44 protein-coding genes and 1 pseudogene (1 of these 45 running past the window's edge) are annotated in these 57671 nt (G+C 42.2%); 26 read left to right on the top strand and 19 right to left on the bottom strand.

The window, feature by feature from the left end; genetic code table 11:
• Window positions 1–446, top strand: the 3' portion of a protein-coding gene (locus IM456_RS07275) for a tetratricopeptide repeat protein (RefSeq protein WP_052276149.1). The gene continues 91 nt to the left of window position 1, outside the view; the window shows 446 of its 537 coding nt (coding positions 92–537); the start codon falls outside the window, past its left edge; it ends in the stop codon at window positions 444–446.
• A 54-nt stretch (window positions 447–500) separates the two neighbouring features.
• Here the strand turns inward: IM456_RS07275 and IM456_RS07270 are convergent, their stop codons facing one another.
• Window positions 501–2300 carry an SLC13 family permease gene (locus tag IM456_RS07270; RefSeq protein WP_149986708.1) on the bottom strand — a complete coding sequence of 600 codons (1800 nt, stop codon included), beginning with the start codon at window positions 2298–2300 and terminating at the stop codon, window positions 501–503.
• A gap of 4 nt (window positions 2301–2304) precedes the next feature.
• On the bottom strand, window positions 2305–5085 hold the full coding sequence (locus IM456_RS07265) for a cation-translocating P-type ATPase (RefSeq protein WP_287691865.1): 2781 nt from the start codon (window positions 5083–5085) through the stop codon (window positions 2305–2307).
• Window positions 5086–5502: 417 nt separating this feature from the next.
• Here IM456_RS07265 and pds point away from each other — a divergent pair, with 417 nt between their 5' ends.
• A complete protein-coding gene (gene pds, locus IM456_RS07260; protein WP_287691867.1) occupies window positions 5503–6933 on the top strand; it encodes a 15-cis-phytoene desaturase in 1431 nt (476 codons plus the stop codon).
• Between the two features lie 105 nt (window positions 6934–7038).
• Window positions 7039–7971 (top strand): 15-cis-phytoene synthase CrtB, encoded by a 933-nt coding sequence (crtB, locus tag IM456_RS07255; RefSeq protein WP_149986705.1) that lies wholly within the window; start codon window positions 7039–7041, stop codon window positions 7969–7971.
• Window positions 7972–8064: 93 nt separating this feature from the next.
• Here the strand turns inward: crtB and IM456_RS07250 are convergent, their stop codons facing one another.
• Entirely contained in the window at window positions 8065–8541 is a 477-nt protein-coding gene (locus IM456_RS07250; protein ID WP_149986704.1) for a hypothetical protein, read from the bottom strand.
• Window positions 8542–8798: 257 nt separating this feature from the next.
• Here IM456_RS07250 and IM456_RS07245 point away from each other — a divergent pair, with 257 nt between their 5' ends.
• Complete coding sequence (locus tag IM456_RS07245; RefSeq protein WP_002795543.1) at window positions 8799–9041, top strand: hypothetical protein; 243 nt, start codon at window positions 8799–8801, stop codon at window positions 9039–9041.
• A gap of 60 nt (window positions 9042–9101) precedes the next feature.
• Here IM456_RS07245 and IM456_RS07240 read toward each other — a convergent pair whose 3' ends face one another.
• Complete coding sequence (locus IM456_RS07240) at window positions 9102–9794, bottom strand: pirin family protein (RefSeq protein ID WP_287691869.1); 693 nt, start codon at window positions 9792–9794, stop codon at window positions 9102–9104.
• 451 nt (window positions 9795–10245) lie between these two features.
• On the opposite strand from IM456_RS07240, the gene IM456_RS07235 reads away from it, so the two are divergent.
• Window positions 10246–10947 carry a PEP-CTERM sorting domain-containing protein gene (locus IM456_RS07235; RefSeq protein WP_287691871.1) on the top strand — a complete coding sequence of 234 codons (702 nt, stop codon included), beginning with the start codon at window positions 10246–10248 and terminating at the stop codon, window positions 10945–10947.
• 216 nt (window positions 10948–11163) lie between these two features.
• On the opposite strand, the gene IM456_RS07230 is transcribed toward IM456_RS07235, so the two are convergent.
• A complete protein-coding gene (locus IM456_RS07230; RefSeq protein WP_287691873.1) occupies window positions 11164–11808 on the bottom strand; it encodes a Uma2 family endonuclease in 645 nt (214 codons plus the stop codon).
• Here IM456_RS07230 and IM456_RS07225 point away from each other — a divergent pair.
• The 3 genes from IM456_RS07225 (at window position 11807) to IM456_RS07215 (ending at window position 19427) form a co-directional block, all read left to right on the top strand.
• The gene (locus IM456_RS07225) at window positions 11807–12766 is read left to right on the top strand and encodes an enediyne biosynthesis protein UnbU (protein WP_287691875.1); all 960 of its coding nucleotides are present in this window, start codon (window positions 11807–11809) and stop codon (window positions 12764–12766) included. The two genes, IM456_RS07230 and IM456_RS07225, sit on opposite strands and share 2 nt — an antisense overlap.
• Before the next feature lie 84 nt (window positions 12767–12850).
• Complete coding sequence (locus IM456_RS07220) at window positions 12851–18811, top strand: type I polyketide synthase (RefSeq protein WP_287691877.1); 5961 nt, start codon at window positions 12851–12853, stop codon at window positions 18809–18811.
• Window positions 18812–18860: 49 nt separating this feature from the next.
• Complete coding sequence (locus IM456_RS07215; protein ID WP_002762574.1) at window positions 18861–19427, top strand: hypothetical protein; 567 nt, start codon at window positions 18861–18863, stop codon at window positions 19425–19427.
• Window positions 19428–19646: 219 nt separating this feature from the next.
• Here IM456_RS07215 and IM456_RS07210 read toward each other — a convergent pair whose 3' ends face one another.
• Together IM456_RS07210 and IM456_RS07205 are read right to left on the bottom strand one after the other, a co-directional pair.
• Window positions 19647–19892: a hypothetical protein gene (locus tag IM456_RS07210; protein WP_149985835.1), complete on the bottom strand. Its 246-nt coding sequence runs from the start codon at window positions 19890–19892 to the stop codon at window positions 19647–19649.
• 19 nt (window positions 19893–19911) lie between these two features.
• Complete coding sequence (locus IM456_RS07205) at window positions 19912–20853, bottom strand: RpnC/YadD family protein (protein WP_287705212.1); 942 nt, start codon at window positions 20851–20853, stop codon at window positions 19912–19914.
• A gap of 452 nt (window positions 20854–21305) precedes the next feature.
• Here IM456_RS07205 and IM456_RS07200 point away from each other — a divergent pair, with 452 nt between their 5' ends.
• The gene (locus tag IM456_RS07200; RefSeq protein ID WP_149985833.1) at window positions 21306–21605 is read left to right on the top strand and encodes a nucleotidyltransferase family protein; all 300 of its coding nucleotides are present in this window, start codon (window positions 21306–21308) and stop codon (window positions 21603–21605) included.
• A complete protein-coding gene (locus IM456_RS07195; protein ID WP_149985832.1) occupies window positions 21602–21967 on the top strand; it encodes a HepT-like ribonuclease domain-containing protein in 366 nt (121 codons plus the stop codon). Before IM456_RS07200 ends, IM456_RS07195 begins: the two co-directional genes overlap by 4 nt.
• 5 nt (window positions 21968–21972) lie before the next feature.
• On the opposite strand, the gene IM456_RS07190 is transcribed toward IM456_RS07195, so the two are convergent.
• The gene (locus tag IM456_RS07190; protein WP_012264713.1) at window positions 21973–22356 is read right to left on the bottom strand and encodes a hypothetical protein; all 384 of its coding nucleotides are present in this window, start codon (window positions 22354–22356) and stop codon (window positions 21973–21975) included.
• A gap of 303 nt (window positions 22357–22659) precedes the next feature.
• Here IM456_RS07190 and IM456_RS07185 point away from each other — a divergent pair, with 303 nt between their 5' ends.
• Window positions 22660–23091, top strand: coding sequence for an acyl-CoA thioesterase (locus IM456_RS07185; RefSeq protein ID WP_287691881.1), 432 nt, complete (start codon window positions 22660–22662; stop codon window positions 23089–23091).
• Window positions 23092–23285: 194 nt separating this feature from the next.
• Here the strand turns inward: IM456_RS07185 and devC are convergent, their stop codons facing one another.
• Together devC and IM456_RS07175 are read right to left on the bottom strand one after the other, a co-directional pair.
• Window positions 23286–24449: an ABC transporter permease DevC gene (gene devC / locus IM456_RS07180; protein WP_149985831.1), complete on the bottom strand. Its 1164-nt coding sequence runs from the start codon at window positions 24447–24449 to the stop codon at window positions 23286–23288.
• 16 nt (window positions 24450–24465) lie between these two features.
• On the bottom strand, window positions 24466–25773 hold the full coding sequence (locus IM456_RS07175; RefSeq protein ID WP_149985830.1) for an ABC exporter membrane fusion protein: 1308 nt from the start codon (window positions 25771–25773) through the stop codon (window positions 24466–24468).
• Between the two features lie 247 nt (window positions 25774–26020).
• On the opposite strand from IM456_RS07175, the gene IM456_RS07170 reads away from it, so the two are divergent.
• From IM456_RS07170 to IM456_RS07160, 3 genes are all read left to right on the top strand, one after another.
• Window positions 26021–27073: a DUF1702 family protein gene (locus tag IM456_RS07170; RefSeq protein ID WP_287691883.1), complete on the top strand. Its 1053-nt coding sequence runs from the start codon at window positions 26021–26023 to the stop codon at window positions 27071–27073.
• Window positions 27074–27124: 51 nt separating this feature from the next.
• Entirely contained in the window at window positions 27125–29023 is a 1899-nt protein-coding gene (locus IM456_RS07165; RefSeq protein ID WP_287691884.1) for a CRTAC1 family protein, read from the top strand.
• A 360-nt stretch (window positions 29024–29383) separates the two neighbouring features.
• Window positions 29384–30664 carry a nidogen-like domain-containing protein gene (locus IM456_RS07160; protein WP_287691886.1) on the top strand — a complete coding sequence of 427 codons (1281 nt, stop codon included), beginning with the start codon at window positions 29384–29386 and terminating at the stop codon, window positions 30662–30664.
• A 75-nt stretch (window positions 30665–30739) separates the two neighbouring features.
• On the opposite strand, the gene IM456_RS07155 is transcribed toward IM456_RS07160, so the two are convergent.
• The 4 genes from IM456_RS07155 to IM456_RS07140 form a co-directional block, all read right to left on the bottom strand.
• A complete protein-coding gene (locus IM456_RS07155; RefSeq protein ID WP_253881059.1) occupies window positions 30740–31135 on the bottom strand; it encodes a hypothetical protein in 396 nt (131 codons plus the stop codon).
• A 47-nt stretch (window positions 31136–31182) separates the two neighbouring features.
• A complete protein-coding gene (locus tag IM456_RS07150; protein WP_149985827.1) occupies window positions 31183–32844 on the bottom strand; it encodes a purple acid phosphatase family protein in 1662 nt (553 codons plus the stop codon).
• Window positions 32845–32920: 76 nt separating this feature from the next.
• Window positions 32921–34663, bottom strand: a complete 1743-nt coding sequence (locus IM456_RS07145; RefSeq protein WP_149985826.1) for an ABC transporter ATP-binding protein — start codon at window positions 34661–34663, stop codon at window positions 32921–32923.
• Window positions 34664–34734: 71 nt separating this feature from the next.
• Window positions 34735–34872, bottom strand: a complete 138-nt coding sequence (locus tag IM456_RS07140; protein WP_172970476.1) for a hypothetical protein — start codon at window positions 34870–34872, stop codon at window positions 34735–34737.
• A 1080-nt stretch (window positions 34873–35952) separates the two neighbouring features.
• Here IM456_RS07140 and IM456_RS07135 point away from each other — a divergent pair.
• The 4 genes from IM456_RS07135 (at window position 35953) to IM456_RS07120 (ending at window position 41700) form a co-directional block, all read left to right on the top strand.
• Window positions 35953–37275 (top strand): CmpA/NrtA family ABC transporter substrate-binding protein, encoded by a 1323-nt coding sequence (locus IM456_RS07135; RefSeq protein ID WP_287691889.1) that lies wholly within the window; start codon window positions 35953–35955, stop codon window positions 37273–37275.
• Window positions 37276–37446: 171 nt separating this feature from the next.
• On the top strand, window positions 37447–38274 hold the full coding sequence (ntrB, locus tag IM456_RS07130) for a nitrate ABC transporter permease (protein WP_149985824.1): 828 nt from the start codon (window positions 37447–37449) through the stop codon (window positions 38272–38274).
• A gap of 161 nt (window positions 38275–38435) precedes the next feature.
• Window positions 38436–40442, top strand: a complete 2007-nt coding sequence (locus IM456_RS07125) for an ABC transporter ATP-binding/substrate-binding protein (protein ID WP_149985823.1) — start codon at window positions 38436–38438, stop codon at window positions 40440–40442.
• Window positions 40443–40701: 259 nt separating this feature from the next.
• A complete protein-coding gene (locus tag IM456_RS07120) occupies window positions 40702–41700 on the top strand; it encodes a nitrate ABC transporter ATP-binding protein (RefSeq protein WP_287691892.1) in 999 nt (332 codons plus the stop codon).
• A gap of 325 nt (window positions 41701–42025) precedes the next feature.
• Here the strand turns inward: IM456_RS07120 and IM456_RS07115 are convergent, their stop codons facing one another.
• Window positions 42026–42652: a DUF2301 domain-containing membrane protein gene (locus IM456_RS07115; RefSeq protein WP_287691894.1), complete on the bottom strand. Its 627-nt coding sequence runs from the start codon at window positions 42650–42652 to the stop codon at window positions 42026–42028.
• 244 nt (window positions 42653–42896) lie between these two features.
• On the opposite strand from IM456_RS07115, the gene thiO reads away from it, so the two are divergent.
• The 8 genes and pseudogenes from thiO (at window position 42897) to IM456_RS07075 (ending at window position 52847) form a co-directional block, all read left to right on the top strand.
• Window positions 42897–44828, top strand: a complete 1932-nt coding sequence (gene thiO, locus IM456_RS07110; RefSeq protein ID WP_287691896.1) for a glycine oxidase ThiO — start codon at window positions 42897–42899, stop codon at window positions 44826–44828.
• A gap of 482 nt (window positions 44829–45310) precedes the next feature.
• Window positions 45311–45994: pseudogene (locus tag IM456_RS07105) on the top strand (ISAzo13-like element transposase-related protein); the annotation flags it as partial.
• A gap of 227 nt (window positions 45995–46221) precedes the next feature.
• Entirely contained in the window at window positions 46222–46359 is a 138-nt protein-coding gene (locus IM456_RS07100) for a hypothetical protein (RefSeq protein WP_253881063.1), read from the top strand.
• Between the two features lie 39 nt (window positions 46360–46398).
• Complete coding sequence (gene cbiD, locus IM456_RS07095; RefSeq protein WP_287691898.1) at window positions 46399–47526, top strand: cobalt-precorrin-5B (C(1))-methyltransferase CbiD; 1128 nt, start codon at window positions 46399–46401, stop codon at window positions 47524–47526.
• A 358-nt stretch (window positions 47527–47884) separates the two neighbouring features.
• Complete coding sequence (guaA, locus tag IM456_RS07090; RefSeq protein WP_149985817.1) at window positions 47885–49510, top strand: glutamine-hydrolyzing GMP synthase; 1626 nt, start codon at window positions 47885–47887, stop codon at window positions 49508–49510.
• Window positions 49511–49598: 88 nt separating this feature from the next.
• Window positions 49599–50840 carry a DUF262 domain-containing protein gene (locus IM456_RS07085; RefSeq protein ID WP_287691942.1) on the top strand — a complete coding sequence of 414 codons (1242 nt, stop codon included), beginning with the start codon at window positions 49599–49601 and terminating at the stop codon, window positions 50838–50840.
• A 14-nt stretch (window positions 50841–50854) separates the two neighbouring features.
• Window positions 50855–51493 (top strand): HEPN domain-containing protein, encoded by a 639-nt coding sequence (locus tag IM456_RS07080; protein ID WP_287691940.1) that lies wholly within the window; start codon window positions 50855–50857, stop codon window positions 51491–51493.
• An 85-nt stretch (window positions 51494–51578) separates the two neighbouring features.
• Window positions 51579–52847: a DNA cytosine methyltransferase gene (locus IM456_RS07075; protein ID WP_149985814.1), complete on the top strand. Its 1269-nt coding sequence runs from the start codon at window positions 51579–51581 to the stop codon at window positions 52845–52847.
• Between the two features lie 88 nt (window positions 52848–52935).
• On the opposite strand, the gene IM456_RS07070 is transcribed toward IM456_RS07075, so the two are convergent.
• The 4 genes from IM456_RS07070 to IM456_RS07055 all read right to left on the bottom strand — a co-directional run bounded on the left by IM456_RS07070 (window position 52936) and on the right by IM456_RS07055 (window position 56702).
• Entirely contained in the window at window positions 52936–54555 is a 1620-nt protein-coding gene (locus tag IM456_RS07070) for a S8 family serine peptidase (RefSeq protein ID WP_287691939.1), read from the bottom strand.
• A gap of 43 nt (window positions 54556–54598) precedes the next feature.
• A complete protein-coding gene (gene cax, locus IM456_RS07065) occupies window positions 54599–55684 on the bottom strand; it encodes a calcium/proton exchanger (RefSeq protein ID WP_149985812.1) in 1086 nt (361 codons plus the stop codon).
• Window positions 55681–56142 (bottom strand): cupredoxin domain-containing protein, encoded by a 462-nt coding sequence (locus IM456_RS07060; RefSeq protein ID WP_149985811.1) that lies wholly within the window; start codon window positions 56140–56142, stop codon window positions 55681–55683. The genes cax and IM456_RS07060 overlap by 4 nt, the downstream gene beginning before the upstream one ends.
• A 251-nt stretch (window positions 56143–56393) precedes the next feature.
• Window positions 56394–56702: a DUF6679 family protein gene (locus IM456_RS07055; RefSeq protein ID WP_002757875.1), complete on the bottom strand. Its 309-nt coding sequence runs from the start codon at window positions 56700–56702 to the stop codon at window positions 56394–56396.
• Window positions 56703–57671: the final 969 nt, after the last annotated feature.

The raw sequence follows: 57671 nt of genomic DNA, 5'->3' as shown, positions 1-57671 counted from the left end.
CCCGTCGAGTGGAAGGAACCTTTAACAAGCTACAAAAGAAATTGCAAAAAGAAAAAGGTACAGCTAAAGATTACTATGAATTAGGGAGTCTTTATCTCGATAAAAAACTCTATGTTCAAGCATTGAGTTTACTACAAAAGGCTTTAAAAATCTCTGGGGAAGAAAGCATCGAACCAGAAAATCAAGCTCTAATCTACAATGCGCTCGGTTTTTCCTATTTTGCCCAAGAACAATTAGAATTAGCGATTCGTAACTACAAAGAAGCAATTAAACTTTATCCTGAATACTCGATCGCTCTCAATAATCTTGGCAATGTTTACGAAAAGAAACAAATGGCTAAAAAAGCTCTCGAAACCTACGAAGAAACTCTCAAATTTGATCCTAATAATACCGTAGCCAAAAAGCGAGCCGAATCCCTGCGTAAACGCTTCGCTGAATCGAAATAGTTTTGACTACTATCAAATTCTTTTTAGAGATCGAAGATTCTTCGATCTCTTTCTTTATTTCAAGCCATAAAACAAGACAATTAAACTAGGGGTTAAAATCGTCAAAATTAAATTTAGGGGCGCACCCAAACGGGTAAAATCGAGGAATTTATAGCCGCCAGGTGCATAAACCATGGTATTAGTTTGATAGCCAATCGGTGTTAGATAACTATTAGAAGCAGCAAAGGTGACAGCATACATAAAAGCCAAAGGATTTAAACCCAAAGTTTTCGCCACTTCCACGGCGACGGGAATCATTAACACCACGGCGGCGTTATTAGAGAGGATTTCAGTCAAAACTGAGGTAATTAGATAGAAAAAAACTAAGATCCAAAACCCCGAAAGATTACCGCCGATAGCCACTAAATTATCTGCCAACCATTTAGTCGTTCCCGAGTTATCCATGGCAGTACCCAGGGGAATTAAACCCGCTAATAAAAAGATAATATCCCAACGAATGGAACCATAGACTTCCCCCGGTTTTAGACAGCCAGTAATTACCATTAAAACCACCCCGACTAAACTGGTGACGAGAATCGGTTGAATATCAAAAGCGGCAATAATAATCACCAACAAAGTAATCATTAAAGCAATAATGCCCTTATCCTGTCGTAATGATTCAATTTCCTTTTCTTCTAAGACTAATAATTCTCGCGTAGTTTGTAACCCCACAAAACTCTGTTTTGGTCCTTGAACTAAGAGCAAATCGCCAAACTTTAAAGGAATTTTCCCTAATCTTCCTTGCAGTAATTCTGAACCACGCCGAATCGCTAAAACCGTTGCGTTATAACGCTGACGGAATTTCAAATCTTTTAAAGTTGTCCCAATTAAACGGGAATTAGAGAGAATCAAAACCTCGGCTAATTTTTCCTCACCTGTAGTAATTGTCGATTCAATATCTCCTTTCTGAAATTTGACATCGGCAAAGATTTCTAAGCCTCGTTCATCTTTAATTTTTAATAGTTCTTCCCGACTACTGTGAACGATTAAAATATCGCCAGCATTGAGAACTTTATCGGCTAAAGGCTGGTATAAATGTACCTTATTTCTGATTAATTCCAACACATCAAAATTAAACTTTCTTTGTAGTCCACTTTGGGATAAAGTTTGACCGATAAGATTAGAACGAGGGGTAATAATTACCTCACTCAGATATACTTTAGAACCATAATCATCCTCTAAAAATTCCCCAGTGGAAGATTTGCGGTCGGGTAGTAATTTCGGAGCAACAATTGTTAAATAAATCAAACCTGCTAAAAAAGTTACTAATCCTAAAGCAGTGAATTGAAATAAGCTAAATTCCCCATAACCCAGCTTGGCAGAAATACCACTAGCGAGAATGTTAGTAGAAGTCCCCACCACCGTAATCATCCCCGCTAAAACCGTCGCGTAGGAAAGGGGAATTAATAACTTAGAAGGAGAAATTTTTTGTTTTTTACACCAATCTTCGACGATGGGTAAAAAGATCGCCACCACTGCCGTGTTATTAATAAAAGCACTAATCGGCCCCACTAATGCCCCCAAGACAAATACCTGTTGGTGGGGATTTTTGCCCCCCCAAACCAGCAAGCGATCGCGAATTACTTGAATCACTCCCGTGCGGGTAATTCCAGCACTAAGCACAAACATCGCCATCACTGTCACCGTGGCAGAATTACTAAATCCGGCGATACCTTCTTCGGGAGTAACTAAACCCAAAAGAATCAGGACAATCGCCACGCATAAAGCGGTTAAATCTACTGGTAGCCATTCCGCCACGAAAGCGACTAAAGCAACGACTAAAACCGTTAAAGTCAGAATAATTGGTGTTGGCATTGATTTATTTTTTCGTCATGAACCAGCGAATAAATAACTTCTCCAACTCAATCCAAACAAACATTAAGGCACTAAATCCAAAACAGATTAATAATTCTGTGCCACTAATCCATTGAGTACCGAAGAAGCTTTGTAGGGGAGGAGCATAAATTAACAACAATTGTAGGATCGTTGTCAAGCCCACGGCAGCAATAATGTAAGGATTAGAGAAGGGATTCATTTGCACAGCTAACTGGGTATGGGAACGCACCGCTAAAGCATGACCCATTTGTGCTAAACAGAGGGTAGTAAATACCATGGTTTTCCAACGTCCGGGATCTCCGATTTCGGGAGTTGCTTGAGTATATCGGTAAGCCCAGTACATCATAATAATGGTGAGAATGGCAAAGACGATGCCGATGCGAATCATATACCAACCCAAACCGCGGGCGAAAATGCTTTCCCGGGGGCTAAAAGGTGGACGTTTCATCACATTAGGTTCGGCGGGTTCCATTGCCAGAGCAAGAGCCGGTAAACCGTCGGTGACAAGGTTCATCCAGAGGATTTGCAAGGGAGAAAGGGGTACACCGCCTAAACCGAGCAGAGGAGCCGCTGCAATCGTTAAAACCTCGCCAATATTACTGCCGAGAATGTATTTAATAAAGCGCCGAATGTTACTGTAAACCACGCGCCCTTCTTCGGTGGCGGCGACGATGGTGGCAAAATTATCATCTAGCAAAATCATATCACTGGCTTCTTTGCTGACATCGGTTCCCGTAATGCCCATGGCGATACCGATATCCGCTTGTTTTAGTGCCGGAGCATCGTTCACCCCGTCCCCCGTCATGGCGACGAATTTGCCCCGTTTTTGCAAAGCTTGGACGATTCTCAGCTTATGTTCGGGAGAAACGCGAGCATAGACGCTAACACCATCTACCTCTCCCTCTAGGTCATTCTGAGACATTTTTTCTAATTCTTTACCCGTGATTACTCGCTCCCCGGGGGCAGCAATGCCTAATTCAATGGCGATCGCCTTGGCCGTTAATTGGTGATCTCCGGTAATCATAATCGGACGAATTCCCGCTTGACGACAGAGAGCAACCGCTTCTTTAACTTCTTTGCGGGGTGCATCGAGCATTCCCACCAATCCCAACCAAACCAGGGATTGTTCCTCACTATCTTCTCTTTCCGCTTCCGGCACTTCTGTCATCGGTTTATAGGAAAAACCTAAAACTCGTAGGCCATTACCCGCCATTTCGTCATTTTGTGCCAAAATACGGCTTCTTTGTTCAGCTGTTAAGGGTTGACTTTCTGCCCCAACTTGGATCAGAGAACAACGTTCGAGAATTAATTCCGGTGAGCCTTTGGTAAACATTAAATAGGCAGAATCCCCCAAACCTAACTGGGCATTCTCACAGATTACTGACATTCTCTTTCGTTCGGAAGAAAAGGGAAATTCCCCTAAACGAGGGCTTTTGGGTGTTAATGCTTCCCGATATAGTCCGCCTTTACCCGCCAACGTCAGTAAAGCTCCTTCGGTGGGATCGCCTAAAATTGACCATTCTTGCGCTTTATTTTGCAAAAGTGCATCATTACACAGCACACAAGCCGTTAAAATTGCCTGTAGTTCGGGATCACTTTCACTAGCACCACTAAACTCACCGATGGGCGCGTAACCTTCCCCCGTGACAGTAATGACATGGTGGGAAGTATTGACTTTCTGCACCACCATTTTATTTTGAGTTAAAGTTCCGGTTTTATCGGAGCAAATCGTCGTTACCGAGCCTAAAGTTTCCACTGCCGGCAATTTACGGATTAAAGCTTGTCTTCTCACCATTCTTTGGGTTCCAATTGCCAATGTCACCGTTACCACTGCCGGTAAACCTTCGGGGACAACAGCCACAGCCATACTGAGGGAGGTTTCTAATAATGACTCAAAAAACTGCCAACCGGAGCTAATTACGCCCCAAAGCACGACTACAGCCACTAAAGCTAGGGAACCACTCACTAAAACGTTACCTAACTGCGACATTCGCTGTTGTAGGGGAGTTGGTTCACTTTCTACTCCTTGCAACAAAGCGGCAATTTTACCGATTTCCGTATCCATTCCCGTCTTGGTAATCGCCACTTTCCCGCGCCCTTGTACTACTTCTGTACCCTGATAGACGAGGTTAATGCGATCGCCCAAAGAGGCATCTTCTGGTAAAACCTTCTGTGCTTGTTTATTCACCGATTCCGCCTCACCCGTTAAGGCAGCTTCGCGGATTTGCAGGTTTTGTGCTTCTAATAATCTGCCATCGGCGGCAATTTGTACCCCCGCTTCCAGTAACATGATATCCCCGGGGACAAGTTCCTTGGCCGCCACTTCAAAGGTGCTACCATTACGAATAACCCGGACTTTCGGCGAGGATAACTGCTTAAGGGCCGCTAATGCCTTTTCTGCCCGACTTTCCTGTAAATATCCTAAAATACCGTTTAAAATAACAATTGTAAAAATAGCGATCGCGTCTTTGGGAAATTCCCCTTTTTTCAGGTCCAAAACTGCCGAAACCACCGCCACGGCGATCAGCATCACTAACATAATGTTAGTAAACTGTTCCGATAAAATCATTAACGGGCTACGTCCCCCCGTTTCTTTTAGTTCATTTAATCCGAAAATATCCTTTCTTTTAACAATTTCAGCCTCGATTAAGCCGGTTTCCCCATTGGTTCTCAGTATTTCTAGGGTTTGTTCCCCAGTTAAATTATGCCAAGCACGATTATTCTCTATTTCCGAGACTTGAGGTGACGTAGTGGGAAAAGTCATAGCGATCGATTGAAGAGGGTGTACGCGTGAACTAAAAAGGTAAGCGAATTAAGCTAATTACATATCACAATATCAGTTATCAGTTATCAGTGACCAGTAATCAGTTATCAGTGACCAGTAATCAGTAATCAGTTATCAGTGACCAGTAAGCAGTTATCAGTGACCAGCAAACAGTTATCAGTGACCAGTAAGCAGTAAGCAGTTATCAAGGAAGTGGGGAGACCACTTCGTGCGCGTTGCGGGGGGAGAATAAATAAAAATAATCTCCTGCCTTTTGCCTCCTACCTTTTGCCTTTTGCCTCCTGCCTCCTGCCTTTTGCCTCCTACCTTCTCGATAAGCTGAAAAAAATGTAACGAAATGTGAAGTATAATAGCGAATGTGATAAAGACAAGACATTAGAGAGTAGATAAGAAAAGATGCGAGTTGCGATCGCTGGTGCGGGACTAGCCGGATTATCTTGTGCGAAATACCTTGTCGATGCGGGACATACGCCCATCGTACTGGAACGTCGCGATGTATTAGGGGGAAAAATTGCCGCTTGGAAAGATGCCGATGGGGACTGGTACGAAACCGGTTTACATATCTTCTTTGGCGCTTATCCCAATATGCTGCAATTATTCCAAGAATTAGGTATAGAAGATCGTTTACAGTGGAAAGAACACTCGATGATCTTCAATCAGCCGGAAAAACCGGGGACTTATTCGCGGTTTGACTTCCCTGATATTCCCGCCCCAATTAACGGTATTGTTGCCATTCTCCGCAATAACGATATGTTAACTTGGGAGGAAAAAATTAAATTTGGACTCGGTTTAATTCCTGCCATTGTTAAAGGCCAAAGTTACGTCGAGGAGATGGATAAATATTCTTGGTCGGAATGGTTAGAGAAACAAAACATACCGACTAGGGTAGAAAAAGAAGTGTTTATCGCTATGTCGAAAGCCCTAAACTTTATCGATCCTAACGAGATTTCCGCCACAATTCTACTAACGGCCCTCAACCGCTTTTTACAGGAGAAAAACGGCTCAAAAATGGCTTTTCTCGACGGTTCACCCCCGGAAAGACTCTGCCAACCTTTAGTCGATTACATCACCGCTAGAGGCGGCGAAGTGCGCTTAAACGCCCCTTTAAAAGAGATTGTGTTAAATGAAGATGGCACAGTTAAAGCCTTCTTAATGCGCGGTTTAGACGGTGGGGAAGATTATCTTTTTGAAGCCGATCTTTATGTGTCTGCGATGCCGGTAGATCCTTTAAAAGTTTTACTACCTAAACCTTGGCAAGAAGATAAATTCTTTCAAAAATTAGAAGGATTAGAAGGGGTTCCCGTCATTAATTTACACCTCTGGTTTGATCGCAAACTAACCGACATCGATCATTTATTATTCTCCCGTTCGCCCTTACTCAGTGTTTATGCTGACATGAGCAACACCTGTAAAGAATACGCTAACCCCGATCGCTCGATGTTAGAATTAGTTCTCGCTCCCGCTCACGATTGGATTACTAAATCTGATGAAGAAATTATCGCCGCCACGATGAAAGAATTAGAAAAACTCTTTCCCCAACATTTTACTGGCGATCATCCCAGTCAATTGTTAAAATACCATCTGGTGAAAACTCCTCGATCGGTTTATAAAGCCACTCCTGGCCGACAAGGTTATCGACCTTCTCAGAAAACTCCGATCGAGAATTTTTATCTCGCCGGTGACTATACCATGCAAAAATATTTAGGAAGCATGGAAGGAGCGGTTTTATCAGGGAAATTAGCGGCAGCAGTGATCAGCAAAGATCACCCCGCAGCACCGCTAAACCCGAATAAAACCCAATCTATACCAGTGTCCAGCGCTCGTTAATTCTCTGGCTAGGGACTAATGACGAAAATGGCCTTGAGTGAGACAATGCTATATCATTAGCCACAGTTCGCCGTTAATCTAAGTCAATCATTCCGCCCCAGCAGAATGCTCCAATTGCCAAAACCGACCCACCCCACCAAACCCCTCGTCTCCCTTGCGGAGTCCTACGAACTCTGTCGCCGGATTACAGAGAAGTATTCCAAAACGTTTTATCTCGGTACTCTCCTGATGCCGAAAGCAAAACGTCAAGCGATCTGGGCAATTTATGTCTGGTGTCGTCGTACCGATGAACTGGTCGATGGACCCCAAGCCCGGTTAACTACACCTGAAACCCTTGATTTATGGGAAAAACAGCTAGAAACCGTCTTTTCTGGGGTTGCCCTCGAGGATGCCGATGTCGCTCTCGTGGATACTCTAGAAAAGTTCCCCATGGATATCCAACCCTTTCGGGATATGATCGCCGGGCAACAGATGGACCTCTATCGCAGTCGTTATCAAACCTTTGATGAACTAAAACTGTACTGCTATCGGGTGGCGGGGACGGTGGGGTTAATGTCCAGCGCGGTGTTAGGATTGGAAGATGGCGATCGCTCGGCTCCTTGGCGACGCAATCAAAGCGTCTATATTCCGCAAGAAGAAGCGATCGATCTCGGTATTGCCAATCAATTAACCAATATTTTGCGGGATGTGGGGGAAGATGTCCATCGTGGGCGGATTTATCTACCTTTAGAGGATTTAGAGCGTTTTAACTACAGCGAAGACGATTTACTCAAAGGGGTTAATGATCACCGTTGGCAGGCGTTAATGCGCTTCCAAATTGAGCGCGCTCGTTATTACTACGATTCCGCCGAAAGGGGGATTCGCGCCCTTAATCCCGATTCCCGTTGGCCGGTTTGGGCGGCTTTACTGCTTTATCAAGGCATTTTAGACGTAATTGAAGCAAATAACTACGATGTCTTCGCCCGTCGTGCCTTCGTGCCTTTACCCAAGAAAATGCTCTATTTACCCGTGGCTTGGTTGCGATCGCAAGCGTTATAAAAATTCGACGGGTTTTGCTGCTTGCCGACTCCACCCGTCGAGTCTCAACTATTAAGTTTTCCCAATTCACCTGCTTAACTTGGGTTTGCTTTTTCAGCGCGATTTAGGAGTCACCAACCAGAAAGGTCCAGTTTCCGTGCAGGGAACATCTCGTTCGGTTTCGTAAACCACAAGACCGTCTTGCCGATCCAAAACTAACGCTTCTCCTAGACGGACGTAGGATATAAACGGGACAAGATAGCGGACGACTGGCTCATCGCTACAGGCAGGCAACACCCGATCGTTAAAATACTCCCCTCCCACATCCTCGACGCTTTCATAGTAGCGGATGCTGAGATCATCGAGCGCTTTCCCCGGAAAGCGGTCTTGGATAGCTGACCGGAGAAATTCTGGCAGCGGTCGATCGGGCGATAATAATGTGGCAGATTTCATGGCTTTTCCCCCTAAAACCAAAGGAAGCGGGGAACTCTGACAAATGCCCATCCTCTCGGAACTATTCGCTTCCGCTCCCCACCTGGTCAATTTTTTACTAGGGATGGGATCTGGCGCAGGGAGTCCCCTTGTATTCATTGTAACAAATTTCTCCGCAAAGGTTCAGGGCGATACGGTGAGAACAGTTTTTCTTGATTTTTCGTTACAAAGATTGACAAATTTATCCTTTTATTTTGGCGATAATAATAATTACCCGGCGACAAGCCAGAAAAAATAATGGAAACAGGGAAAGACGGACGAGGCTGGGACTAACTAACTAGCAATAATGATAGCGAGAAAAGAAGTGGTTTAGTAGTGCCGAATTCTCGTTCCCGATCATTTAGGAGGTAGGAAAGATGACAATTTATGTCACCCGCGAGGGGGATAAACTGGTGGCCGATTCCCCACTGGAATTGGTGGAAAAACTACAACAATGTCAGGGGAGAATGGCGGAAACAAGACAGGACTTCATGACTCGGATGGCTGCACAGATGGTAGCCAGCCAAGGCGTTACTGTTCCCATCACCGATCCGGAGAATTTTATCGCCGAGCTAATCCACAACGATTTTCTGAGCGTGGTGGACAGTATTGATGGCTGAAAGTCGGCCGGGGAATTGGCGGCAAAACTTAGCCACTAGGGTTCCTAACACTCAACCCCACTACCCTAGGTCAAAAAGCAAAATTTCCGAGTCTTCTAGAGATTGAATAGCCAAAGAAGTTTCCTCGCTAATTGCCGCTCCATCCCCCGCTCGTAAATGCACGCCATTTAGGTTTATTTGCCCTCTAGCCACCTGTAACCAGCCATAACGACCTCCATCTAAGGAATGGGTGAGGGACTGGTCTAGGGGCAAAATTCCCGCGTAGAGATTAACATCTTGATGGATTTTGACTGCATTACCCGCACCGGTGGGAGAGGCGATTAATTGTAGCGTATGGGGAGAAAATGCGATCGCTTTTTGTTCATAACTGGGTTCTAGATTTTTTGGGTCGGGAATAATCCAAATTTGCAGAAGATGGAGGGGATTAGTGGCAGAATGATTAAATTCACTGTGTTTTATCCCTGTTCCCGCGCTCATCCGTTGAATTTCACCGTGTCGAATCACGGAACCCGTGCCGAGACTGTCTTGGTGTTCTAGTTCTCCCTCCAAAACATAGGTTAAAATCTCCATATCGTGGTGTCCGTGGGTGTGAAATCCTTTTCCCCCAATCACTTTATCCTCATTAATAACTCTTAGACTCCTAAAATTAATCTGTTGGGGATCATAATATTGGGCAAAAGAAAAAGTATGATAGGTATCCAACCAACCATAGTTAGCGTGGCCTCTTTCCTCCGCTTTGCGTATAGTAATCATCGGTTTTCCTCTTTTTTATCTCTATTATATTCTCAAGGCTTTTTGCTAGATCAACTAAGGATAGCTGATGGGTTTTGTTATCCCTTTTCTGTCAGAGGAGGGATAGGAAGTGTAGATAGTCACGGCAAGCGCATCTTAACCATCCTTGACAAAATAAACCTAGAGGGCGATTTGGGTATATTTGGGTAGAATTTGCCCTCTCAATTGTTAAGCAACAATCGACCAAATACGTCAAGTTAGTAACTATTCTGATTGACTGCTATCATTTGAAATGCCTACACAGCAAGCGGCTGACAAAATTAGCCAATTATCAACAGCGTTTGAGCTGCGCTTACCCGGGTAAATAGTGTAATAAAACTTAATAAATTATCCTGATTGATGACTTGACAAGAAAAATTATTACTGTAAAATTGCAGGAAAGAATGTAGTTACTCGAAGGAGTTTCAGTCAAATGATTAATACTCGGTTAAAACCCGTCACTACGGGTCTCATTGGGGCTGTGGGTTTGGGGGTTGCTTTATTAGGGATGCCTGAAATGGCGAAGGCTCTGGATGGCCCTTTAGCTGGAACTGATTATCTTATCACTCCTGATACTGGCAACACTTATTACGACTTCCCATTTGGGAGAGTGGAATTTAGAGGTGTCCCTACTTTTCGTAGTGGTTCGGATACAGTTGCAGAACGGCTTAATGATTGTGTGTTTGATCTAACGGGAATGTGTGAGGTTGAGTACATAATCAGAGAGCTTGAACTTAAGAGCAGAAACCCAATAGAAATCCTACCTAACTCCGGTTTTTTCTACGATGTTTTTGTGAATCTTGATGATTCTGTTGTTCAAACATCTGGAACAATGACCCTAGGGATGGATGGGAGTTATAGTTCTACTAATTGGCCTGTCGCTTGGAAAGCTACTTTTGTAGCCCTTAATAATGGACCCGATATTCCAATGGTAACAGGAACTACTTTATTTGATTCTACAGGGAGATGGGCGGGTTCAAATGGTAGTTTCTATTTTGTTGGGCCGATTTTTCATGAAGCTCCAGATCACGTTCATGAAGTTATTTCTGTACCCGAACCTTCAACTGTATTAGGCTTAATTGCCGTAGGTTTAAGCTCAATAGTCGGATTTAAAGGCAAAAAAGAGCCAAAATAAGCCTTCGATCGCTTCTTTTTTACCAAGAAAAAGCCCCCAATTGGGGGCTGAGGAAGAATGTAGTTACTTCTTGGAGTATAGCAAATCATGTCGAGAACTGGCAAATATAGCTCGATTTTTGTTTATTATTGCGGTAAAAACGCCTAACTGTAGCATTTGGGCAGATTACTTCATAAGTTGCAGTTCAGCTTGCTTGAGCGAGATTTCAGGTCAAACTTAAGCCAAATCTCGCCAATCTATCCCTAAATCTTGTAATTTCCGAGCCATCTTTTCTGCCACTTCTTCAGGGGTGGGAACAAGTTTACCTTCAGGGGTAAAAAAGCGTAATTGGCTGTCATGAATCCCTAAAAATAATTCTAACTGTTGACTCCATAACCAGCCCTGTTCATTCGCTGCAATTTCTTCGTATTTTCCTACCATCAACTGAAACCCCTTAAATTCTAAACTGGTGAGATCAAACCAAAAATAATTAGGAGTCCGGAAAGTTTCCTGATAAATTTCTTTCTTTAAACCTCTATCAGTTTCTGCCGTTGAATCAGACAAAATCTCGATGATGACATGGGGATATTTCCCCTCTTCTTCCCACACTACCCAACTTTTACGCGGTTTTCTTGCTACTCCCAAAACCACAAAAAAATCAGGACCCCTAAAATATTCTGATTTTCGTTGATTAGGGCTGTAATAAATAGTCAGATTACCAAAAGCATAGAAATCTTGGCGGTCTTTCCATAATAACTCTAGTGATTGGATCAAAAGCATCAATTGACGCAGATGTAACTCTGTTTCCATAGGGGGTTCATCACTCAGTAAATCACTTTTGGGAAAGATAATTTCCTTTAACTCATCTTCAACAATAACCATGACAACCACTCAATTATTTAATCTTCCCTATTTTAGCTCTTCAGTAGAGCGTTCTACGGTTTCCTATCAACCTAACCGTTTAGCAGGATTACGACGCTTTGCTATAGCGATTACCTTTCTCAATATTTTAGGTCATACTGTCCTCGGATTTGAACAATCTTGGGCGCAACCTCTGGTGGCTTTAGCAACAGGTTACAGCGTAGAATTATTATTAGAAAGCGTTGATGCCGGGGTAAATGGCTTTAAACCTAGATATTTAGGAAGTATCGGTCAGTTTGTCGATTTTCTGCTTTCTGCCCATATTACCTCATTAGCGATCGCTATGTTACTCTATGCTAATGAGCGTTTATTTCCGATTATGTTTGCAGTAGCGGTGGCTATCGGATCTAAAGCAATTTTTCGGTTACAAGTGGCGGATAAAACCCGTCATTTTCTCAATCCTTCTAATTTTGGTATTAGCGTTACCTTACTCTTATTTCCCTGGATTGGCATCGCGCCCCCCTATCAGTTTACCGAGAATTTAAGCGGTTGGGCAGATTGGATTTTACCCGTCTTAATTGTTTGTACGGGAACGTTTTTAAATGCCCGTTTTACTCGTAAATTGCCTTTAATTGCCGGATGGTTAGGGGCTTTTATCTTACAAGCAATCCTTAGAAGTGCTATCTTTCAGACAGCGTTAATCCCCGCCCTATTACCCATGACAGGGGTGGCTTTTGTCCTCTTTACCTTCTATATGGTAACGGATCCGGGAACAACACCGATTAACCCCCGTGAGCAGATAATTTTTGGGGCATCTGTAGCCGTTGCTTATGGCATTTTGATGTCCTTTCATGTTGTTTTTGGGATGTTTTTCGGATTGACACTGGTGTGTTGTTTCAGAGGGTTGATATTAGCGGTTGAACCCCTGAAAGCAAAATTACCCCTAGTACAGGCTTCCGGCATTTTATCAACTCCTTAACCACCAAGATGCTTGTACTAGCAAAAAACTCGTGGGTGCAAGTTTCTGGCACTCCCTACAGTAACATTCTCCTGGTCATTGACTATGAAAGCTTCTCCTCAAATTGCTATTGTTGGCATGGCTTGTCTTTATCCTGATGCCGATTCTCCACAGGAATTATGGGAAAATGTCCTGTCTCAGCGTCGGGCATTTCGTCGCTTTCCCTCAGAGCGATTATCGTTAAGTGACTACTATTCTCCCGATAAAAGCGCCCCCGATGTCATTTATTCGACTCAAGCTGCCGTTATTGAGGGCTATGAATTCGATCGCATTGCTTATAAAGTGGTGGGGAGTACCTTTCGTTCGGCTGATTTAGCCCACTGGTTAGCGTTAGATATTGCGTCTCAGGCGTTGAATGATGCCGGATTTCCCGACGGAAAGGGGTTAAATAAAGAAACAACCGGGGTTTTACTGGGAAATACCCTCACAGGCGAGTTATCGCGGGCTAATACCCTAAGATTGCGTTGGCCCTATGTGCGTCATAGGGTAGAAGAACAATTATTAAAACAAGGATTATCGGACAAAGAACGGCAAATTTTCTTAAATGAATTAGAAAATCGCTTTAAAGAACCCTTTGAACCGATTGGAGAGGAATCTTTAGCGGGAAATCTCGCGAATACGATAGCGGGGAGAATTTGTAATTATTTTGACTTAAAAGGGGGCGGATATATCGTCGATGGGGCTTGTAGTTCCTCTTTACTGGCAGTAGCGAATGGTTGTTCGGCTTTAGTCGCTGAAGATTTAGATATCGCTTTAGTCGGGGGTGTGGATATTAGTATGGACCCTTTTGAGTTGGTGGGTTTTGCTAAAACGGGGGCCTTAGCCTCTGGGGAGATGAAAGTGTATGATCAAGGGTCTAATGGGTTTATTCCGGGGGAAGGATGCGGTTTTTTGGTGTTAATGCGTCATGGGGATGCCCTAGCCCAAAATAAACGGATTTATGCTGTTATTCAAGGTTGGGGGATTTCTTCCGATGGCAAAGGTGGAATTACTCGCCCAGAAGTGGAAGGACAGTTATTGGCTTTAAATCGCGCCTATAAACGGGCTGAATTTACGGGGGATACTATAGCTTATTTTGAAGGCCATGGTACGGGAACGGCGGTGGGTGATGGAACCGAATTAGAAGTCTTATCTCGTATTCATCCAGATACGGTAAATAAAGCCGTTATTGGTTCAATTAAAGCGAATATTGGCCATACTAAGGCGGCGGCAGGGATAGCAGGGTTAATTAAGGCGACTATGGCGGTTCATCGTCAAATTTTACCACCAGTGACGGGATGCGATCGCCCTCAGGCTCGGTTAACCGAAGACAAGGCAAGGTTACAGGTATTAAAAGAGGGGCAAATCTGGCCAAATTCCTTACCTTTACGGGCAGGAGTGAGTGCCATGGGTTTTGGGGGCATTAATAGTCATATTATCATAGAGGGATTAAGTCAGATTCGTCGTCACACTTTAACGCCACAGGAACAAAAATTAATCCATTCTCCCCAAGATGCGGAGTTATTCCTATTGAGTGCAAATAGTCAAGAAGACTTACAAGCACAGGTTAATCGGTTATTAAATATTGTTCCTCGCATATCCCAGTCAGAAATGACGGATCTTGCCGTTGAATTAGCGAAAAAGGTAAATCCTCATTTACCCTATCGTCTGGCCATTATTGCATCTTCCCCCGATAGCTTAACCAATCAGCTTGTAGGAGCGCAAGGCTTGCGCTCGTTGATCCCCCCCGGTCAAAATTTAGATAATATCTTTACCAATCACGAAAAACAGATCAATAAAATAGGTTTTCTCTTTCCGGGGCAATCCGCACCAGTTTATCTTCATGGGGGACTCTGGGAAAGACGTTTTCCTGTGATTAAACAATTATATAACAAGGCTCAGTTAGCCAAGGGTAAGGATAACACGGTGACGAATATTGCTCAACCGGCGATCATTACGGCTTGCCTAGGGGGGTTACAACTCTTAGAAAACTTAAATATTAAAGCAGATTTAGCCATAGGACACAGTTTAGGGGAATTATGCGCTTTATTTTGGGCAAATGCCTATGATAAGACTCAATTAATTAATCTAGCTAAAATTCGCGGTCAAGCAATGGCACAACTGGGCCACCCAACAGGTAGAATGGCCAGCATTAACGCCGATGCAGAAACGGTTAAAAGTTTATTAAATGGACGTATCGTTGAGATTGCGGGATTAAATTCACCCTATCAGACAATAATCTCAGGAGAAGCATTAGGGATTAAAGATGTTGTTGAAAAAGCCCAAAATAAAGGCATTAAAACCGTTTATTTGCCTGTCTCCCACGCTTTCCATTCTCCCCTAGTGGCCCGGGCTGTGCAACCCTTAGAAGATTATTTACAAACTTATCCCTTAAATTCCCTGCAAAAAACGGTTATTTCTACCGTAACGGGCGAAAAATTGCCATTAAATACCGACTGGCGCTCGCTTTTGTTAGAACAAATGACCTCACCGGTGCGCTTCATCGATGCAGTCAAGTCAGCAGAGAAAGAGGTTGATTTATTCATTGAAGTGGGTTCTGGTTCAATATTAAGCCGTTTAGTGGCAGATATAACGGATATTCCCGTAATTTCTCTCGATAGCAGTAGTGAGTCTTTACAAGGGTTATTGAAAACGGTTGCAGTAATGTTTGTTAATGGTGTCAAGGTTAACTATCAAGGGTTATTTGAAGATAGATTTAGTCGTCCCTTTAATTTAGACTATCAACCCCATTTTATTGGCAATCCATGTGAGATCAAGGCAAAGGGCAAAAGTCAACAGGCAAAAGTAGAAAATATTGATCTTTTATTACCTAATCATAGCCAAAACCTCAAACCTAATACCTCAAACCTGAAACCTCAAACCTCAAAAATTGAAGTTATTCGTCAATTGGTGGCACAAAAAACAGAATTACCCCTAGAAACCATTGAAAATCATCATCGCTTGTTGGCGGATCTGCACCTTAATTCTATCAGTGTCAGTCAATTAGTGATCGAAGCAGCGCGTCAGTTAGACTTATCTCCTCCCCATTCACCGACAGATTATGCCAATGCAACTATTCAGGATCTAGCAGCAGCTTTAGAAGAATTAGGCAAAAATAATCCCCCAATTCCTCAAGAATCAATCCCGATGGGTGTTGATAATTGGGTGCGTGCGTTTACGGTTGAATTAATCGAAAAACCGTTAATTAAATCAGATAAAAAGCAAATAAATCGAGAAAAAGCGGGAAATTGGCATATTATCGCCCATGCTGATCATCCTTTATTGCCTAACTTATCTGTTTTACAACCCACCTTAAAGCATGAGCAGGAAAAAGGGATCATTATTTGTTTAAAATCCCATCCTGATGAATCAGAAATCGATTTGCTTTTAAAAGGGGCAAAATTATCTATAAAAGAGAAAAAACCCTTGATTTTGATTCAACAAGGAGGAGGATATGCGTCCTTTGCGAGAACTTTTTATCTAGAAAATCGTCAAATTCCCACCTGTGTGATTGATATTCCTTTTCATCATCCCAATGCAGTTAATATCATTCTCTCAGAAATCACTGCAACCGATAGCTATACAGAAGTTTATTATGATGAAAACGGAAAACGGTTTGTTCGTCAATTAAACTTGTTAGGGTTAGAAAAAGATACCGATAACCCTAAGCAGAAAAAAGCCCTAAAAAGTTCAAATAAAAGCAAAATCAAGGAGCTTCTTTTGGTGACGGGGGGAGGGAGAGGTATTGCCTCAGAATGTGCCTTATCCTTAGCTAAAGAAAATAAAGCTACCTTAGCGATTTTAGGACGTTCTCAACCTGAAGATAACCGAGAATTAGCCGAAAATTTAGCAAGAATGAAGTCTGCAAACATCCAAGTCCATTATTATTCTTGTGATGTCAGTGATGCTGAGTCAGTTCAGCAAACTATCGCCGAAATTAAGACAAATTTAGGAGAAATTACGGGAATTTTACACGGTGCGGGGGTTAATACACCGAAATTAATTCAACATCTCGAACCAGAAGATTTTATAGCAACTTTAGCTCCAAAAGTCAAGGGTTTGCAACATATCTTAACGGAAATTAATCCCGATTCTCTCAACTATTTAATCACCTTCGGTTCAATTATTGCCGAGACTGGATTGAAAGGAGAAGCAGACTATGGGTTAGCCAATGAATGGTTAGGGAATATTGTAGCGGAATTTAGTCGAAAATACCCTAATTGTCGCTGTTTAAACCTAGAATGGTCGGTTTGGTCCGGTATTGGCATGGGAGAACGTTTAGGAACAGTTGAAAAGCTAAGAAATGAAGGTATTACCCCTATTTCTCCCGATATTGGCATTAAATACTTACATTTACTTTTAAATCAATCCCTAACCACTGCCTCTGTTATCATCGCCGGGCGTTTTGGTGAACCTCCGACTTTAAGCTTAAAACCGCAAGAATTATCTTTTTTACGCTTTTTAGAGACAAAGAAAGTTCATTACACGGGAATTGAACTGATTACTGAAGCAGAATTATCCTTAGACAATGATCCTTATTTACAAGATCATGTTTATCAAGGAGAATACATTTTCCCCGGTGTCCTGGGGTTAGAAGCGATCGCGCAGGTGGCCACTGCATTACTCCCCACCTTAGCAAGGAAGGAGGATCAAACTCTTAACAAGGGGGAAAACCAAGATCCCCCTTCCGTCCCCCTTAACAAGGGGGAAACTGGAGGATTAAGGTTTGAATCGGTTAAATTTAACCGTCCGATCGTGGTTTCTGCCGATAAACCATTAAAGATACAAATTGCTACCTTAATCACCGATTCTGGAAAGGTTAAGGCCGTTATTCGCTGTGCCAATACAGGGTTTAGTATCGATCATTTTGAAGCCATCATCAGCCATTCTCCTGTGGGGGCGCCAGACTGTCGCCCATTGATTCCCCCTGTCCCCCTTAAAGAAGGAAAAAATAACCCTCAAATTAATCCAGATACGGACTTATATGGTCATTTATTGTTCCATAAAGCAAGATTTCAACGAATTAAGGGTTATTCTCATCTCAAAGCAACCGAATGTATTGCAGAAATTAACATTGAGCCAAAAACTGCTTGGTTTAGTCGTTATTTACCTCAATCCCTGATTTTAGGCGATGCAGGGGCAAGAGATGCCGTTATCCATGCTTTACAAGCTTGTGTTCCCCATGCCACTATTTTACCCACTGGCATAGAACGCTTAACGGTATATTCTGTCAATTTAGGCGAAAATCAGTTTGTTTCAGCCAAAGAAAGACTGCATCAAGGAGATACCTTTGTCTATGATCTTGAGGTATTCAATAACGATGGCAATCTCTTAGAAGTGTGGCAAGGATTGGAATTAAAGGTGATTAAACACAGAAATCCTCAAGATCCCTGGATTCCAGCCCTTTTACCCTGTTATTTAGAACGAAAGATTAAGGAGATGATGCCTAATGTCGATTTAACTTTAATTCTCGATCGGGATGCAACGGTAGAAAGACGAGTCAGAAGCGATCGCAGTTTAGGGATGTTAACCTCATCCCCTAGTGTGATTCAGCGTCGGGGGGATGGCAAGCCCGAATTAAGCGATAACGAGGCGGTTTCGGTGTCTCATGCGGAAGATTTAACCCTTGTGCTTAAGGGTGCGTCAGGATGCGATCTGGAACCGATTATCCCCCGTGATGTGCAGATGTGGCGCGATTTATTGGGGGAAAATTCCTTTAATTTAGCGGAGGTAATTAGTCAAGAGAATCATGAGGATTTTAATATGGCAGCGACTCGCATTTGGTCTGCTAAAGAAAGTATTAAGAAAGCGGGTTTGAGTCTCGATATCCCGTTAACTTTATCGTCTTTCTCTCAACAATTAACCCCTTTATCCCCTATTTTGTGGTTATCTTCAGGAAAGGATTTAATCATCACTTTACCTGTTTCTTTCCGAGAAATCAAGACAGCTTTCATCTTGGCAATATTTGTCCAAACAGTTCAGAAAAAATCGGACTTACTTCAGACAGAACCATTAAAGGTTTTCTGATAAAAATTATCCAGTTTTACCCTTTTTTAAACCACAGGAGAACCAAATCATGACTACAGTTCGACAAATTCCCAACCAAAGAAACCCTATTCAACTGATTTCAAATATCATCCGTTCTTTCGTTTATGCGATGAATGGACGCTGGCATAAATTGGGGATGCAAATCTTTATGATAGTGACTATTGCCCACATCTCAGAACATATTATTCAAGCTTATCAATTGTGGGGTTTAGGATGGCCGAGACCAGAATGTTTAGGGTTATTAGGACTCTGGAAACCTTGGTTAATGCGCTCGGAATGGCTACACTATGGACACGCTCTTTTTATGTTATTAGGGTTAGCTATTTTTCGGCCTTCTTTTCATGGAAAAGCTCGTCTTTGGTGGGATTTGGCATTAGGATTACAATTCTATCATCATTTTGAACACGCTTTACTCTTAGGACAGGCAATTATTGGTCAAAACTTATGGGATTCTCGCGTTCCTATTAGTATTGGACAAATTTGGTTTCCTCGGTTAGAACTGCATCTTTTCTATAACTTAATGGTTCTAATTCCCATGATGATTGCCATGTATTATCATCGTTTTCCACCTATGAATGAGGGGAGATTAGTTTAAATTTCAGCCCAAGTCAAAGAAAGTATTAAGAAAATGGGGGTAAATGAGTAAGCTAAACGGCTTTTACTTCGGATCACCGATATAGACTCCAAAAGGGTTATAGCTATTGGATCATGCAGGTTAAGCGCCGTTTAGCTTATTTACCCTATTCTTCTAGTTAATTGTGCTGAAAAGTTGTCTCTAGTTCTTAAAAAAAGCATGATTGCTCTCCTTCTCATATTATGATAAAGAGTCATTAACTAGCTGTTGAAATTCCCCCAATGAATTAATAGTAATACTGGGGACAAAAAGACCCTCTAAGACAGACACATCCTCAATTTGGTTAATCGTTTCAATCAGGGAATTAGGAATCTCCCCAAAACGACTTTGTAAAGCTAAAATAATATACTTTTGGCTAGTTAATTTAGCTCCTGATTTAGCTCCTTCTTCGAGAGCCATTTCTTCTATGGTACTTAAAAAAAGCATGATTGCTCTCCTTCTCATATTATGATAAAGAGTCATTAACTAGCTGTTGAAATTCCCCCAATGAATTAATAGTAATACTGGGAACAAAAAGACTCTCTAAGACAGACACATCCTCAATTTGGTTAATCGTTTCAATCAGGGAATTAGGAATCTCCCCAAAACGACTTTGTAAAGCTAAAATAATATACTTTTGGCTAGTTAATTTAGCTCCTTCTTCGAGAGCCATTTCTTCTATGGTACTTAAAAAAGGCATTTTGTTTTCCTCCTCGTATTGACTGAGTTTTGTTTTAAAGTTAAGTTGAAGTTGCGGGGGTAAGGTCATCATTTTATCAATGAATTTCCCTAGATTGATAATCTCAAACTTGGTTAATCCCCTTGGATATAAACCTCTGACTAAGTTCCACTTCCATTGTTCACGCTCCCTGAGATTATTAGTCGTAGCCTTAGTTTTTAGGTGTGCCATGACTATTATAGCCCAAATATTCTCACTTTGTTCTAAGTCTTCCCATTGATAATCCAATAATTTGACCATTAAAAAATCGACTCTCACTTGACTTCCCCCTAACCCATATTGATAAAAATCAGGTCGCCAAGACCTACTTTCATCCCCTAAAATAGCTAAACTAATAACAGGTTTATGGTACAAATCAAAGGCTCGATAATTATAAATAAACATTCGCTGAGGGAATTTTAGATCATATTGACTTTGGACTTCAATATGAATTAAAAGCCAGATTTCCTGATGATCTAATAACCAAACTTTCAATAATTTATCAGCATAGCGTTGCTCAGTTTCCGCAGCTGCCGTAATTTGTTCTAATTCTTTATCAAGGGAAATAGGGGTTTGATTCCAGTCAATTTCTTGATAAATATTGGGATAAAAGAAGTTTAAGAACTCTGCCAAATAAGTGCTAATCGCTTCTTTCCATGTTTTGTCGTAATTAGCTGTCACCTCAGCCATGCCTTTCCCACCTAATTGCTATATAATAAATAATATCCTAATCTTTCAAAAACAATGGACAATTCTAACCCTACTCCTATCCCCTGCGAAAATAGTGATACTTCTTCCTTAGGACTTTTTGCTATTGGTGGACTGGGATTAACCCAACTTTGCAGGAAACGCCAATAAACTTAACTTAGGGTGGGTTCTGCTCACCCTATTTCCTTAAGGGATGGCTATAATCGAAACATGACCAAACTTGGTAAACTGATCAAAAAATTTCTCTCGAAACTGCCAGAAGTTCATTAATTATATCAACAATTTTTGTATAATAAAGGTTATTTTAATAGGCGTTGGGTTTCATGCTTTAACCCAACCTACGTTCTGCCAGAAGTTCACTAATTATATCAACAATTCTTGTATAATAAAGGTTATTCTAATAGTGAGTGCTTAAAAATTACCTAATTCTTAAAATGACTAACCTAGAAAATATTAAAACTTGCTTAAAAAAGCAAAATTCCTATTTAAAGAAACAGTACCATATTCAAACACTAGGAATCTTTGGCTCTTATGTTAGGGGAGAAGCAACACCAGACAGCGACCTTGATATATTAGTGGAATTTGAATCAGGATATCACTTTGGTTTATTGACCTTTTGTCGCCTAGAAAACTATCTTAGTGATTTGTTAGGCGTTCAAGTTGATTTAGTCATGAAAGATAGTCTTAAACCGAAAATTGGCGAGCAAATTCTCTCAGAGGTTATTTATTTATGATTGAGCGATATAGTGAAGATTATTTAAGAGATATGGAAGAAGCAATTGGTTTAGCGATTGCATTCACAGAGGGAATGGATTTTGATGATTTTTGTCAAGATAAAAAGACGATTTTTGCCGTTACCAGAGCCATTCAAATTATCGGCGAAGCTGTTAAGAAAATTCCTGAGGATATTAGACAACAATATCCTCAAGTTCCTTGGCAAGATATCGCCAAAATGAGAGATAAAGTAACTCATCAATATTTTTCTGTTAAATTAGACGTGGTTTGGGATACTGTTAAGCAAGATTTACCTTTTCTTCATTCATTAGTGACTAGGATTTTGGCAAATAATACAGACTGGAATACAAAGTCAAAATAAAATAATTAATTGACTTTTTGAGCTACTTCTGCTAGACAATCAAAGTGACGACCATATTTAACAATAATCGTCATCGATCCTCGATAATCAATTAACCCTGTCATTACCGCTTTAACTGCACCAATTTCTTGATTAACAAATCGTTCCCAATTCTCTCTAGTCGCTGAAAAAATCGGTAAAGATTCATCCATTTCTTCAATTAGTTCTAAACTAACAATCTGACCCTGATCATCCCATTCTGAACAAACAGAAACCCCCTGACGATCACTAAACCAAAGAATTACTTTTCCCAATTTAGTGAACTTTTTACCTAAGTTTTCTTGTTCGTTCCATGTCGTTTGATAGGCAGACCACCATTCTTGAGAAAAACGAGTTAACGGCTGATTCATGAGGTATAATCAGAAAATAAAAAACTTGTGTTTAGTTTACCATTATCAGGATAACCTATGATCATCTTAAAATTCCTACTTTATGCCTCTCAGGGTAAGCGCATCTTAACAATCCTTGACAAAATGAACTTTATATGGGTTGCCTACCCAGAGCGCAATCCAGACATATTTGAGTAGAATTTGTCATCGCAGTTGTTAAGCAACAATCGACCAAATAAGAGGACAAGCAGCTGACAAAATTGATCAATTGTCAATAGCGTTCTTTTAAAACCGTTGTTAATCTCGAAAAATCGCTAAATAATCATGATGAAAGCCTACGAATATCATCACATTGTCAGTTTTCAAGAAACCAATTTAGTCGGTAATGTTTATTATGCCAATTATGTGCAATGGCAAGGTCGTTGTCGAGAAATGTTTCTCAAAGATAATGCCCCAGATATTATCACAGAATTATGCCAAGGATTGGCTTTAGTAACGGTTCGAGTATCCTGTGAGTATCTGTCCGAATTATTTGCCTTTGATCATGTTATTATTCGGATGCGTTTAGGAGAGATTAAACAAAACCGAATTACCATGTTATTTGAATATTGGCGAGTGACTGATGAAGGTGAAGAATTAGTAGCAAAAGGGGAACAACAAACAGCCTGTATGCGACGAGAGGATAGTGAAACCAGACCCACTCCAATTCCCGCTCAACTGAAATTAGCTTTAGAGAAATATCACATCGCGAGCTAAAGGATAATTCTAGGAATGTGAGATAAAAATAACCGATAAAAAATGACTCTCCTAGACTGGTTATAGACAATTAGTGGTTTAAATGAGCTTAAACCGAAACTTCCGCCGCTTTCATTTATCCCAGTATGAGCCGACTCCTGTTGAGGCGGCTTGCCTAGATGACTACGCTACCCGTAAACCTTTTCAAACATCCTCTAAAAAATATCGGCAGGATCGACATATTGGAGCTTATTAATAGCCGTGGCTCCGGCGATCAAGGACATGAGCAAGGTTAAGCCAAAGACGAATATTGCTCTAGTAGGGGTCATTTCAATGGGAAGTAAGGTAGATTTTTGGGTAAAATAATACTGAATCATCCCTAATAAAAAGCCAGGAATATAACCCAATACTGCAATAATCAGAGCTTGCTGCAAGACGAGCCACAGAAGATAACGATTGTGATATCCCATTGCTTTTAGAGTTGCATATTCTGCTAAGTATTCTGTAACATTGGTATAAAGAATTTGATAAACAACCACAATCCCGACCACTAATCCTAAAAATACCCCCAAATTAAAAATAAAACCAATAGCTGTACTGGTTGCCCAATAATTTTTTTCAAAGTTAATAAACTCTTGCTTGCTTAATATTTTGACATCTTTCGGTAAATATTTCTTTAACTTTTTGAGTAAGGATTGCTGATCAATATCTGGTTGAAACTTAATTAAGCCAATATCAATGAACCGAGATGAACGATTCTGAAATATTCTTAAAAAGTTAGAGTAGCTCATTAATAAGTTACCATCTGAACCAAAAGATGTCCCTAATTCAAAGAGACCAACCACTTCTATTTTTCGATTATTGCCAGAATTTCCCACCTCGGTAATAATAGTTTTACCCTTCTGGAAATCTTCGGCAATATTTCCAAACTCACTACGAGAATTTTGGTCAAATAAGGTGGTATATTTTAGCTTTAATTTTTGCCAATTTTCTTTGATTCCCACAGCCTTAAATGCTTGATATCTTAAATCAATTCCAATTACAAAAATATTACGCCAATAGTTTTTTGTATCAGGATTTTTCCATTGAGCATAGCCTACATAGATTGGACTGACTAATTCCACTTCATTAAAGGATAAGGTTTGTAATAGTCTTCGCTCACTAAAACTTTCCATAGCAATTAAAGACGTAGAACGAGGACTAATAAGGAAAGCATCACCTTCTAAACTATTATGTAAATGAACAGCACTCTCAAATAAAGCATCTCGAATTCCCAACTGCATAAAAATAATTACAGTCGAAAAAATAATACCAGACAGTGCAACAATTAAACGAGTTTTTTTATGAGCTAATTGTAACCAAGCAGTGGGAATATTCATCTTATGAATGACTTATTTAGTTAGGGTGAATGATAACATTAACTTTTAAGTTAGTTAACCGATTAACTTTAGCACTAGAGAGATGATCTAAGCTAATTTTTACCTCTATGACTCTAGCATCTGTATCGACAACAGGATCGGTTCCTAAAACATCTTGTCGTCCCACTTTCCAACCTATTTCTTCCACATTTCCCTCTAAATCTCCGATTATTTTATCGGTTTTTATTGTTACAGATTGACCTAATTTAACTCGACTAATATCGGTTTCATACACTTCTGCTGTAACATACATTTTTTGGATGTTTCCTAATTCTAAAATTCCTTCATTTTTCACTAATTCTCCGGGGAAAGTATGAATTTTTAAAATTCTTCCTGCATGGGGCGCACGCACATAGGATAATTCTAATTCTGCCTGAGTGCGTTCTACATTAGCCTTAGCTGTCATTACTTCATCTTGAGCAATTTGAAGATCAACAGGACGAATTTCCGTAACTGCACTTAGCATAGCTTGGTTTTCTTGAATTTGTTGTTCTAAAGTATTAAGAGTTCGTTGTAGATTGGCTCTGGCTTCCTGAATTTTTTGTTCTAAAGTAGTCGTAATGCGTTGCAAGTTAGCCGCAGCTTCTTGGAGTCTTTTTTCTGTGGTTGTCGCCTCTAAACAAAATCGCTCTTTTTCCCCTTGAGAAACTGCACCATTACGGTATAAAGATTGATAACGTTGACAATCTGTGAGAGAATTATTCAATTCTGCTTTAATTCTTTCAACGGTAGCTTTTTGTCCTAGTTTTTCCCCTTCAAGTTCCGATTCCAAACTAGAGATCACCGCTTTTTGCCTCATTATTTGTCCCTCTAATTCCGCTTTGCTTTGACGCATACGGGAATCTTGAGCCATAATTTCGCCTTTTTTTGCCCCTTCTCTCACTTTTTCGAGTTTAGATGCTGCTAAATCCAGATTTGCTTGAGCTTGTTTCAGGGCTGCTCGCAAACGGGCATTATTATCTAAAATAGCAATAATTTCGCCTTTTTCAACTTTTTCTCCCTGTTTTACCAGTATTTTATCTACTCTACTTCCTTCCAAAAAGGCAGTGGCTGATATTTGAGTAATTCCACCTTGAGGTTCAAGATAACCAAGGGCAGCAACAGCTTCGGGAGTATCAGGAGAAACCGTCGAGGAAATCGATAACTGGGAAGCTTTCAAGGATGATTCTGGTCTAAAATAGAAGATAATAACGGTTGTTCCCAAGCTAAATCCCATAAAAGCTCCTAAAAGACCCCAAAACCAATATTTTAAAGAATGGGAATTTTGAAGGCGAAAGTTAGCCATTGTTGTTAACAGGGATAAGGATTCATCGGCCTAAAATTGATTAATTCTTAAGATTACAGTGTTTCTGCTCAGGATGAAGCGTAACCTAATTTTATCGACTGGCTCGCCAAAACCACCACTTCGTACCTCACCATTAAGATAACTGCTATAATATCAAATCAATTTTGTTTAAGGTAACATGAGGTCATATCTTAGACCTCCCATTAAGGGTTGTCAACTTTGTCAACTTTGTCAACTTTTTTTAACAATGGCATCTAATTTCTCAGGCGCACCCTTCGAGCATCCTGCTGTCAATTTTGATCACAAATTTTCTCCTAGGCAGGTAAATCGTTTTCCACAACGATTGTTGCTCCTTTCACCCCAAGCGGCAACCTTTAATCAGCGTGGATTCATCTGTGATCCGCAAAGCGGCGGCCTGGCTGTTCAGCCTCAAAAACGGATATATTTGGAAACGATCGGGCAAACTTTTATCTATGGCTATAATGCAGCAATTATGGCTCATTCTCTCGCGGACTTGTTTCCTCTTCTTGAAGGTGTCACCCTCAATCTGAGAGGATTTGCTTATGAAGGGGCGGCGATGGCTTTATCTTTGCTAGATTGTTTAACCCCTTGGCAGAGCGATCGCTTTGAGCATTTTTTAGCAAACGAGGGGAAAAAGCATATTTACATGGCCTATGTAGGTAAAGGATGGCAATTAGCCCGTATTCCCTTTTCTTTGCGCTTTTATCTCCAAAAATTAGAACATTCTGCCCAACATTTTCCAGATTCTCTATTAGGGTGGTTAGCCCTTGACGGCTATGGATTTCATCAAGGATACTTTGCCTGGCCTAAGTATATCCGAGAGAGAAAGTCTCCTCAAGAATTATCGGGTTATGCGCGTCTTGTCTTTGCCCAAGGGTTAGGGCGCAGTCTTTGGTTTGTGAAAGGGGCAAATATTGCCGAAATTGCCGATCAAATCCAAAAATTCGACCCGCTGCTTCAACCCCATTTATGGAGTGGGATCGGCTTGGCTTGCACTTATGCGGGGGGAGTTTCTCCCGAAGAAATTCAACATTTAAAACAGCTGGCTGAACCTTATAGAGCAGAATTAGCCCAGGGAGCAGCTTTTGCCGCAAAAGCACGTTTACTAGCCGAAAACTGCACGGAAAATACCGAAATAGCCTGTCAAATTTTGTGTGGAATGGCTATTACTGAAACAGCCAAGATCACTGATGATACCCTCATCGGCTTAGATTACCACGACCAAATCCCTGCCTATGAACAATGGCGACAAGCCATCCAAAGTCATTTTCGCACCTAATCCCCTCAACTGTCTTAAGCTTAGATTGAATGTAGTTACTTCTTTGAAACCATGAATCGTTTGGAAAAATTCATCCGACGCCATAGCAAGTCTATCTTGGCATTGGGGCTAATTTTAGTCTTATTCTCTGTTTCCCGTCTCCCTGCCCTATCAATGGCAGAAAGATATGCGATCGCTTCTCGCTTTGCCTTTACTCGTTTTCCCTTACCCGAATTAGAAAATCAACCCTATCAAGTAGAAAGACCGACAAATCCCAGTTTAAGCCGTCATTCGGCCTGGATTTCGGCAGTTGGGGCGGCAGTTGCCCTGGGGGATCTCGATGGAGATGGCTTGGATAATGATCTCTGTCATGTAGAAACCCAAAGCAATCAGGTGATTATCTCCCCTGTTCCAGGTACGGGCAATCGTTATCAGCCCTTCACCCTGAATGTCACCGATTTTGACTATAACGATCAAACCATGGCCCCGATGGGATGTATTCCCAGTGATCTCAATGAAGATGGACTCAGGGATCTATTAGTGTATTATTGGGGACGAACACCGATCGCTTTTATCAAGCAAGATCAAGGTTATCTTCAGCAGCAAATCAGCCAAAAAAGGGAAAAATGGTACACCAATGCAGCAACCTTCTCGGATCTGGATGGGGACGGACACCCAGACTTAATCATTGGCAATTACTTCCCAGATAATGCCGAGATTTTGGATGTCAATTCTCAGAAAATCGAGAAAATGCAAGATTCGATGACCCGTGCTTATAATGGCGGTAAAAATCGAGTTTTCTTGTGGTCCGATGCCTCTACCACTGGAGTGACTTATCAAGAAGTCCAAGATGCTTTTGAGGAGAAAATTGCTCATGGTTGGACATTGGCCGTCGGAACAGCCGATTTAGACGGGGATTTATTGCCAGAGATTTATTTTGCCAATGATTTCGGACCCGATCGCCTCTTACATAATCGTTCTACTAGAGGACATCTCCAATTTGCCTTACTGGAAGGGCAAAAAGGGTTAACGACACCCAATTCTAAGGTACTCGGCCATGATAGCTTTAAGGGAATGGGGGTAGATTTCGGAGATATTAACCATGATGGACTCCTAGACATCTATGTGAGTAATATTGCTTCGGAATACGCCCTAGAGGAAAGTCATTTTCTCTTTACCAGTACGGGAGAAACGGAGAAAATGTCCCGAGGAATCGCCCCTTATGTCGATAAAAGCGAACCCTTGGGAGTCTCTCGTAGTGGCTGGAGTTGGGAAACAAAATTCGGCGATTTTGATAATGATGGGGAGTTAGAAGCGTTGCAAGCTACGGGATTTCGTAAGGGTGACATCAATCGTTGGCCAGAATTACATGAGTTAGCCATGAGTAATGATCAAGTCCTGAAAATCCCCAATAGTTGGTTTCATTTCCAAGATGGAGACGATTTAAGTGGTCATCAACATAATCCCTTTTTTGTGCGGGGTAAAGATGGACGTTACTATGATTTGGCATCGCAATTAAGCTTAGATGATCCCTCTGTCACCAGAGGAATTGCCACCGCCGATGTGGATGGAGATGGGGATTTAGACTTTGTAGTAGCAAATCAGTGGGAAACCTCTTATTTTTATCGTAATGATAGTCCAAATATCGGTCAATCTCTGGAATTAGAGCTTTTAAACCCTGCGCTCTCCCCTAATCCTTCTTCAGAAAAAGGGAAAATGGGTATCCCCGCAATTGGCGCAGCGGTTAAGGTGTCTCTACCTGATGGCAGTCAGCTAGTGGCGCAGGTAGATGGGGGCAATGGTCATTCTGGTGTGAGAAGTCCAGTGCTACACTTTGGTTTAGGCAAAATTGACCCTAATACCGCTTTACCCGTTGACATTCAATGGCGTAACCACAAGGGAGAAATTAAGCAAACCCAGTTACTATTAACGTCGGGTAAACAGACAATTTTGCTAGAGCAATCGGTTTAAAATCATTCTGTCAAGGGCGTAAGGCTTGCGCCCTTTATCGAAAAAATCGGGTCTAAAACCTCGCCTTAAAAGGCGAAAAGTTTTTGGAGCGGGGTATGGGTCTCCGTTACAAAAACGGCCTCCTGCCCCCTGCCTTCTGCCTTCGTTAACGTTTGTGTTGCATATTCTTTAACCGCTCTCGGAGAAACCTTGAAACCGACTATTCTGCAAATGCACCAATTAGGAATTGTTAAGAAAAATTAACTCCGTACGTAAAAATAAGGTAGTTCGATGGATAGGATTATAATGACGGTTGTTCTTCATGAACTCGATCAGAAAAATGTAACTTTAGCGATCTCAACTATTTGGAGTTTAACTAAAATGACAGTTTCGACCCAAAAAAACAACGGATTCACTCATTTTTGTCAAAATCTTGCCATTGGTTTTGTCGGATTAATGAGCTTGGGACTAAGTGCAGAAGTGTCTCTGGCTGATCCTAGTGTCATACTCAACGGTTTTGGCGGACCCGCTGGTTTTGGTGAATTATCCCAGGGACCGAACGATGATCAATCTTCGAGTCGGTTAAACTTGCCCTTTAATATTGACTTTTTTGGCGGTGATTTCAGCACTTTCTTCGTCAACAACAACGGTAATTTAACTTTTGTTAATCCACTGGGTCAATTTACTCCCAGTCCTTTCCCGATTACCAACCAACCGATGATTGCACCCTACTGGGGTGATGTGGATACCCGCGGTACTGGGGCGGTTTATGTGGCTTCTCCCAATCAAAGTACCGCGGTTGTAACTTGGGATCGAGTAGGCTATTATAACTCTCGGACTAATTTACTCAATACTTTCCAAGTCGTCCTCCGGGATCGACCTGATACGGGACTTGATGGGAATTTCGACATCGAGTTTCGTTACGGACAACTGCAATGGACAACGGGAGATGCCAGTGGTGGCAGCGGTGGTTTAGGTGGAACTCCCGCTCAAGCTGGTTTCGATGCGGGGAATAGAACTAACTTCTTTACTCTCCCCGGTTCGCGCACATCGGAAGTGTTAAACTTAGCCAATACCAGTAACGTTTCCTTTGATACCCCCGGTTTATGGTCTTTCGCTATCCGCAACGGTGAAACACCTGGTAGTAGCCGTGACAATCCCTTGCTCCCAATGATTATCGAGGATGGTTTTCAGTTCGACTTCAATATCATTAACCCCCTCCGTCCTGTCTTTATCGACCCCGATGTGGCGGTAGGTTATAACTATATCGTCGATTCAGGTCCGAATATCACCTCAGTGCTTTTACCCACGGGTATCGGTGATGGTTTGTATGAATTGTGGTCAGATTCTAGTGGTGGGAACTGTACCGATTTTGCTTCCAGTGGCACAACCTTGACGGGAGGCACGACTTTTAACTTTGCTTCACCTCTCCGTTGTTTCAGTGTTCGTGGTATTGAAACCAGTGCGGGGTTAGACCCAGCCAATCCTGTCGCTTTTGTCGCGGGATTGACCTTTGAGTCTGCCGGCCTAGTTTCCATGCGTCAAATCCCGATCACTGTATTTGTTGATTATGGTACGACTCAAGTTCCTGAACCGACTACTTCTGCTTTTATTTATGCAGGATTAATGGGTTTAGGATTGTTAGCGCGTAAAGCTAAGTAAGTTGTCAGTTTTATCTTCTTTATTTCACCCCCTACTCCACGAAGAAGTAGGGGCTTTTTATGGGAAAATTTTTTCTTAAGGTTTTAAATTTCCTTCTCGAATAAACCAAGTAATTGTGGCACTGGTAAAAGCAGTGATAGCAACAATAGCTATTTGTTTCCAGTTTTTAAATTCCCCAACTTTCTCGATTAAATCGGGAATTTTTTGGGTTAATACTGCTTGGGATTGAATTGTTCCTTCAATTTTAGCCGTGATAATTTTGACTTCCGTGATTTCTTTGTGTAGGTTAATAAATTGCTTGTTATTTTCTTCTCTCAGGGTTTCTATTTGTTGGCGATTATCTTCCTTTAGCGTATCAATTTGCTCGCGGGTTTCTTCTCGCAGGGAAATCATCTGCTCGCGGTTTTCCTGTCGCATTGCCGAGAGTAAGTCTTTCAATTCTTGAATATCATTGCTGGTAACAGTAGTCATAGAATTAACCCCAAGAGAATCTATTTAACCAGCATCTTTTAATTTTATTATACTTCACTGACGCTAAAAAGGTCAAATTCATCAAATTTAATTACCTCGGAGTCAGGATAACGAGTATCAAAACGATAACTGCTCACGGTTCCTTTTTCTGTATCTAAAATGCTAAAAACCGTCAGATCATTACTGGCAATATAGGGTAAAGGTTGATTAACCCAATCCACTAGAGGAGCAATGTTTGGGATAATTGCTGGTAATCGATTGGGATTACCGATGGCCGCATAATTTCTATCGAGAGGTACAGGACGTTTTTTATCACCTAAATAAGCACCATAACTATTACCAACGTTAGAAGATTCGAGAAAATTCATACCCTTAGGACTAAGAAAACGATTCCATAAATGAGAATGACCATAAAAAACCAAATTAACCTTAGCTGATTCTAATAAAGGAATCAGATCACGAATAATATAATCATTTTCTTGAGGATAATCATAACGTACCGATGTAACTGTTCCCGTGGCATCCCGTTGAATTGTCGGCACGGGATCGGTGTAGGGTGGAACGATATTTCCTCCTAGGGTATGGGGAGGATGATGAAACATAACTACTTTATATTTAGCCTCTTGAAATTCTCGACTATTTAACTCTTTTTCTAACCATTGATATTGAGGACTACCCCGGACAATTGGCTCAAAAATATGCTGACCGTAACCCCAGCGGTCGGGTCTATCTAAATCTCTTTGATTTTCGTAATATCTTCCCCTTGCACTGGGTTCTAAATTGGGATTTCTCCAGATATTAGTAACATATAAAACCACTAAACGAATATCGCCAAAGGTTAGAGAATAATATTTATTTTGAGGCAAAGAAAAAATTTCTCCGTAGGTTTCTATGTTAAAAGCATTATTTTTTAACCAGTTTTCATTAATTGCTGCTGTATCCGCTGCTAGTTGTTTAGCAATAAATTCAGGAATAGCATCTTCAAACTGTTCATTTAAACCTGTGGAATTAGAAAATCTGCCCATAACTTCATGATTACCAACAGCAGGAAATAAGGGCGCATTTTGAATAATTTCCCCCCCTTTATAAATAGTCTGAATACCATTCTTTGTCAGAGTATAATTGGCACGACCTTGTAAACAGGGAAAGAATGCCCCACCGCGACTATCATCAAACCATTCGGAAGCTCGATCGGGTATATTAACTAAATCTCCTGCTAAAAAAACTGCATCTACCTGTCCAATAGTTTCGCTAACTTTTTGCAAATTAGCGGCAGTCATGGGCATTAATTGATGATCGGAAGTGAGCAGAATTTTGAGATTAGTTCCTTTTTTGGGTCTTGGGGTAAGGGTATAAATATCACTTCTAATCGCTGTATTTTCCTGAAAACTGGTGACTTGATAGGGAATCCTTTCCCCGGGATTTAAATCAGTAATTTCGGACTGATGTCGCCAGATTTCTCGCTCGCTTAAAGATTGATAAGCTTCAACGGTTCTCGATTTGGTATCTTCTCTAACTCTAGTTAATTTGCTAGTGCGAGCGGCGGCCATTTTCTCTAGTTTTTCCCCGTAGCGCACCTGATGACGAGCGCCAAAAAATTCCGTAAACCAAATCACTTGTACTGATGTTTCGGTGGGTAATTGTAAAAAAGGTTCGCTTAAAAGTTGATCCTTGTTCATTGTCGCTAAAAGATAACTGCTGTACTGCATTTAAACAGTCTTAACGAGTAATTGAGATAGTCCACAGCTTAACTGGCAATAACTAGCAGATTCCCTATTTTATCGGCTAATGTAAAACCTTAGATTCTAACTGCTGCTGTTGCCAGAGATTTTGATAAACTCCGGGGATTGCGATTAACTCCTCGTGGGTTCCCATCTGGACAATTTCTCCGCGATCCATGACAAAAATGCGATCGGCAGTGGCAGCGGCCGATAATTGATGGGAGATAAAAATCACGGTTTTTTGGCTTTCTTGGCTGAGATTTTCCAAAATAGCCGTGGCCGTTTGATTATCGACGCTAGATAGAGCATCATCAAGGATTAAAATCGGTGCTTGGATGGCTAAAGCGCGCGCTAAAGAGGCCCGTTGACGTTGACCACCGGAAAGAGTAATCCCACGTTCTCCCACTAAAGTCCCGTATTTTTGCGGGAAATTCTCGATTTCCTCCTGAATTCTCGCTTGTTTGGCCGCCGATTCCACTGCCGAAAAATTCAGCAGCGGATCGCCGTAACGGATATTATCTTCGATGGTGGTACTAAATAAAAAACTTTCTTGGGGAACATAAGCGATCGCTTTTCGCAGCTCTTCAAGGGCAATTTGAGTGACATCTTGATCATCAATAAATAACTGTCCCTCGGCAATATCTAAAAGACGAGGAATAGCGTTAGCAAGGGTAGATTTTCCCGATCTGATCGCACCGACGACCGCTACCGTTTCCCCCGGATTAATGGTAAAAGAAAGAGATTTTAAGGCGGGTTCCCTAGCATCTGGATATAAAAAATTCAAGGCTTTGGCGGTAATTTTTCCTTGAATATTTTTTAAGTGAATACAATCGGCATTGTCTTTAATTTTAGCCTCAGCTAATAGGATAGTTTCCAGGCGATCGATACTCACTTCTCCCTGTTGGTAGGCAGTAATAGTGAAACCTAATAAAGCAGTGGGAAAAACTAATCTTTCTGCCAAAATTAACAGAGCAATAAAGTCCCCAATGGTGATATTACTCGATATAATTTGTCTAGTACCGAGAGCAAGCAACGCCAATAAACTCACATAGGCCAAAGCTTCAATCAGGGGAAAAAGAAAATTACGAGTCTGGACTAAATCTAAATTAGCCTGTAGTAATTCGCGATTTCTTTGCTTAAATGCTAGGCGCTCGTTACCTTCTTGGGCATAGATTTTAATCAGAGTAATACCACTCATATCCTCTTGAATTAAATCGCTCAGATGCGAGAGTTTTTCTTGTACTTTTTTCTGTTGCCGCTGCAGACGACCACTAAATAACTGCACAGCAATTAACATCAAAGGATAGACAGAAATAGCGGCGATTGAAAGGGGAATATGAATCGCTAACATCACGGGCAAAGTTAATCCATAGGCAAAAAAAGTATTAGCCAAACTGAGCAAAGCAAAACCCACCAGACGACGGATATTATCCACATCGCTAGTGGCACGGTTGATTAAATCTCCTGAAGTTTGCCTAGAAAAATAGGCAGGTTCAAGGGTTAATAAATGCTGAAAGATTTTTTGTTTAAGATCGAACTCTACCTGACGACCTATCCCGAATAACAATACTCTGGAAATCATGCGGATAAACCACATAATCGAGGCTAAAGCGACAATTAAAATCAGATAATGAATGATTTTTTGGAAGTCAAAAGATTTACTCAAATCATCGATGCTATCCCGGATTAAAAGCGGTATATAAACACCTAAAAGATTAACAATAAGCAAAGCAACTACCCCCCCAGTTACTATTTGCCAATGGGGACGTAGATAATTTGCTAGTTTTTTAATGCGAGAATAAGCCATATTTAGTTATCAGTTATCGGTGAGCAGTTAAAACAGGGAACAGGTAAAAGGGGGAATAGCCCCCCAAGATTTTATTTTTTCTCCTTGTCCTGATTTGGTGGCGGTTTAACATTAGAACCACCCTGGGGCGGTTTACCTGGTGGTCTATCAATTTTAGCTTGATAGCCGTGCTTAGATTTATCAGCCCGTCTTTCTTGTTTGTCTGACATTTAAGTTAGGGAATTGCGCTTTGATAATGTACCTTTTGGGCGAACGCAGTTCGCCCTTACATTGTGGACAAAATCCGTTACTGTAGGGGCGCAAAGCTTGCGCCCTCCGATCGATTGGGATATTATTCCCACGCAAGTCCCTTACCGCTGTTTGATCCTGCCAAAATTCAATATAACGAATTTCCTCTGCATTAATCAAAATAAGCTGTCCACACAGGGTGCACTCAATTTTGGAGAAATATTATCTATATTACATTTTGGGCGCACGCGATGCGCCCCTACCATGGGCGTAATAACTTCTGCTGCTCACCATAAGTGGGAGAGATTCACCAATGTGAGATGCACCCAACCAGTAATCACAGGGTGAGCGCATCTCAAACGCTATTGACAATTGGCCAATTTTGTGATCTGCTTGCTGTGTGGGCATTTCAAGTGATACCAGTCAATCAGAATAGTTACGAAATCTTAACATTTGGTCGATTTTTGCTTAACAATTGAGATGGCAAATTCTCCTCAAATATGCCTGAATGTACCTCTGGGTAAGCAACTCACATAAAGTTCATTTTGTCAAAGATTGTTAAGATGCGCTTACCCTGCCAGTAATCAGTGAACTGCAAACTCAAATCCGATAACTGATTCAAGATAGCTAAAAACCCCCATCGCCCTACCATGCGTTTCAGACAAATTTTTATGCTTTTATTACATGGCTGGCAATATTTTGTAACAATCTATACGAATTTTCTCGTTGAAGACTGTAAATTTAAGTTAATTACTTCGGTGATAACCCTGAAATAAAGTGATCTTTCTAGCCCAGATGACCAAAAACCGCCCCTATCTATCGACTCCTCAAAACTGTTATGCTTCCGGAAAAAATCTCTTAGACAAAAACTATTGCTAAATCTCCCTAGATGGAGAAGCAAAAGCGATCGAGAGATAAAAATAGTCAAAGCCTCCTTACTGAATCAACAGTTACTTTCAAGAAATTTTCTCGGTTATCACCACAGTCAGTTAGGGGAAGTAATGAGAATTTTTCACCGTTTCATCACCTTTGTTTAGTTTCTAATCACGATTTTTTAGTCCATGAGTAAACTTTCTAGACGTAGATTTATCTTCACTGCCGGGGCAACTGCCGTAGGAACAGCAATTCTCCACGGTTGCGCCACTCCCAATAATACCGCGACCAGTCCCTCCCCGGCTGGCAGTCCTGCCGCTTCCCCCGCTGCCGGTGGAGAAACTCCCGAAGTCACCACCGCTAAACTAGGTTTTATTGCCCTCACCGACGCTGCCCCCTTAATTATCGCCAAAGAAAAAGGTTTATTCGCTAAACACGGGATGCCCGATGTACAGGTGATGAAACAAGCCTCTTGGGCAGCAACCCGGGATAACCTAGAATTAGGTTCGGCGGGTAACGGTATCGATGGGGCGCATATTTTATCCCCCATGCCCTACCTAATGACCTTGGGCAAAATCACCAAACAGCCCGTACCAATGTATATTCTGGCGCGCTTGAATACCAACGGTCAAGCGATTTCTGTGGCTAACGAATACATGGATCTAAAGGTTGCCCTCGATAGCGGTGTACTGAAAGAATCCTTCGCTAAAGCTAAATCTGCGGGCAAAGAAGTTAAAGCCGCCGTCACTTTCCCCGGTGGTACTCACGATCTCTGGATGCGCTATTGGTTAGCCGCCGGTGGCATCGATCCGAATAAAGATCTATCCCTAATTGTTGTTCCTCCGGCACAAATGGTGGCTAACATGAAAGTCGGCACGATGCAAGCTTTCTGTGTGGGGGAACCTTGGAACGCCCAATTGGTTAACAAAAAACTCGGTTATTCGGCCCTGATCACTGGAGAATTCTGGAAGGATCACCCGGAAAAAGCCTTCGCTTTACGCGCCGATTGGGTGGATAAAAATCCCAAAGCGGCAAAAGCTTTAACCATGGCTGTTTTGGAAGCGCAGCAATGGTGCAATGATCCCGCTAATGTTAAGGAAATGTGCGAGATTATTTCAGGACGGGAATGGCTGAAAATTGACCCCGCCGATATCTTGGGAAGAATGCAGGGTAATATCGATTTCGGTGATGGTCGCAAAATCGAAAATAGCCCCGTAGCCATGAAATTCTGGGCTGATAACGCTTCCTATCCCTACAAGAGTCATGATACTTGGTTTGTGACTGAAGACATCCGTTGGGGCTATATTCCCGCCGATACGGACATCAAAGCTTTAGTTGATAAGGTTAACCGGGAAGATATCTGGAGAGAAGCCGCCACAGCCCTCAATGTTCCGGCTGATCAAATTCCCACCTCTACCTCTCGCGGTGTGGAAACTTTCTTTGATGGTGTTACTTTTGACCCTGAAAATCCCACCGCTTATCTGAAATCTCTCAAGATTAAAAAGGTTTAAATCAGTGTTCAGTGATCAGTAATCAGTTAAAGATGATTTGCTGATAACTGGTAATTAATAACTGATAACTGAAATTCTTGCGGAGCAAGCCAAGAGCAAAGCTGACCACTCCACCACTGATAACTGATAACTGATAACTGATAACTGATAACTGATAACTGATAACTGATTATGGCTGTTTCTATTTCTCGTCGTTCTCAAGGTCAGAAATGGGTAAAAGACCTGCAAAAAAAATTACCCAAACTAGCAACTTCGGCGATTGCTTTATTAATTTTCCTCCTCATCTGGCAAGTTCTCTGTTTTAGTCCCGATGCACCCCTCCCTAGTCCCACCAAAGTGGTTAGCGAGACCTGGGAATTAATTGTTAATCCCTTTTTTAATAATGGTGGCACAGATGTGGGGTTATTCTGGCAAATTTTCGCTAGTTTACAACGGGTGGCCGTCGGTTTCACCCTTGCCGCTATTGTTGGCATCGCTGCGGGTATTTTAATCGGTAGTAGCGCCCTAATTTATGATGCGATCGATCCGATTTTCCAAATCCTGCGTACCGTTCCCCCCCTAGCTTGGCTACCCATCTCCCTAGCGGCTTTTCGTAATAACGAACCTAGTGCCATATTTGTAATTTTTATTACAGCAATTTGGCCAATTATTATTAACACGGCCGTGGGAGTACAGCAGGTTCCCCAAGACTATAAAAACGTCTCTAGAGTGCTAAAATTATCCAAAGTTGAATATTTTTTCAATATTCTTTTTCCCGCTACTGTTCCCTACGTTTTCACTGGATTAAGAATCGGTATCGGTTTATCTTGGTTGGCGATTGTAGCGGCAGAAATGCTGATCGGTGGCGTGGGAATTGGCTTCTTTATCTGGGATGCTTGGAATAGTTCCATGATCAGTGAAATTATCCTCGCCCTGATTTATGTGGGTATTGTTGGTTTCCTACTCGATCGCCTCATGGCCTACATCGCTAAATTAGTTGTACCAGAAGAAAATAAATAGGGTTTGCGGCAAAAAGTTTTTCGGTGGGGGCAGGGTGTGGGGTGTGGGGTGTGGGGTGTGGGGAGCTTTTTAAGTAAACAGTAAACAGTAAACTAAAAACTCACATCTGATAACTGATAACTGACAACTGATAACTGATAACTGATAACTGATAACTGAAAATGTCTGCATTTATTGAAGTCGATCACATTGATAAGGTTTTCCCTCTCCCCGATGGCCGTCAATATATTGCCCTGAAAAATATCGATCTCAGCGTTACTCAAGGGGAATTTATCTCTTTAATCGGTCACTCCGGTTGCGGGAAATCCACCCTCTTAAATATGGTCGCCGGACTCGATCGCCCGACGGTGGGGGGGGTGATTTTAGAGGGAAGAGAAATTAAAGGCCCCGGACCCGATCGCATGGTGGTCTTCCAGAATTATTCTCTGCTGCCTTGGTTAACCGTCCGGGAAAACATCGCCCTAGGAGTTAACCGTGTGCTGCGTCATCTGCCGGCTGCTGAACGCAAAAGTGTCATCGAACATAGTATCGATATGGTACACCTGCGCCATGCCGCCAACAAACGACCGGGAGAATTATCGGGAGGCATGAAACAACGGGTAGCGATCGCCCGCGCCCTAGCCCTACGGCCAAAAGTCCTGCTCCTCGATGAACCCTTTGGGGCGCTGGATGCGTTAACCAGAGGCAATTTACAGGAACGTTTGATGGAAATCGTCGAAGAAAGCCACGTTACCTGTATCATGGTCACGCACGATGTGGATGAAGCCCTATTACTATCCGATCGAGTGGTGATGTTAACCACCGGTCCGGAGGCCCATATCGGTCAGATTCTCGATGTTCCCATTCCCCGGCCCCGGCATCGTTTGGAAGTAGTTAATCACCCTAGTTACTACTCCCTCCGTAACGAGATCGTTTATTTCCTCAACCAACAGAAGCGATCGAAGAAAGTCGGCCAACCCACCGAACCGGTAACAGTGATCGGCCAAGCTACCAGATTGAAAACCAATCCTACCATCGGTTTTATCCCCCTCACCGATTGCGCCCCGATTATTATCGCCAAAGAGAAAGGTTTCTTCGCCGAGGAAGGATTAGAGGATGTTATCCTGCAACGGGAACCCAACTGGAAAGCGCTCGCCCAAGGGGTAGCTACCGGTCGTCTCGATGCGGCCCAGATGGTGGCGGGAATGCCCCTCAGCATGACCATTGGGGCCGGCAATAAGCCCTCTGTCCCCGTGATTAGTGCTTTGGTACTCAGTCGCAACGGTAACGCCATCACCCTCAGCAATAAATACAGGGAATTGGGGGTAGAAAAACTGGAGGACTTGAAGGATGCCCTCCTGCAAAGTCCCGATAAAATCGCCACTTTCGGCATGGTTCACCCCGCCTCCATGCACAATCTGCTGTTACGCTACTGGTTAGCTAGTGGCGGCATCGATCCCGATAGTGATGTCAATTTAGCCGTAATTCCGCCGCCTCAAATGGTTTCCTTACTAAAAGCGGGTAATATCGACGGTTATTGTGTGGGGGAACCCTGGAACTCCTACGCCGTTCACGAAAAATTAGGCTTCGTTATCGCCACCGATCTTGATATTTGGCCCGGACACCAGGAAAAAGTCCTCGGGGTTAAGGAAACTTGGGCGGCGAAACATCCCGAAACCCATATCGCCATGGTGAAAGCTTTAATCAGAGCCTGTGAATACTGCGATGATCAGCGTAATCGAGAAGAAATCGTCAATATTCTCAGTCAGCCCCAGTATGTGGGCGTGGATAGGGCAATTATTCGCCCCGGTTTTCTCGATGGTTACGATCGCGGTTTAGGAACTGCCCCCGAACCCCTATTCCGATTTAATCAGTTTTACGTCGATCAAGCTAACTGTCCGGGCCGGAGTGAGGCCCTATGGACTCTCACTCAGCTTGCCCGTTGGGGTTACGCGCCTTTCCCCCGCAACTGGGTGGAAGTGATTGAACGCGTCCGTCGTCCCGATCTGTTTGGCGAAGCTTGCCGGTCTCTGGGCCTTCCCGATTTGGAACCCAATCGCCACAGTTTCGCCCTCTTTGATCATCTTATTTTCAATCCCGACGATCCGATCGGCTATCTGGAACGTTTTTCCATCCGTCGCGATTATCGCGTCTCAGAAGTTCTCCTCGATGATCCCGTCGCTAATTAAGGTTGGCTGAATAAATCTAAAAACCTTGTTGGGTAAAACTTTTAGACTTTTTGGCAATCAAAAAGTACCAGATATGGGAGTGATCGGGGGGAAATTTCAGGGACTTTTTCCCTGAAAATTGGGTAATTGACCAGATGAAAATCGCTAAAACCCTACACCCCACACCCCATACCCCACACCCCACGAAAAACTTTTTCAGCAGACCCCAATTAATGGTTGTGGTGGGCAAAGCCCACCTTAAAATAAATCTAGGACGAATATGCAAACTTTTACCGATAAGACCGTGAATTCCAGCACCACCACCCAGCCTTTTTTATTAGTTAGTAATGTTGCCAAAGAATACCCCACTCAAGCAGGGGTTTACACCGTTTTAGACGGTGTGGAGCTGCAAGTCAACGAGGGGGAATTTGTCTGCATTATCGGTCACTCCGGCTGCGGTAAATCGACCCTTTTAAATATGGTGGCGGGGTTTTCTTCTCCTAGTCGTGGGCAAGTGCTGCTACAGGATAAAGAGGTTAAGGAACCAGGGCCAGACCGGATGATGGTATTCCAAAATTATTCGCTTTTGCCCTGGAAAACTGCCTTTGAGAACGTTTATATCGGGGTTAATTCCGTTTATCCCGAAAAATCTCAGGCTGAGAAGGTGAGAATCGTGGAAGAAAACCTATCCTTAGTGGGATTGACAGAAGCAGCCCAGAAAAAACCCCCCCAATTATCGGGAGGCATGAAACAACGGGTTGCGATCGCCCGCGCCCTGGCCATTCGTCCCCAAGTCCTCATCCTCGATGAACCCTTTGGAGCCCTAGATGCGATTACTAAAGAAGAATTACAGGAAGAATTGCTGAAAATCTGGCAAGAACACCAGTTAACGGTGTTGATGATTACCCACGATATCGATGAGGCTTTATTTTTGTGCGATCGCTTGGTGATGATGACCAACGGCCCGAGCGCTAAAATCGGTGAGGTGTTAAAGATGCCTTTTGCCCGTCCCCGGGTTCGTTCCCAAATTACCGAGGATCCCCGTTACTACGAACTTCGCAATGAAGCTCTCGATTTCCTCTACAATCGTTTTGCCCATTCGGAGGATCCCAACGAGGATGCCCCCGAAGAACCCCGCACAGAAAATCTCCTGGGTAAAATTGTTACTACTATTGCTGGCATAGCCTTACTCGCTTTTGTCGGTTTTAGTCTAATACAAATGTTCACTAGCAAGACTGCCAATACTACTAATCCCGCTACCATAGAGGCCCCCAGATAAGTAACAGTTATCAGTTATCAGTGATCAGTTATCAGTGATCAGTTATCAGTGATCAGTTATCAGTTATCAGTTATCAGATTTGAGTTTTAAGTGACAGAGGTAGAACGTAGGTTGGGTTGAAGCATGAAACCCAACGCCCGCATAGTTTACGCTACCGCTAACCCATCCTACAAATATAGCGGTTCTCACACCTGTGTGGCACAGTTAAACCTTTGCTAATTAAGCTTTTCAACATCGATAATGTACCTCTTGCGAACAGGAAACGCTATAATTGTGCCTCCCTACTTAGTTGAGACTCCGAGACTCCGAGACAGTTATCAGTTCATCAATGATTAAGATGTTCAAAGACTGATTTATCACCGATATCGTTGGGGAGAGGTTGGCTTAACTTTCTCAGAGCAAAGATAACGAATAAAGTCGCCCAGAGAATTAATAGCCCCTTTTCCCAATTTAAGGGCAATATCCCCAAAAGATGACCGAGTAAAAGGGTGGGAACTAGAGGGGTTAAAAACTTGGTTTCTAGACGATTAAAACAAAAAGCTTCTTTGAAATAAATCCCCGTGAGACTAGCAAAAATAAAGCCCACACCAAATAAACTCACCGGATGGTTATAGACAAATTCTAGGAGAGAAAGCTGATAATAGAGGCTGAAAATCAGGGAAGTAATCGCCCCAATTAGCCAAAAAACTTGCAGGAGACGATGAAGGGGAATTAAATAAATATGGATAGTCAGTAAACTGATGCCTAACCCCAGACAAAAACCAATGTATAAAAGGTTGGTCAGGGGCAATAATTGCGGTCGGGTGAGAACTATAATTGTAGCGACAGCAAAACTAAAAGCCGCTAAATTTAACCCCAAACGGTAGAGACGCACGCCTAGGCGATCGCTATCCGTAATCGTAAACTCTCCGAATTGACCTTGATAAACTCGATCGACAGCAGGGGAAGTCATAATGCTCTAAAGAAAAAGGGAAGCTTAGAAAAGATTGACTACAAATCATCTTAAGCTTAAATTATGGCAGTGGCCTCATTTCTTCCCTCTCTCGGCTGACTAATTGCGAGTTTAGTAGTCAATCAAGCTAAAAATTATGATTAATTGGGATAAAAAAATATATATGCTATTTTACTGCGTCTTTCTTGTTTTAACTTCTAATTGCTTGTCATTCCAGTAATTCTTTTCGGTGCCAGATACTTTTATGAACTCAACTAGCGAAATTTTGATCGTGGGCGGTGGTATTATCGGATTAGCGATCGCCGTCGATTTGCAATTGCGCGGGGCAAAAGTTACCCTCCTAGTTCGAAATATAGCTCAGGCCGCTAGTCGTGCGGCTGCGGGAATGTTGGCCCCCCATGCGGAAGGGATTCCCCCAGGTCCGTTTCTCGATCTTTGCCTGCGATCGCGCTGGTTATATCCAGAATGGAGCCGCAAAATCGAGGATTTAACGGGTATAAACAGCGGTTACTATCCCTGCGGTATTCTTGCTCCCGTTTACGAGCTAGATCAGCCCGTTACTACCGAGGAAGTTAATAAAATTTGGTTAGACAGCAATGCAGTTCACCTCTACCAACCCGGCCTAGGTAAAGATGTGGTCGGTGGTTGGTGGTATCCCGACGATGGACAAGTGGACAATCGGCAGCTAGTGACTGCGCTGCAACAAGCGGCCGAAAATTTAGGGGTAGAAATTCGCCAAGGCATCGAAGTGCACGCCTTACAACAAAAGCAGGGAAAAGTCAAGAGTATTTATACCTCAATTGGGGAATTAGAAGCAAAAATTTATATTTTAGCGACGGGATCCTGGGCCAGTCAACTTTTACCCCTCCCCATCCATCCCGTCAAAGGTCAAATGGCTGCGGTAAAAATGCCCCCTAACCAGACCTTAGCGAGAGTTTTATTCGGTCCGCAAACCTATCTGGTTCCCCGTCGCAATGGTCGTTTAATTATCGGGGCCACTTCCGAAAAAGTGGCCTGGCAAACTGGCAATACACCCCAAGGACTACAAACCCTTTTTGAGCGCGCTACCCGTCTCTATCCCCCTTTAGCTGACTGGGAAATCGAGGAGATGTGGTGGGGATTCCGTCCGGGTACAGCGGATGAATTACCCATTTTAGGCCGCAGTAGCTGTGATAACCTGATTTTAGCCACCGGTCACTATCGCAATGGCATTTTACTAGCTCCTGTCACTGCTTCCTTAATCGCTGACCTGGTGATTAATGACAAAGTTAATCCCATTTTGACCCATTTTCGATGCGATCGCTTTAATCAACTATCACCCGTTACTATTCCACCTATGTCCTTAACTATTATTGAGAATAAACCCCAAGCGCTTTTATCACCCCAGAATGATTGCCTCACCATTGCCGGGAAAACCTTTCACTCCCGCTTGATGACTGGGACTGGCAAATATGCCAATCTGACAACTATGCAGGAAAGTATTAGTGCCAGTGAATGTCAGATTGTCACCGTTGCCGTTAGACGAGTACAAACGAACGCACCCGGTCATGAGGGATTAGCAGAGGCGATCGATTGGTCTAAAATTTGGATGTTACCCAACACTGCCGGTTGTCAAACGGCCGAAGAAGCGGTTCGGGTGGCCCGTTTAGGGCGAGAAATGGCCAAATTATTGGGACAGGAAGACAATAACTTTATTAAACTCGAAGTTATTCCCGATCCTAAATATTTATTACCCGATCCGATCGGAACTTTGCAAGCGGCCGAACAATTAGTTAAAGAAGGTTTTGCCGTACTGCCCTATATTAACGCCGATCCTCTCTTAGCCAAACGTTTAGAGGAAGCCGGCTGCGTCACGGTTATGCCCCTAGGATCGCCAATCGGGTCGGGACAGGGGCTGAAAAATGAAGCAAATATCGCGATTATCATCGAATCGGCCAAAATTCCCGTGGTGGTAGATGCCGGGATCGGCACACCCTCAGAAGCAGCCCGGGCCATGGAAATGGGTGCGGATGCTTTATTAATTAACAGTGCGATCGCTATGGCGGCCAATCCGGTTATGATGGCGCAAGCCATGGGAATGGCGGCAAAAGCGGGACGTTTAGCCTATTTAGCGGGAAGAATGCCCATTAAGTCCTATGCTAGTCCTAGTTCCCCCCTGACGGGAACGATCGCCTAACCGATTAAGCTGGGAATTGGCTGTTTTCAGCCATCGTGAGCGGGGCCAGAAAAATTGACCACAATAGACCTCTTCCATAATTTTTTTATGGTATCGTGGGAGGTTTTGCTTTTTTCTTGATTTTCAGATGGAAGTCGAAAAAAGAATATAATGTGATCTTAGGTCAGGAAATCATCTATAACTTTTGGCTCTTCGGTAATTGTTATGCAAATAATTAACTTAAAATAAAATTCGATGAGAGTGCCTACGCTCAAAAATAGCTGAAATCTATACAGGGAAAAACTTGAGGCACAAACAGGTTAATACCAAAAGATAGACAATCGAGTTAAGATTTGATATAATAGTCAAAAACCAGAGTATTTTCCTAAGAGAATTACAGAGAATGATTGATCCTATTAATAATGGGAAAATCATCAGAGTGAGGAATTCGCATGAAACCAGCACCCCTGATTCAACTAACCGATAGTCTGAAAGCCCTTTAGATCAAAACTGCCCAAAAGCTGAAAGGCAGTGACCGACGACAATTTATGGCAGAAGTGGTGAAAACGTTAGGTATTGGGGGGCAAACCTTTGCCGAACGAGAATTGGGATGGAATCGGCGAACAATCCGCAAAGGGATGGGGGAATTGACAAGTGGACAAGCACTCGAAGATGGTTATCATCGCAGTGGACGCAAGCGAGTAGAAGAAAAATTACCTAATTTGCTCGAAGATATACGAGCCTTGGTAGAACCACAGGCACAGACCGATCCTAGTTTCAAAAGCACCCGTTTATACAGCCGGATAAGTGCATCCGAAGTGCGTCGTCAATTGATAGAGCAGAAAGGCTACCAAGAGGAGGAATTGCCCAGTGAGGAGACGATTCGCTGTCGCTTAAACGAGATGGGATATAGCTTAAAATGGGTAATCAAGGCGAAACCGCCAAAGAAAATACCAGAAACAGATGCCATCTTTGAGCAAATCCACTCGGTTAATCAACAAGCCGATGATGACCCGCAGACCTTACGCCTCTCAATGGATGCCAAAGTAGCCGTCAAGGTTGGAGAGTTTGACCGAGGAGGCAAAGCGCGAGTGACCACTGTTGCCTTAGACCATGATTTTGAAGCACTCACCACCCTCACCCCCTATGGCATTTTCCTCCCCGAATACAATGAACTGTATTTGTTCGGCTCTTCGTTACTTGGTATGATTCGATCAGGGGGCATAAATCGACTAAATCCTTATCCGGCAAGAGACTTAATTGATTAGCTCGTTCTAGATCGAAAACAATTGGCATAAATCGAAGCAATGTCTTTCTATATAAGGGTTTCATCCCTTATAACCCCCCTCCATTGCATAACACAAACCGAAGAACCAAAGACAGATTCTATCAATCCTTATTAATTCAAGATGCTGTGATTCGCTGTTTTGAAGTCATTGGAGAAGCTGTTAAACAACTCTCTCCTGAGATTAGAAAAAATATCCTGAAATTACTTGGCGTAAAATTGCAGGGTTTCGAGAAAAATAGCAGCGGTTGCCACCTAGTTCTATAATCAGATCACAGCTAATTTGATTGGCTATCGACCCTATTCATGTCTATCTCCCCACCCCGTCCGGGTTACACTTTACCGGTTTTTGCCTGTGCCAGTGCGATCGCATCTCTCCAGCATCTCCACGGCGAAAATGAGCTAAATTCCGTTACTTTTAATCTTTTAGAACCGCCAGAAGCCGTTACAATTGCCATCGAACAAGTTGCCCGACTGAACCCCGATGCTGCCCTAGCCATCACCCGCAGCGATCCGGGGGATAATTTAGATTTAACTAGAAATACCCCTATATGGGCGTTAGTAGAAAGAAAAACGGGTAATCAAGAGATAGAGATTCAAGGCGGTCAAGGAATCGGCCTACAGGTTGATAATGGCGGAAAATCAGCTATCTATAGTTATGCCCAGCGTCTGCTGCAAGAAAACCTCAGACCCCTGTTACTGCCCCAAGAAAGCCTCATAGTGACGATTATCCTTCCAGAAGGCAAAAAACTGGCCACAAGGACTTCTAACGCCGCTTTTGGGGTGGTAGAGGGATTATCTTTGTTGGGTACCACTGGCATTTCCCAACCTCTCAGCGCCCCCGGACAGTTAGAAATCTTTCGCGAGCAATTAAAAATTTTATCTCTTCGTTTCGATCGCTTGGTGTTTTGTATCGGGGAAAATGGCTTAGATTTAGCCCCTCAAATGGGCATTAATCCTGATATTTTGGTAAAAACAGCCAATTGGATCGGGCCGATGTTATTAGAGGCACAATTACAGGGAATCTCTGAAATTCTTTTGTTTGGTTATCACGGTAAATTAATTAAACTTGCCGGGGGAATCTTTCAGACTCACCATCATCTCGCCGATGGTCGTCGGGAAATTCTTACCGCCTACGCCGCTAAAATGGGTTTAGCTACCCCCCATCTCCAGCAAATTTTTGACAGTAGCACCAGCGAAAACGGTCTGGAATATCTGCGTCAATTAGACCGGCAAACGGGAGATAATTGGGTGGAACGCATCTATGGAGAAATGGCTAATACGATTGATCGCCGTTGCCAAGAATACGTTTATAACCACAGTAACGGTCATCTTAGGGTCGGTTGTATTTTATTTGATCGCTCTCGTTCTTTGATCAGCAAAAGCGAAAATGGCCTTAAATTTTTGCAAAATCTACAAGTTACCCCCCAGTGACCGTGCTATGATCGTGGGAATATTTAGGGCTTGCTGAAAAAGTACGGGCGAAGCATTCGGATAGAAAATCTACGGTTTCACCGATAGGTTATTGCCCGAATGCTTCGCCCCTACAGGACGCGGGCCGATGAAGACGCAAGGTTTTGAACGACGATTCTCTCAAAATCTTGCACCTGTTTCGCTCGTAAAGCCCCAAAACCCTTACTTTGCCTACATTTCACATTTATTCAGCAAGCCCTATTTAGTCTTAAAAAATGAAACTAATAAGGCTAGACTATTGTAGCTTATTTTCAGAACAATAGCCGATTTAGTTTACAAATCTTTAACCTTTTCCTGCCAGTTTCTTTTTTTGATCGTAGTGACAACTCAAACCCCCCTTCCTACCCCTCAAGAGACTTTGCCCTCAGAGTCCTTCACTAATAGCCTTAATCGTCAAATAATCATCATTCTTGACTTTGGCTCCCAGTATTCTGAATTAATCGCCCGCAGAATCAGGGAAACGAACGTTTACTCCGAAGTTCTCTCCTATCGTACCAGCGCCGAACAATTGGCCCAAATCAACCCGAAAGGAATAATTCTTTCGGGCGGTCCCAATTCCGTCTATGATCCGGGAGCGCCCCACTGTGATCCCGAAATTTGGAATTTAGGTGTACCCATCCTCGGAGTTTGCTACGGGATGCAATTGATGGTACAGCAGTTAGGAGGCAGGGTAGAACGGGCAAAACGGGCCGAATACGGCAAAGCATCCCTATTTATCAACGATCCTACCGATTTATTAACCAATGTCGAGGACGGTTCCACCGCTTGGATGAGTCACGGGGATTCCTGCGTGGAATTGCCCGCGGGTTTTGAAATTCTCGCTCATACCGATAATACCGATTGTGCGGCCATTGCCGATCACAAGAAAAAACTCTTTGGAGTGCAGTTTCACCCGGAAGTTGTCCATTCTGTGGGAGGAATCGCCTTAATTCGCAATTTCGTCTATCATATCTGCAAATGCGAACCCACTTGGACCACGGAAGCTTTTGTCGAGGAATCGATCCGAGAAATTAGGGCAAAAGTGGGCGATAAGCGAGTTTTATTGGCTTTATCCGGCGGTGTGGACTCCTCTACCTTAGCATTCCTCTTGCATCGAGCGATCGGTGATCAACTAACCTGTATGTTTATCGATCAGGGATTCATGCGTAAGGGTGAACCAGAACGATTAATGCAGATATTTAACGAGCAATTCCATATTAGAGTCGAGTATGTCAACGCTAGAAAGCGATTTTTAGCGCAAGTGGCCGGTGTCACCGATCCCGAGGAAAAGCGCCGTCGTATCGGCCATGAATTTATTCAGGTGTTTGAAGAAGAATCGAATCGTTTGGGACCCTTTGATTATCTGGCCCAAGGAACTTTATATCCCGATGTGATTGAATCGGCCGATAGTAATGTGGATCCCAAAACCGGGGAAAGAGTAGCGGTTAAAATTAAAAGTCATCATAACGTTGGTGGACTGCCGAAAAATCTCCGGTTTAAATTAGTCGAACCCCTGCGAAAATTATTTAAGGATGAGGTGAGAAAATTAGGTCGATCGATCGGTCTTCCGGAAGAAATTGTTCGTCGTCAACCTTTCCCCGGCCCCGGTTTAGCAATTCGCATTTTAGGGGAAGTGACCGCAGATAAATTAAATATTTTGCGCGATGCAGATTGGGTAGTGCGCGACGAGATTAATAAGCAGGGAATGTATCACGATTTCTGGCAAGCTTTCGCGGTTTTATTGCCTGTCCGCAGTGTGGGAGTGATGGGAGATCAACGCACCTACGCTTATCCCATTGTCCTACGTTTAGTCAGCAGCGAAGACGGAATGACTGCCGATTGGTCGCGGGTTCCCTATGATTTATTGGAGACAATTTCTAATCGCATTGTCAATGAAGTTAAGGGAGTTAACCGCGTGGTTTATGATATTACTTCTAAGCCCCCCGGAACTATAGAATGGGAGTAGTATTGAATTATTGATTGATTGTTAGTCCCGTCCAAATATTGGGGCGGGATTTTTGCAGAATAGACAATTGAGGAGATTAATTACTACCATGACACAGTTAGAGATGTGGGAAGAAATAGAAGCGGTGGATTTTGCCGAAGAAGAAGAAGATATTGCAGGAGAATCAGCAAACCAAAAAAAGCTACAACTCAAAGAAATCTCCGAGACTGTTGTTGCTGGAAGTGATTGGACTACCGCAACGATCCGCGATCAATTAATTCGAGAAAATATTCAACTCAATCCGCGCTTTCAAAGACGAGATGCTTGGAATATTACTCGTAAAAGTCGATTTATTGAATCCCTAATTCTAGGGTTTCCAGTCCCACTGATTGTCTTAGCTACTAATAATAAGGAAAAAGGGAAATTTATCGTTCTTGATGGCAAACAACGCCTACTAACAATTTTACAGTTTTATGGTGACAGTGCCACACCTAATAATAGTTTTACTTTAAAAGATTTAGAATTTTTAGATAATCTCAATGGCTGCCAATATCAAGATCTAAAAAATGACTTCAATTTAAATGATTTCTTAGACCAACTGGATAATCAAACTATCCGCACGATTGTTATCCGTAATTGGAAAACGGAGAGTTTCCTCCATAAAATTTTTCTGCGTCTCAATGTGGAAAATACCCCTTTGTCTTCTCAAGAATTAAGACAAGCATTACACCCAGGGGGTTTTATTAATTTTTTAGATGATCGAGCGATCAAAAGTCAAGCATTAAAGAAAATATTTAAATCTTCCTATCCCGATTTCCGGATGCGCGACACTGATATACTATTGCGTTATGTAGCTTTTCATTATTATTTATCTGATTATCGCGGTGATGTTCAGATGCTTCTAGATAAAACCTGTCAAAATTTCAATCAAGAATGGGAAAAACGCTCAGATGAAATTATCAATGTTGTTGATCAATTTGAAAAAGCTGTCCAAACAACGATTAATATTTTTGGAGAGAAAAACTTTTCTCGTCTCTGGCTGCCTGAATCGGCAACTTATCGAAGTCAGTTCAATCGAGCAATTTTAGATGTGATGGTTTTTTACTTTTGCGATGATCTAATTAGAGCAGCTGCCGAGAAAAACAAAGAACAGGTAGAAGAAGCATTTAAAAGTTTATTTCTTACTGCCGTTGATCGATTTAAAAATGCTGTATTAATTAATCCACATACTAAACAATCAACCTATGATCGTTTTCATTTATGGGGTCAAGCTTTATCAAAAGTATTAGATATTAACTTCAATATTCCTCAGATGGAAGATAACCGTATTATTTTTAAGGGGTTAAGATAGTTAGTTTTTTTACTATGCCGAAATCTCTGAGATTTAGACAACTAACCAAAGAATTAAATCGACTCAAAAAACAATTCCTACCTCGTAAATTCAGCGAGATCAATGACTATTCTGAAAGACAATTAGCTTTAACTTTTGCCTATCGAGTTTTTGCTCATGCTGAGATTGAATCTTATCTTGAAGATCGAGTTTGGCATACCGTACTGACAGCAAAAAATAGCTGGGATAATCAAGGTAAAGCTGGTCGAGTTTTGTTATGTGTAATCGCTTTTTCTGGTCAAGAAATGGAAGCTCCTCCCGACACCCTTACTCCTCTTAAAGGTAAGAAAAATCTGCCTGAAGATAAACTAAAAATAACTAAAAAAATTGACATAGCGATTAGATGTTTTAAATCAGTTATCGATCAAAATCATGGGATTAAAGAAACTAACCTATTAAAATTACTCTTACCAATCGGCATCGATAGTGATGACTTAGATAAAGTTTGGTTACTAAATATGGATACTTTTGGAGAAGAACGCGGTGAAATCGCTCATTCTTCGGCAATAAAAACGAAAAAAACGCCTAACCCTGCCGACGAATTAGAAAGAGTTAAACAAATTATTCAAGAATTAGAGAAAGTCGATCAATTGATTACTAAATTGCTCGAGTAATTGCCCTCTTAATAAAATTTAAAGTGTTAATTATATCAAAAATACAGTATAATGAAAGGCAGACAATAGAGAGCTAATCATCAAGGTGAAACATAGACCAATTGCGATCGATTTATTTGCTGGCTGCGGTGGGATGTCCCTTGGTCTAGAAGCGGCGGGATTTGATATTGCTGTAGCGGTGGAGTTTGATGCAGTCCATTCCTTGGTTCATCATTTTAACTTTCCCTATTGTCAAACTATTTGCCGGGATATAGCCAAAGTAACAAGTAGAGAAATATGGGAATTATTAAAACTAAAAGGCTATGCCACCGATGTTAGTTTAATTGCCGGCGGCCCGCCGTGCCAAGGTTTTTCATTGATTGGTAAACGACAAATAGATGATCCTAGAAATTCTCTTGTATTTGAATATCTGCGGATTGTAGGGGAAATTAAACCCAAGTATTTTATCTTTGAAAATGTCCCCGGCATGGCGACGGGTAAACATAAACAATTTTTAGAGGAGTTAATCTCTGAATTTGAAGCTATTGGCTATACAATTAATCAGCCAATTAAAATCCTTGATGCCAGTGAATATGGCGCACCACAAAAGCGCAGAAGATTAATCTTAATTGGTAGTCGAAAAGACGTGCCGATGGCTAAATATCCTTTGACAAAGACCGTCGATTTAAACTCAGCCAAAAAATCAGCTTTTCCCAGCGTCTATGATGCGATTTCAGATTTAGAATTAATACCTGCCTTTATCGATACTGATTTAGGCATACCTGCATCAAAATTAGATTATAGTGGTAAGAGGAAAAAATATTCAGTGCAGCCAGGGGATATTTTTAAACTTTGCCATCAAAGAACAGTAGATACAAAAATCTATGGACATATAGGCTCAGTTCATACCCAAAGATCAATTGATAGATTTATCGTAACCGAACCGGGTACAGTGGAACCAAAAAGTCGCTTTTTAAAGCTTTCTCCCACTGGTTTATGTAATACTCTCCGGGCCGGAACTAATAGTGACAAAGGGGCCTATACTGCTCCTAGACCCATTCACTATTCTATTCCTCGTTGTATTACTGTACGAGAAGCCGCCAGATTACATACATTCCCCGATTGGTTTCAGTTTCACCGCACAATATGGCATGGTTTTCGTGAGATTGGTAATGCAGTTATTCCGCTATTATCGAAAGAACTTGGCTCTTCTGTGATGGGAGCAATGAATATTGATACAGCCAATTTCGACCAGCTTATTTTGGAAAAAATGCCCGAAGACTTATTGCTATATAATATGTCTCAAGCATCAAACTATTGGGGAATACCTGACGATGTTATCCCGAAAAGAAAACGAGGTGTCTCTCAGAGATAGTACGATTAACTGCCAATCGAACTTGAAAAACTCGCTCCCATCTTCTCAGCCTCTTATACTTTTTAAACAGGATTTACTATCATTTTTATTATTCGGGAACCGTCCACCAAGCAAGAGCAAAAGCTTGTTCTTTCTCGTTAACTTGTTGACGATATTGAACCCGAATTTTATAGTTTCCAGAGATGGGGACAGGACAAAAAATATGCTCTAAACTATCACTATCACTCAGGGAAGCACAGGTGTATTTAGCATTATTATCCTCCTGGGCAGGTAAAAGATAAACATCTAAATTATTCAGTCCGCGATCCTGGAAACTTTCATCGAGATCATAGAGATTATTGCGATTAGTATCGATTAGTTCTACTAAACGATCCCAAGCTAAAGTGATCGAAACAAAACTATTAGCTTTTAAGGGCTTCTCTAGGGCATAATCTTGATAACTATTAGCGGTAACTGTAGCGTAATCCCAACCAATAGGAGGAATAGATTCTGCGGCGGACCATTGACCATTACTAAACTGTTGGTAGGCGCGAAAAGTGTTAAGATGTCCCGTCCCCATCTGTATATCTAAAGGAATTTTCGGGTCTTTATAAGCATCGGACTCTAACCAAGTTTTTTGGTCTTTAGTTAAGACTGTCCGTCTCATACCTAGCCGTAACCCATCACCCGTATCTTTAATTTTATCGGCAGCATTAAGCATCACTGCCTTCATCACTTGATGATGACGAGAATCGAGACTCCAATGGGGATTTTTTTGATTAATTTGTTGATCGCCGTATTCTTGTAAAAGTGCCACGGATGCCGTAATATGAGGAGCGGCGAAACTGGTGCCACTAACAGTATTTAATTTACCTTTGAGGTCATAAAGCTCTATTTTATTGCCGGGGGCAACTAAATTAATTGACCGCCGCAAACCATCATTAATTTCCCGTTTAATTAAACTGCGACCAATACCCAGCGGCAAAGCACTAATATTAGCAAAATCAACTTTAGTAAATTTTCCTTCTCTTTTGGCTGTATAGGCGGTAGTAATGCCGTTAAAATGATCGGTGGGAATGGGAATTCCTCCCTTACCTTGATTACCAGCAATTACATAAAGAACATCATCAACTCGCGATGACCAATCAACACATTGAGTTAATAAAGCTTGACCATCTAATTTTGGTTCCTGTCTTTGATCTCTTTGCAAAGATTCCCCAAAACTAAAGTTAATCGCCCGCACATCACCGCTATTTTGTCGGGCAATATTTTGACTAGCCAGACATTCTTCCGGTTGTCCGCCGCGTCGCAAAGAACCCACCGCCCCCGAATATAATCTCGCTTTTGGGGCCACTCCGGGGATTTTTTTATCATCACTGACCATTACCGTTGCCACCATAGCGGCGTGATTATCTAGATAGGTGTTGGGTTTGGCAATTTGATCGCGAAAAAAAACACCGGCTAATTTATAGGGAGGTCGCCAAGCTGCCACTTTATCATAACCGAACTGAGCCGGTCGGCCGATTTCCACTTGACCGATGGCAATTTTTCGCCCTAATAAATTATAGGGTTCCGCCCGCAGGCGATCGGCATAAATTCCCTGTTCACCGATGGAATTAGAAAGAACTAGGGAAGGAAGCAGAATTATCGTTACTACTAACCCGACGACAAACCAAAACCCTCTTTTCATCATCAGCAATCCTGCGGCGGTAAGGTGATACCGATCCATTCTAAGACAGAAATCTCCGAAAATACCTAAGTCTCTTTTTTGGCTAGGCGGGATGGTAATAAAAAGCCACTGCCAAGATTAAATAGGTGGCTAGTAATAGGGTTCCATCTAACCAATTGGAACGACCGGTAAAGCTGATTAAATTAGTGACAACCACCGCCACAATTAAAGCCACCACGTTAAAGGGATTAAAATTTAAATCCATCGGTTGCTGCCAAAATTGACCGATAAAAACTAATAAAGGTGCCACGAATAAAGCCACCAATAAACTATCACCCATAGCCACGGAAACCGTTAAATCCATCTGATTTTTTAGGGCTAATTGAGTGACGGTAACTATTCCAGAAACATCGCTAATTAAAGGAATGAAAATCACCCCGATAAAGAGAGGAGTGAGATTAAATCCTTCCATCACTGATTCCACTACATCAACAAATAAATCCGACTCATAAGCTACAGCTACGGTGGAAGTAAGCAGCACAAGTAACCAAATCCAGACTTGAGCTTTTTCTTCCTCACTAACCTGATTGTCGGGGGTATTTTCATTACTTAATCCCACTTCGTAGAGATAGCTATGGGTTTTGAGGGAAAATAATAAAGTTAACCCGTAAACTATTAATAAAACCGTGGCGGTGACTAGGGAAAGACTGAGAATATCGGCAACTTCCACCACGTTAGAAGTATATATTACCAAAGTTGGTAAAGCGATCGCTATTACTGCTAAAGTCATGGAAGAACCATTTACCCGCGCTAAAATCGGTTTAAATTCTTGCTCTTTGTAGCGAATTCCTCCCGTGAGCATTCCCATGCCCATAAATAATAATAAATCGCTGAGAATACTACCGGTAATACTGGCTTGTACGATGTCCACCAATCCTTTTTTTAGGGCAATTAAGGCAATAACTAAAGTGGTAGTATTGCCGAAGATAGCATTAACTAATCCTCCCAAAGTTGGCCCGGTGACTACGGCAACTCTTTCCACGGCCGTACTTAACCAAATTGACAGGGGAATGATCGATAAAGCGGCAGCGATAAAAATAGCTTGATCTCCCCAATTAAGACGACTAGCGACCACCGATAGGGGAATAAATAATAGGAAAGCAAAGGAGACAATTTTTCTTAAATTCATGGGTTATTAATGGCGATTTCTCCCACCATTCCCGCTTCAGCATGACCCGGAATAGTACAGATTAATTTATACTTACCAGTTTTGAGAGGAACTATTACCCATTCTGCCTGTGCATTAGGTTTTAATTCTAGTTCGTGAATCGCCCCTTTAATCTCCACTTTTCCCGCTTCAACTTTCTGCGTCCAACTAGCATCGGCGAAGTCTTTAGCGGTAAAATAATGTTTAGTGGGACTGGGATTATCGAGAATTAATTTGTATTTTTGTCCGGCAATAAAGTTTAATTGACTAGGAAAGAATTTTAATTCTCCTTGCCCGGAGCCTAGACTAATTTTAACTTCTAGAGGAACCGACTGGGCGCAGGCGGGAAAAGTCACTAACCAACAACTAATTAAAACTATTACTACGGCCACAAATTTTTGATAGATATCCTTGCCAGCGAAGTAGGGATTAGAATTCATTTTGCTCCTGCAGCTTATAATAGAGAAAATCCATCGGCTTTTAAGTAGCTAGACACAATCAATTACACATATCTAACTACTTCTTGCCTTTTGCCTATCCTAACCAAGAAATTAATTTTGCACGACTACTTAGGATAATTTGACAACAAGTGGTGATTCTTACCGGCTCTCTTCCCTTCCATCCCCTAAAAGTCCCTTGGCTATGGTTAAAACCACGGGACTTCTAGCCACTGTTAGTTAAATCGACAAAATTAATCTAAGCTATCGGGAGAATGGGGATAAAGTTGTTCTGCTTCTGGACAATCTTCCGAGACATTAATATCAGGATTCGTCCGCGACACCGAGGCCAGTTTTCTGCTAACCGCACCAATACTTTCTAAACGCACCATTTCTTCCCAAGAACTAATTTCGTCTTCTTCTTCTGTTTCGTAGCGAATGGTGACGAGATCGCTTTCTAGATCGACAATACGAGCATTATCAATCCATCTTTGCTGATCGCGCAAGAAAATGCAGACTTCCTGACCATCCATACAGAATTGATAAATCTTGCGGTGTAACATAAATTGCTCCTAAACAGCTTCTTTTGTTGAATTCAACTAACGGGAAGTGACAAAATGCGGTTCTTCGTTACTTGGTATGGTGCGATAGGGGGGCATAAATTGACTAAATCCTTATCTGGCAAGAGACTTAATTGATTAGTTCGCTCTAGATTAAAAACAATTGACAAAAATCGCCAAATGCCTTTTTAAATAAGGGTTCCATCCCTTATAACCCCCGTCCATTGCATAACACAAACCTAAGAACCCAAAATGCCAATCTCAGCAATAGCTCAAAAATTCCCGCGGATAACACAAAAGGGAGAAAAATTCCGCTAGCAGTGGCAAGAATGGGAAAGTAAAGTCAGGTTTCCGGTTTGGGGCTACGTTCTTCAAAGACATCGATTCGATTAATAGACGGCCTCGGCGATCACTAAAAAATCGCCCTTATAGAGTCATTGTGACATAAATTTTCACTTCCTAACAGTATTCCTGGATGGAATCGGGAATAAGGTTTAGGGATGAGGTTAGAGGCCAAATTTCAACTAATACCCCAACACCTCAACACCTAACCCCTAAGAGATGAAGTCCTTCCCCGCAAAGGTGCTATCAATGCAAATTACTGTGATAAAAGTCCAAAATGGGGCGGAAAAGACAGCTAGTAACCTCATGCCCCCTGGTCAGAACGTTCTCTACCATGAACACTGATTTCTTCACCACCACGGGCCGTCGTTTCTTGCAGCTCGCCACCTCACCACGACGCTTATTCATCGTTGACTCTCTGCTCAGTACCGTCTGCTTTCCAACTCCGAAAAATAGGTATAGGTATTGTAAAGTTTCAATACAAATATGGTCATATATAGTCATTCATGGTAATATGTACAGACAAAACTATCGGACTAGGCAAAAAAAACAGGAATAAGTTATCGAACGGCTTGGAGGTGGTGGAAACAAGGGAATTTAACAGGCTATCAATTGCCTTCTGGTACAATT

The organism is Microcystis sp. M079S1, from assembly GCF_020246425.1.
GTDB lineage: Bacteria > Cyanobacteriota > Cyanobacteriia > Cyanobacteriales > Microcystaceae > Microcystis > Microcystis aeruginosa.
This window is presented reverse-complemented; position numbering and strand designations above follow the sequence as displayed.

Excerpts from the sequence above, each read along its gene's own strand:
- devC (WP_149985831.1), bottom strand. The coding sequence starts at position 24,449 with ATGAATATTCCCACTGCTTGGTTACAATTAGCTCATAAAAAAACTCGT.
- IM456_RS07230 (WP_287691873.1), bottom strand. The coding sequence starts at position 11,808 with ATGGTTATTGTTGAAGATGAGTTAAAGGAAATTATCTTTCCCAAAAGT.
- IM456_RS07240 (WP_287691869.1), bottom strand. The coding sequence starts at position 9,794 with ATGATTACTATACGCAAAGCGGAGGAAAGAGGCCACGCTAACTATGGT.
- IM456_RS07265 (WP_287691865.1), bottom strand. The coding sequence starts at position 5,085 with ATGACTTTTCCCACTACGTCACCTCAAGTCTCGGAAATAGAGAATAAT.
- IM456_RS07195 (WP_149985832.1), top strand. The coding sequence starts at position 21,602 with ATGATTGAGCGATATAGTGAAGATTATTTAAGAGATATGGAAGAAGCA.
- IM456_RS07170 (WP_287691883.1), top strand. The coding sequence starts at position 26,021 with ATGGCATCTAATTTCTCAGGCGCACCCTTCGAGCATCCTGCTGTCAAT.
- IM456_RS07270 (WP_149986708.1), bottom strand. The coding sequence starts at position 2,300 with ATGCCAACACCAATTATTCTGACTTTAACGGTTTTAGTCGTTGCTTTA.
- IM456_RS07220 (WP_287691877.1), top strand. The coding sequence starts at position 12,851 with ATGAAAGCTTCTCCTCAAATTGCTATTGTTGGCATGGCTTGTCTTTAT.
- IM456_RS07245 (WP_002795543.1), top strand. The coding sequence starts at position 8,799 with ATGACAATTTATGTCACCCGCGAGGGGGATAAACTGGTGGCCGATTCC.
- IM456_RS07190 (WP_012264713.1), bottom strand. The coding sequence starts at position 22,356 with ATGAATCAGCCGTTAACTCGTTTTTCTCAAGAATGGTGGTCTGCCTAT.
- IM456_RS07200 (WP_149985833.1), top strand. The coding sequence starts at position 21,306 with ATGACTAACCTAGAAAATATTAAAACTTGCTTAAAAAAGCAAAATTCC.
- ntrB (WP_149985824.1), top strand. The coding sequence starts at position 37,447 with ATGGCTGTTTCTATTTCTCGTCGTTCTCAAGGTCAGAAATGGGTAAAA.
- IM456_RS07060 (WP_149985811.1), bottom strand. The coding sequence starts at position 56,142 with ATGAATTCTAATCCCTACTTCGCTGGCAAGGATATCTATCAAAAATTT.
- IM456_RS07115 (WP_287691894.1), bottom strand. The coding sequence starts at position 42,652 with ATGACTTCCCCTGCTGTCGATCGAGTTTATCAAGGTCAATTCGGAGAG.
- IM456_RS07250 (WP_149986704.1), bottom strand. The coding sequence starts at position 8,541 with ATGAATACAAGGGGACTCCCTGCGCCAGATCCCATCCCTAGTAAAAAA.
- IM456_RS07120 (WP_287691892.1), top strand. The coding sequence starts at position 40,702 with ATGCAAACTTTTACCGATAAGACCGTGAATTCCAGCACCACCACCCAG.
- IM456_RS07165 (WP_287691884.1), top strand. The coding sequence starts at position 27,125 with ATGAATCGTTTGGAAAAATTCATCCGACGCCATAGCAAGTCTATCTTG.
- IM456_RS07205 (WP_287705212.1), bottom strand. The coding sequence starts at position 20,853 with ATGGCTGAGGTGACAGCTAATTACGACAAAACATGGAAAGAAGCGATT.
- cax (WP_149985812.1), bottom strand. The coding sequence starts at position 55,684 with ATGAATTTAAGAAAAATTGTCTCCTTTGCTTTCCTATTATTTATTCCC.
- IM456_RS07150 (WP_149985827.1), bottom strand. The coding sequence starts at position 32,844 with ATGCAGTACAGCAGTTATCTTTTAGCGACAATGAACAAGGATCAACTT.
- IM456_RS07070 (WP_287691939.1), bottom strand. The coding sequence starts at position 54,555 with ATGGATCGGTATCACCTTACCGCCGCAGGATTGCTGATGATGAAAAGA.
- pds (WP_287691867.1), top strand. The coding sequence starts at position 5,503 with ATGCGAGTTGCGATCGCTGGTGCGGGACTAGCCGGATTATCTTGTGCG.
- cbiD (WP_287691898.1), top strand. The coding sequence starts at position 46,399 with ATGTCTATCTCCCCACCCCGTCCGGGTTACACTTTACCGGTTTTTGCC.
- IM456_RS07135 (WP_287691889.1), top strand. The coding sequence starts at position 35,953 with ATGAGTAAACTTTCTAGACGTAGATTTATCTTCACTGCCGGGGCAACT.
- thiO (WP_287691896.1), top strand. The coding sequence starts at position 42,897 with ATGAACTCAACTAGCGAAATTTTGATCGTGGGCGGTGGTATTATCGGA.
- IM456_RS07055 (WP_002757875.1), bottom strand. The coding sequence starts at position 56,702 with ATGTTACACCGCAAGATTTATCAATTCTGTATGGATGGTCAGGAAGTC.
- IM456_RS07215 (WP_002762574.1), top strand. The coding sequence starts at position 18,861 with ATGACTACAGTTCGACAAATTCCCAACCAAAGAAACCCTATTCAACTG.
- IM456_RS07185 (WP_287691881.1), top strand. The coding sequence starts at position 22,660 with ATGATGAAAGCCTACGAATATCATCACATTGTCAGTTTTCAAGAAACC.
- IM456_RS07225 (WP_287691875.1), top strand. The coding sequence starts at position 11,807 with ATGACAACCACTCAATTATTTAATCTTCCCTATTTTAGCTCTTCAGTA.
- IM456_RS07140 (WP_172970476.1), bottom strand. The coding sequence starts at position 34,872 with ATGTCAGACAAACAAGAAAGACGGGCTGATAAATCTAAGCACGGCTAT.
- crtB (WP_149986705.1), top strand. The coding sequence starts at position 7,039 with ATGCTCCAATTGCCAAAACCGACCCACCCCACCAAACCCCTCGTCTCC.
- IM456_RS07085 (WP_287691942.1), top strand. The coding sequence starts at position 49,599 with ATGACACAGTTAGAGATGTGGGAAGAAATAGAAGCGGTGGATTTTGCC.
- IM456_RS07160 (WP_287691886.1), top strand. The coding sequence starts at position 29,384 with ATGACAGTTTCGACCCAAAAAAACAACGGATTCACTCATTTTTGTCAA.
- IM456_RS07080 (WP_287691940.1), top strand. The coding sequence starts at position 50,855 with ATGCCGAAATCTCTGAGATTTAGACAACTAACCAAAGAATTAAATCGA.
- IM456_RS07125 (WP_149985823.1), top strand. The coding sequence starts at position 38,436 with ATGTCTGCATTTATTGAAGTCGATCACATTGATAAGGTTTTCCCTCTC.
- IM456_RS07145 (WP_149985826.1), bottom strand. The coding sequence starts at position 34,663 with ATGGCTTATTCTCGCATTAAAAAACTAGCAAATTATCTACGTCCCCAT.
- IM456_RS07175 (WP_149985830.1), bottom strand. The coding sequence starts at position 25,773 with ATGGCTAACTTTCGCCTTCAAAATTCCCATTCTTTAAAATATTGGTTT.
- IM456_RS07235 (WP_287691871.1), top strand. The coding sequence starts at position 10,246 with ATGATTAATACTCGGTTAAAACCCGTCACTACGGGTCTCATTGGGGCT.
- IM456_RS07210 (WP_149985835.1), bottom strand. The coding sequence starts at position 19,892 with ATGCTTTTTTTAAGTACCATAGAAGAAATGGCTCTCGAAGAAGGAGCT.
- IM456_RS07155 (WP_253881059.1), bottom strand. The coding sequence starts at position 31,135 with ATGACTACTGTTACCAGCAATGATATTCAAGAATTGAAAGACTTACTC.